The 56,238-nt window shown below is 47.5% G+C and carries 57 protein-coding genes, 1 rRNA gene and 1 riboswitch (2 of these 59 only partly in view); of the genes, 24 read left to right on the forward strand and 34 right to left on the reverse strand.

Features of this window, described 5'->3' with window-relative positions; all coding sequences use genetic code 11:
• Both ACT6NV_RS00140 and ACT6NV_RS00145 read right to left on the reverse strand, forming a co-directional pair.
• Window positions 1-1,139 (reverse strand): 16S ribosomal RNA (locus tag ACT6NV_RS00140) (it extends 389 nt beyond the left edge of the window).
• A gap of 424 nt (window positions 1,140-1,563) precedes the next feature.
• Window positions 1,564-2,265, reverse strand: coding sequence for a DUF4294 domain-containing protein (locus ACT6NV_RS00145; RefSeq protein WP_445385263.1), 702 nt, complete (start codon window positions 2,263-2,265; stop codon window positions 1,564-1,566).
• A gap of 85 nt (window positions 2,266-2,350) precedes the next feature.
• On the opposite strand from ACT6NV_RS00145, the gene ACT6NV_RS00150 reads away from it, so the two are divergent.
• Entirely contained in the window at window positions 2,351-3,439 is a 1,089-nt protein-coding gene (locus ACT6NV_RS00150; RefSeq protein WP_445385264.1) for a M42 family metallopeptidase, read from the forward strand.
• A gap of 18 nt (window positions 3,440-3,457) precedes the next feature.
• The gene (locus ACT6NV_RS00155; RefSeq protein WP_445385265.1) at window positions 3,458-4,006 is read left to right on the forward strand and encodes an NUDIX hydrolase; all 549 of its coding nucleotides are present in this window, start codon (window positions 3,458-3,460) and stop codon (window positions 4,004-4,006) included.
• Here ACT6NV_RS00155 and hisS read toward each other — a convergent pair.
• The 5 genes from hisS to rpsF all read right to left on the reverse strand — a co-directional run bounded on the left by hisS (window position 3,995) and on the right by rpsF (window position 7,084).
• Complete coding sequence (hisS, locus tag ACT6NV_RS00160) at window positions 3,995-5,374, reverse strand: histidine--tRNA ligase (RefSeq protein WP_445385266.1); 1,380 nt, start codon at window positions 5,372-5,374, stop codon at window positions 3,995-3,997. The two genes, ACT6NV_RS00155 and hisS, sit on opposite strands and share 12 nt — an antisense overlap.
• 60 nt (window positions 5,375-5,434) lie before the next feature.
• Window positions 5,435-5,908, reverse strand: coding sequence for a DUF6495 family protein (locus ACT6NV_RS00165; RefSeq protein ID WP_445385267.1), 474 nt, complete (start codon window positions 5,906-5,908; stop codon window positions 5,435-5,437).
• Window positions 5,909-5,978: 70 nt separating this feature from the next.
• On the reverse strand, window positions 5,979-6,431 hold the full coding sequence (rplI, locus tag ACT6NV_RS00170) for a 50S ribosomal protein L9 (protein WP_445385268.1): 453 nt from the start codon (window positions 6,429-6,431) through the stop codon (window positions 5,979-5,981).
• Between the two features lie 13 nt (window positions 6,432-6,444).
• A complete protein-coding gene (gene rpsR / locus ACT6NV_RS00175) occupies window positions 6,445-6,741 on the reverse strand; it encodes a 30S ribosomal protein S18 (RefSeq protein ID WP_445382435.1) in 297 nt (98 codons plus the stop codon).
• A 4-nt stretch (window positions 6,742-6,745) separates the two neighbouring features.
• Complete coding sequence (gene rpsF / locus ACT6NV_RS00180; protein WP_445382436.1) at window positions 6,746-7,084, reverse strand: 30S ribosomal protein S6; 339 nt, start codon at window positions 7,082-7,084, stop codon at window positions 6,746-6,748.
• 243 nt (window positions 7,085-7,327) lie between these two features.
• On the opposite strand from rpsF, the gene ACT6NV_RS00185 reads away from it, so the two are divergent.
• The gene (locus tag ACT6NV_RS00185) at window positions 7,328-8,020 is read left to right on the forward strand and encodes a LytR/AlgR family response regulator transcription factor (RefSeq protein ID WP_445385269.1); all 693 of its coding nucleotides are present in this window, start codon (window positions 7,328-7,330) and stop codon (window positions 8,018-8,020) included.
• On the opposite strand, the gene priA is transcribed toward ACT6NV_RS00185, so the two are convergent.
• Genes priA through nadC form a run of 4 tightly spaced genes read right to left on the reverse strand, consistent with a single transcriptional unit; the run spans window position 8,021 to window position 12,739 of the window.
• Window positions 8,021-10,477 carry a replication restart helicase PriA gene (gene priA / locus ACT6NV_RS00190; RefSeq protein WP_445385270.1) on the reverse strand — a complete coding sequence of 819 codons (2,457 nt, stop codon included), beginning with the start codon at window positions 10,475-10,477 and terminating at the stop codon, window positions 8,021-8,023. It lies immediately after the preceding gene.
• 2 nt (window positions 10,478-10,479) lie between these two features.
• Window positions 10,480-10,917 carry a DUF2147 domain-containing protein gene (locus ACT6NV_RS00195; RefSeq protein ID WP_445385271.1) on the reverse strand — a complete coding sequence of 146 codons (438 nt, stop codon included), beginning with the start codon at window positions 10,915-10,917 and terminating at the stop codon, window positions 10,480-10,482.
• The gene (locus ACT6NV_RS00200) at window positions 10,910-11,881 is read right to left on the reverse strand and encodes a YihY/virulence factor BrkB family protein (protein ID WP_445385272.1); all 972 of its coding nucleotides are present in this window, start codon (window positions 11,879-11,881) and stop codon (window positions 10,910-10,912) included. Before ACT6NV_RS00200 ends, ACT6NV_RS00195 begins: the two co-directional genes overlap by 8 nt.
• A complete protein-coding gene (nadC, locus tag ACT6NV_RS00205) occupies window positions 11,882-12,739 on the reverse strand; it encodes a carboxylating nicotinate-nucleotide diphosphorylase (RefSeq protein ID WP_445385273.1) in 858 nt (285 codons plus the stop codon).
• A gap of 141 nt (window positions 12,740-12,880) precedes the next feature.
• On the opposite strand from nadC, the gene ACT6NV_RS00210 reads away from it, so the two are divergent.
• Window positions 12,881-13,354: a 23S rRNA (pseudouridine(1915)-N(3))-methyltransferase RlmH gene (locus ACT6NV_RS00210; RefSeq protein ID WP_445385274.1), complete on the forward strand. Its 474-nt coding sequence runs from the start codon at window positions 12,881-12,883 to the stop codon at window positions 13,352-13,354.
• A 67-nt stretch (window positions 13,355-13,421) separates the two neighbouring features.
• Here the strand turns inward: ACT6NV_RS00210 and serA are convergent, their stop codons facing one another.
• From serA to ACT6NV_RS00230, 4 genes are all read right to left on the reverse strand, one after another.
• Complete coding sequence (gene serA, locus ACT6NV_RS00215) at window positions 13,422-15,314, reverse strand: phosphoglycerate dehydrogenase (protein ID WP_445386648.1); 1,893 nt, start codon at window positions 15,312-15,314, stop codon at window positions 13,422-13,424.
• A gap of 155 nt (window positions 15,315-15,469) precedes the next feature.
• Window positions 15,470-16,168, reverse strand: a complete 699-nt coding sequence (locus ACT6NV_RS00220; protein ID WP_445385275.1) for a DUF3307 domain-containing protein — start codon at window positions 16,166-16,168, stop codon at window positions 15,470-15,472.
• Window positions 16,165-16,776, reverse strand: coding sequence for a hypothetical protein (locus ACT6NV_RS00225; protein WP_445385276.1), 612 nt, complete (start codon window positions 16,774-16,776; stop codon window positions 16,165-16,167). Before ACT6NV_RS00225 ends, ACT6NV_RS00220 begins: the two co-directional genes overlap by 4 nt.
• Window positions 16,777-16,852: 76 nt before the next feature.
• Entirely contained in the window at window positions 16,853-17,305 is a 453-nt protein-coding gene (locus ACT6NV_RS00230; protein ID WP_445386649.1) for a methyltransferase family protein, read from the reverse strand.
• Between the two features lie 74 nt (window positions 17,306-17,379).
• On the opposite strand from ACT6NV_RS00230, the gene ACT6NV_RS00235 reads away from it, so the two are divergent.
• The 4 genes from ACT6NV_RS00235 (at window position 17,380) to ACT6NV_RS00250 (ending at window position 22,506) form a co-directional block, all read left to right on the forward strand.
• A complete protein-coding gene (locus ACT6NV_RS00235; RefSeq protein WP_445385277.1) occupies window positions 17,380-17,961 on the forward strand; it encodes a non-canonical purine NTP diphosphatase in 582 nt (193 codons plus the stop codon).
• Between the two features lie 202 nt (window positions 17,962-18,163).
• Window positions 18,164-19,909: a DEAD/DEAH box helicase gene (locus ACT6NV_RS00240; RefSeq protein ID WP_445385278.1), complete on the forward strand. Its 1,746-nt coding sequence runs from the start codon at window positions 18,164-18,166 to the stop codon at window positions 19,907-19,909.
• Between the two features lie 73 nt (window positions 19,910-19,982).
• Window positions 19,983-20,765, forward strand: coding sequence for a carboxypeptidase-like regulatory domain-containing protein (locus tag ACT6NV_RS00245; protein ID WP_445385279.1), 783 nt, complete (start codon window positions 19,983-19,985; stop codon window positions 20,763-20,765).
• Between the two features lie 49 nt (window positions 20,766-20,814).
• Window positions 20,815-22,506: an alpha-amylase family glycosyl hydrolase gene (locus tag ACT6NV_RS00250; RefSeq protein WP_445385280.1), complete on the forward strand. Its 1,692-nt coding sequence runs from the start codon at window positions 20,815-20,817 to the stop codon at window positions 22,504-22,506.
• Between the two features lie 5 nt (window positions 22,507-22,511).
• Here ACT6NV_RS00250 and ACT6NV_RS00255 read toward each other — a convergent pair whose 3' ends face one another.
• From ACT6NV_RS00255 to ACT6NV_RS00265, 3 genes are read right to left on the reverse strand one after another with little or no spacing between them, the layout of a single operon-like run.
• Window positions 22,512-22,892, reverse strand: a complete 381-nt coding sequence (locus tag ACT6NV_RS00255; protein WP_445385281.1) for a VOC family protein — start codon at window positions 22,890-22,892, stop codon at window positions 22,512-22,514.
• 29 nt (window positions 22,893-22,921) lie between these two features.
• Window positions 22,922-23,452, reverse strand: a complete 531-nt coding sequence (locus tag ACT6NV_RS00260; RefSeq protein ID WP_445385282.1) for an SRPBCC family protein — start codon at window positions 23,450-23,452, stop codon at window positions 22,922-22,924.
• Window positions 23,453-23,495: 43 nt separating this feature from the next.
• On the reverse strand, window positions 23,496-24,167 hold the full coding sequence (locus ACT6NV_RS00265; protein WP_445385283.1) for a TrmH family RNA methyltransferase: 672 nt from the start codon (window positions 24,165-24,167) through the stop codon (window positions 23,496-23,498).
• Window positions 24,168-24,248: 81 nt separating this feature from the next.
• Between ACT6NV_RS00265 and ACT6NV_RS00270 the strand changes: the two genes are divergently transcribed.
• Window positions 24,249-24,944 carry an SIR2 family NAD-dependent protein deacylase gene (locus ACT6NV_RS00270; RefSeq protein WP_445385284.1) on the forward strand — a complete coding sequence of 232 codons (696 nt, stop codon included), beginning with the start codon at window positions 24,249-24,251 and terminating at the stop codon, window positions 24,942-24,944.
• On the opposite strand, the gene ACT6NV_RS00275 is transcribed toward ACT6NV_RS00270, so the two are convergent.
• Window positions 24,904-25,371, reverse strand: a complete 468-nt coding sequence (locus ACT6NV_RS00275) for a heme-binding domain-containing protein (RefSeq protein ID WP_445385285.1) — start codon at window positions 25,369-25,371, stop codon at window positions 24,904-24,906. The genes ACT6NV_RS00270 and ACT6NV_RS00275 overlap by 41 nt on opposite strands.
• 97 nt (window positions 25,372-25,468) lie before the next feature.
• On the opposite strand from ACT6NV_RS00275, the gene ACT6NV_RS00280 reads away from it, so the two are divergent.
• Together ACT6NV_RS00280 and purB are read left to right on the forward strand one after the other, a co-directional pair.
• Window positions 25,469-26,002, forward strand: coding sequence for an adenylosuccinate lyase (locus ACT6NV_RS00280; protein ID WP_445385286.1), 534 nt, complete (start codon window positions 25,469-25,471; stop codon window positions 26,000-26,002).
• Window positions 26,003-26,049: 47 nt separating this feature from the next.
• Complete coding sequence (gene purB / locus ACT6NV_RS00285; RefSeq protein ID WP_445385287.1) at window positions 26,050-27,393, forward strand: adenylosuccinate lyase; 1,344 nt, start codon at window positions 26,050-26,052, stop codon at window positions 27,391-27,393.
• Between the two features lie 21 nt (window positions 27,394-27,414).
• Here the strand turns inward: purB and ACT6NV_RS00290 are convergent, their stop codons facing one another.
• The 5 genes from ACT6NV_RS00290 to ACT6NV_RS00310 all read right to left on the reverse strand — a co-directional run bounded on the left by ACT6NV_RS00290 (window position 27,415) and on the right by ACT6NV_RS00310 (window position 30,444).
• Window positions 27,415-28,224: a mechanosensitive ion channel family protein gene (locus ACT6NV_RS00290; RefSeq protein WP_445385288.1), complete on the reverse strand. Its 810-nt coding sequence runs from the start codon at window positions 28,222-28,224 to the stop codon at window positions 27,415-27,417.
• Between the two features lie 122 nt (window positions 28,225-28,346).
• Window positions 28,347-28,898: a DUF4252 domain-containing protein gene (locus ACT6NV_RS00295; RefSeq protein ID WP_445385289.1), complete on the reverse strand. Its 552-nt coding sequence runs from the start codon at window positions 28,896-28,898 to the stop codon at window positions 28,347-28,349.
• A gap of 66 nt (window positions 28,899-28,964) precedes the next feature.
• Window positions 28,965-29,516 carry a DUF4252 domain-containing protein gene (locus tag ACT6NV_RS00300; protein WP_445385290.1) on the reverse strand — a complete coding sequence of 184 codons (552 nt, stop codon included), beginning with the start codon at window positions 29,514-29,516 and terminating at the stop codon, window positions 28,965-28,967.
• A gap of 12 nt (window positions 29,517-29,528) precedes the next feature.
• A complete protein-coding gene (locus tag ACT6NV_RS00305; protein ID WP_445385291.1) occupies window positions 29,529-29,948 on the reverse strand; it encodes a hypothetical protein in 420 nt (139 codons plus the stop codon).
• Window positions 29,935-30,444, reverse strand: a complete 510-nt coding sequence (locus tag ACT6NV_RS00310) for an RNA polymerase sigma factor (protein WP_445385292.1) — start codon at window positions 30,442-30,444, stop codon at window positions 29,935-29,937. Before ACT6NV_RS00310 ends, ACT6NV_RS00305 begins: the two co-directional genes overlap by 14 nt.
• 233 nt (window positions 30,445-30,677) lie before the next feature.
• Between ACT6NV_RS00310 and ACT6NV_RS00315 the strand changes: the two genes are divergently transcribed.
• Window positions 30,678-32,192: a S41 family peptidase gene (locus tag ACT6NV_RS00315; RefSeq protein ID WP_445385293.1), complete on the forward strand. Its 1,515-nt coding sequence runs from the start codon at window positions 30,678-30,680 to the stop codon at window positions 32,190-32,192.
• Between the two features lie 30 nt (window positions 32,193-32,222).
• Here the strand turns inward: ACT6NV_RS00315 and ACT6NV_RS00320 are convergent, their stop codons facing one another.
• Entirely contained in the window at window positions 32,223-34,088 is a 1,866-nt protein-coding gene (locus ACT6NV_RS00320; RefSeq protein WP_445385294.1) for a TonB-dependent receptor plug domain-containing protein, read from the reverse strand.
• Window positions 34,089-34,158: 70 nt separating this feature from the next.
• Window positions 34,159-34,378, reverse strand: a riboswitch (cobalamin riboswitch).
• 174 nt (window positions 34,379-34,552) lie between these two features.
• On the opposite strand from ACT6NV_RS00320, the gene ACT6NV_RS00325 reads away from it, so the two are divergent.
• The 4 genes from ACT6NV_RS00325 to rmuC all read left to right on the forward strand — a co-directional run bounded on the left by ACT6NV_RS00325 (window position 34,553) and on the right by rmuC (window position 38,895).
• Window positions 34,553-35,596, forward strand: coding sequence for an ABC transporter substrate-binding protein (locus tag ACT6NV_RS00325; RefSeq protein WP_445385295.1), 1,044 nt, complete (start codon window positions 34,553-34,555; stop codon window positions 35,594-35,596).
• Entirely contained in the window at window positions 35,593-36,627 is a 1,035-nt protein-coding gene (locus ACT6NV_RS00330) for an iron chelate uptake ABC transporter family permease subunit (protein ID WP_445385296.1), read from the forward strand. The genes ACT6NV_RS00325 and ACT6NV_RS00330 overlap by 4 nt, the downstream gene beginning before the upstream one ends.
• 71 nt (window positions 36,628-36,698) lie before the next feature.
• Window positions 36,699-37,493 (forward strand): ABC transporter ATP-binding protein, encoded by a 795-nt coding sequence (locus ACT6NV_RS00335; protein ID WP_445385297.1) that lies wholly within the window; start codon window positions 36,699-36,701, stop codon window positions 37,491-37,493.
• 61 nt (window positions 37,494-37,554) lie between these two features.
• A complete protein-coding gene (rmuC, locus tag ACT6NV_RS00340; protein ID WP_445385298.1) occupies window positions 37,555-38,895 on the forward strand; it encodes a DNA recombination protein RmuC in 1,341 nt (446 codons plus the stop codon).
• Window positions 38,896-38,906: 11 nt separating this feature from the next.
• On the opposite strand, the gene pgl is transcribed toward rmuC, so the two are convergent.
• Entirely contained in the window at window positions 38,907-39,617 is a 711-nt protein-coding gene (pgl, locus tag ACT6NV_RS00345) for a 6-phosphogluconolactonase (protein WP_445385299.1), read from the reverse strand.
• Window positions 39,618-39,625: 8 nt separating this feature from the next.
• On the reverse strand, window positions 39,626-41,152 hold the full coding sequence (zwf, locus tag ACT6NV_RS00350; RefSeq protein WP_445385300.1) for a glucose-6-phosphate dehydrogenase: 1,527 nt from the start codon (window positions 41,150-41,152) through the stop codon (window positions 39,626-39,628).
• Window positions 41,153-41,313: 161 nt separating this feature from the next.
• On the opposite strand from zwf, the gene gndA reads away from it, so the two are divergent.
• On the forward strand, window positions 41,314-42,723 hold the full coding sequence (gndA, locus tag ACT6NV_RS00355) for an NADP-dependent phosphogluconate dehydrogenase (protein ID WP_445385301.1): 1,410 nt from the start codon (window positions 41,314-41,316) through the stop codon (window positions 42,721-42,723).
• A gap of 91 nt (window positions 42,724-42,814) precedes the next feature.
• Here the strand turns inward: gndA and carB are convergent, their stop codons facing one another.
• Together carB and rpmH are read right to left on the reverse strand one after the other, a co-directional pair.
• Window positions 42,815-45,667: a carbamoyl-phosphate synthase large subunit gene (carB, locus tag ACT6NV_RS00360; RefSeq protein WP_445385302.1), complete on the reverse strand. Its 2,853-nt coding sequence runs from the start codon at window positions 45,665-45,667 to the stop codon at window positions 42,815-42,817.
• An 86-nt stretch (window positions 45,668-45,753) separates the two neighbouring features.
• A complete protein-coding gene (gene rpmH / locus ACT6NV_RS00365) occupies window positions 45,754-45,912 on the reverse strand; it encodes a 50S ribosomal protein L34 (protein WP_445382471.1) in 159 nt (52 codons plus the stop codon).
• A gap of 155 nt (window positions 45,913-46,067) precedes the next feature.
• Here rpmH and ACT6NV_RS00370 point away from each other — a divergent pair, with 155 nt between their 5' ends.
• Window positions 46,068-46,967, forward strand: coding sequence for a DUF6263 family protein (locus tag ACT6NV_RS00370; protein ID WP_445385303.1), 900 nt, complete (start codon window positions 46,068-46,070; stop codon window positions 46,965-46,967).
• Complete coding sequence (locus ACT6NV_RS00375; RefSeq protein ID WP_445385304.1) at window positions 46,957-47,472, forward strand: DUF2892 domain-containing protein; 516 nt, start codon at window positions 46,957-46,959, stop codon at window positions 47,470-47,472. Before ACT6NV_RS00370 ends, ACT6NV_RS00375 begins: the two co-directional genes overlap by 11 nt.
• A 27-nt stretch (window positions 47,473-47,499) precedes the next feature.
• Here ACT6NV_RS00375 and ACT6NV_RS00380 read toward each other — a convergent pair whose 3' ends face one another.
• Window positions 47,500-48,456, reverse strand: coding sequence for a lytic transglycosylase domain-containing protein (locus ACT6NV_RS00380; RefSeq protein WP_445385305.1), 957 nt, complete (start codon window positions 48,454-48,456; stop codon window positions 47,500-47,502).
• Between the two features lie 32 nt (window positions 48,457-48,488).
• On the reverse strand, window positions 48,489-49,175 hold the full coding sequence (locus ACT6NV_RS00385; protein WP_445385306.1) for an alpha/beta hydrolase: 687 nt from the start codon (window positions 49,173-49,175) through the stop codon (window positions 48,489-48,491).
• Window positions 49,176-49,332: 157 nt separating this feature from the next.
• On the opposite strand from ACT6NV_RS00385, the gene ACT6NV_RS00390 reads away from it, so the two are divergent.
• The gene (locus ACT6NV_RS00390; RefSeq protein WP_445385307.1) at window positions 49,333-49,626 is read left to right on the forward strand and encodes a GNAT family N-acetyltransferase; all 294 of its coding nucleotides are present in this window, start codon (window positions 49,333-49,335) and stop codon (window positions 49,624-49,626) included.
• 50 nt (window positions 49,627-49,676) lie between these two features.
• On the opposite strand, the gene mtaB is transcribed toward ACT6NV_RS00390, so the two are convergent.
• From mtaB to ACT6NV_RS00405, 3 genes are all read right to left on the reverse strand, one after another.
• Window positions 49,677-51,005, reverse strand: coding sequence for a tRNA (N(6)-L-threonylcarbamoyladenosine(37)-C(2))-methylthiotransferase MtaB (gene mtaB / locus ACT6NV_RS00395; protein ID WP_445385308.1), 1,329 nt, complete (start codon window positions 51,003-51,005; stop codon window positions 49,677-49,679).
• Window positions 51,006-51,093: 88 nt separating this feature from the next.
• A complete protein-coding gene (locus tag ACT6NV_RS00400; RefSeq protein ID WP_445385309.1) occupies window positions 51,094-52,269 on the reverse strand; it encodes a GlmU family protein in 1,176 nt (391 codons plus the stop codon).
• Between the two features lie 119 nt (window positions 52,270-52,388).
• Window positions 52,389-52,646: a type B 50S ribosomal protein L31 gene (locus ACT6NV_RS00405; RefSeq protein ID WP_445382479.1), complete on the reverse strand. Its 258-nt coding sequence runs from the start codon at window positions 52,644-52,646 to the stop codon at window positions 52,389-52,391.
• Between the two features lie 161 nt (window positions 52,647-52,807).
• Between ACT6NV_RS00405 and ACT6NV_RS00410 the strand changes: the two genes are divergently transcribed.
• The 4 genes in view from ACT6NV_RS00410 to ACT6NV_RS00425 are tightly spaced (at most 38 nt apart) and all read left to right on the forward strand, a layout consistent with a single transcriptional unit that may run on beyond the window.
• Window positions 52,808-53,335, forward strand: a complete 528-nt coding sequence (locus ACT6NV_RS00410; RefSeq protein WP_445385310.1) for a DUF4199 domain-containing protein — start codon at window positions 52,808-52,810, stop codon at window positions 53,333-53,335.
• A gap of 38 nt (window positions 53,336-53,373) precedes the next feature.
• Window positions 53,374-54,348: a glycosyltransferase family 2 protein gene (locus tag ACT6NV_RS00415; protein ID WP_445385311.1), complete on the forward strand. Its 975-nt coding sequence runs from the start codon at window positions 53,374-53,376 to the stop codon at window positions 54,346-54,348.
• A 33-nt stretch (window positions 54,349-54,381) separates the two neighbouring features.
• A complete protein-coding gene (locus ACT6NV_RS00420; protein ID WP_445385312.1) occupies window positions 54,382-56,091 on the forward strand; it encodes a phospho-sugar mutase in 1,710 nt (569 codons plus the stop codon).
• Window positions 56,091-56,238: the 5' end (the start) of an ABC transporter ATP-binding protein gene (locus ACT6NV_RS00425; RefSeq protein WP_445385313.1), read on the forward strand. Its footprint extends 1,676 nt past the window's final position; 148 of the gene's 1,824 nt are visible here — the first part of the coding sequence; it begins with the start codon at window positions 56,091-56,093; the stop codon falls past the right edge of the window. Before ACT6NV_RS00420 ends, ACT6NV_RS00425 begins: the two co-directional genes overlap by 1 nt.

Below are 56,238 nucleotides of genomic sequence, written 5' to 3' on the forward strand. Positions count from 1 at the left end.
CCCATCTTTACATGCTGGCAACTAACGGTAGGGGTTGCGCTCGTTATAGGACTTAACCTGACACCTCACGGCACGAGCTGACGACAACCATGCAGCACCTTGTAATGAGTCCGAAGAAGGGTCCATCTCTGGACCTGTCCCACTACATTTAAGCCCTGGTAAGGTTCCTCGCGTATCATCGAATTAAACCACATGCTCCACCGCTTGTGCGGGCCCCCGTCAATTCCTTTGAGTTTCATTCTTGCGAACGTACTCCCCAGGTGGGATACTTATCACTTTCGCTTGGCCGCCGAGACCGAAGTCCCGACAGCTAGTATCCATCGTTTACGGCGTGGACTACCGGGGTATCTAATCCCGTTCGCTCCCCACGCTTTCGTCCATCAGCGTCAGTGTGTGGTTAGTGACCTGCCTTCGCAATCGGTGTTCTATGTGATATCTATGCATTTCACCGCTACACCACATATTCCGGCCACTTCACCACAACTCAAGACTAACAGTATCAAAGGCAATTTTACGGTTGAGCCGCAAACTTTCACCCCTGACTTATTAGCCCGCCTGCGGACCCTTTAAACCCAATGATTCCGGATAACGCTCGGACCCTCCGTATTACCGCGGCTGCTGGCACGGAGTTAGCCGGTCCTTATTCTTACGGTACCGTCATCTACCCACACGTGGGTATTATTCTTCCCGTATAAAAGCAGTTTACAACCCGTAGGGCCGTCTTCCTGCACGCGGCATGGCTGGATCAGTCTCTCGACCATTGTCCAATATTCCTCACTGCTGCCTCCCGTAGGAGTCTGGTCCGTGTCTCAGTACCAGTGTGGGGGATCCCCCTCTCAGGGCCCCTACCTATCGTAGCAATGGTGAGCCGTTACCTCACCATCTAGCTAATAGGACGCATGGCCATCCTCTACCGTTAAAAACTTTAACTACTAATAAGATGCCTTAAAGTAGTACTATGGGGTATTAATCCGGATTTCTCCGGGCTATCCCCCTGTAAAGGGTAGGTTCCATACGCGTTACGCACCCGTGCGCCACTCGTCAGCGGAAAAGCAAGCTTTTCCCTGTTACCGTTCGACTTGCATGTGTTAGGCCTGCCGCTAGCGTTCATCCTGAGCCAGGATCAAACTCTTCATCGTAGATTCTTAAATATTGTACTTATCAATAAAATGCAATACCAAAATATCTCACCAGAAACAGTCCTCCCAACTCGGTCCAGGTTGTTATATAATTCCTTGACGGATGTTGTTTATTTGTACAAAATGCTTTCCTCATATAAGCCCCGGTCTGTCAAAACCAAAACCCAAAAAAAAAGCGTACGCTGTCTGTCAATATGTCAATGAACTTTCTCTTACTCTCTTCGCCCCCTCAAACGAACCTCTTAAAGTTCGCCTCAAAAGCGGGTGCAAATATAAAATGGTTTTTTTGAAAAACAACTAATATCTGAGGTTATTTTTTTCTTTTTTTTGAAGCAAAATCCTAATGTGCTTATAACTAGAAAATTGCTGCATAACACCTCAAAAAAAGGACCTAAAATTTACGAAAAAAAATATACAGCTGCAACTATTCCCCAGTCTTTTTTACCTGCTTCCATTTATTAGTGAGTGCGGCAAAATCATATTCCAGTACGGAGGCCTGCCGCTGCAGTTGTCCGGAAGCAAAAGCGCGCTGCAGTATGTCTTCAATTAGATAATCTTCATGAATGCTTTCGGGATGATATTCCTCCTTGATGCTGATCTTGAACATCTTTGCAGTGGTCTGATACCAAAAGGCCCGCCAGCCGCTCCGCAATTCTTTCACCAGATCAAATGCCGTTACCCCTGTTTGCCGGTAAATCAGTTTTACCAGGATCTGCCCCTCTGTGCGGGTAAGCTTCTTCAATTCGGCCGAAAACTCCTCTTCAATGTAACGCTGCACCACCTTGGTATATCGCTTCCGCTTACGCTTGGATTTAATCTTTGAAAGACGCTCGTTCAGCGAAACCAATCTCTCGGAGGCCAGCTTTGCATACGGATATACTTTAAGGGTCTTTCGCCTGAGTATATAATACCGCAGCTTATCCTTATAGCTGTCAAATTGCAGTTTCCCGAAAATATACACCTCATCCAGCTCAATGGAGCTTTTAAAGATGGAATCACCTTCAATGATGATGAGTTTTTCGGTAAGCGAATCAATGGGCTCCTCCGGAATTTGTGCCAGGGCAGACAAAGGGAGTCCTAACAGGGTAATACCCCAAAGCAGGTTTGGAATTTTCAGTTCTCTCATAAGCCGGGTCAAAAGTACATATAAAGGGCATGTCTTTCTATTAAATAAACGTGAATATTAGTAAGTTTGCAGCAAACACATTCCTATGAAAATCGAATCCATCCTGAATGCTGAATCGCTTGAATTTTTTGAAAAATACCTGAATAATGCCTCCCCTACCGGCTACGAATGGGAAGGCCAGAAAATCTGGATGAATTACCTGAAGCCCTATGTGGATACTTTTATTACGGATACCTATGGGACGGCCGTGGGGGTGATTAACCCGGATGCCCCGTACAAAGTGGTTATTGAAGGGCATTCTGACGAAATTTCATGGTATGTTAACTACATCACAGACAACGGCCTTATCTATGTGATTCGCAACGGGGGAAGTGACCACCAGATCGCCCCTTCCAAATGGGTAGACATCCATACCAAAAAAGGGATCGTTAAGGGTATCTTTGGGTGGCCCGCCATCCACACCCGTGACAAATCCAAAGAGGAACCTCCGAAAATTGAAAATATTTTCATAGATGTCGGAGCAAAGGATAAAGAGGAGGTAGAAAAATTAGGGGTGCATGTGGGGTGTGTTATCACCTACCCCGATACTTTTCACATCCTGAATAAGGATAAATTTGTCTGCCGGGCAATTGACAACCGGGCAGGTGGCTTTATGATCGCACAGGTGGCCAGGCTGTTGCATGAAAACAAAAAGAAACTCCCTTTCGGCTTATACATTACCAATTCCGTACAGGAAGAAATTGGTCTGAGAGGAGCTGAAATGATCACCCAGCGCATCCGTCCGAATGCAGCCATAATTACGGATGTTTGTCACGATACCACCACCCCCATGATCGACCAGAAGAAAGAGGGTAAAACTGAGATCGGGGCCGGCCCGGTGATTTCTTATGCTCCGGCCGTTCAGAATAAATTGCGGGAACGCATCCTGGAAACTGCCGAAACAAAGAAAATACCCTTTCAGCGGATGGCGGCCTCCAGAAGTACCGGAACGGATACCGATGCCTTCGCCTATAGCAACGGAGGAGTTGCCTCCGCACTGATTTCCCTTCCTTTGCGCTACATGCATACTACTGTGGAAACGGTACACCGGGAAGACGTGGCCAATGTAATCCGACTGATTTACGAAACACTGCTGACCATTAAGGAGGGGGAAACCTTCAGTTATTTTGACTGATGTGCAAACCGCTATCCCATGGACGAACGGATCGACATCTGGAATAAGAACGGCACTCCGACAGGAAAAAGCACCCTGAAATCTGAGGCGCACTTAAAAGGACTCTTTCATCCTACAGTACATATATGGATATATAACGGCCGCGGGCAGGTCTTGCTCCAAAAACGCTCTGAGACCAAAAAAACCTTCCCGGGTTTATGGGATGTTTCCGTTGCCGGCCATGTGGCTGCAGGGGAAGCCATAGAAGAAGCTGCACTAAGGGAGGCCAAGGAAGAGCTGGGCCTGGAAATGCATATTGCAGATCTTTATTTTTACCGGATCTTCAAATCCGTACAAGAACATTCAAACGGTATCCGTGATTGTGAGTTTCACCATTGCTATCTGAGCCGTCTCGATCTCCCGGTTGAGGCTTTTCAATTGCAGGCATCGGAAGTTGCAGAAGTCCGTTGGGAATCGCTTATCGCTTTTGCAGATAAGGTATGGGGCCTTTCAATGAGCCAGGCCTACGTACCCCACGAGCGATCCTATTACGGCAGCGTGATCAAGCAAATAAGGTCAATGCTTTAGGGTTGCAGTAAATTCCTCCCATTTGTCCAGCCGGTAATTGGTCTGACTTCCATTTCGCATATTGCGCACGGTAAATTCGCCGGATTGCAATTCTTCTTCCCCAATAAGGACAACCAGGGGAATATCTCGCTTGTCAGCATATTTAAATTGCTTGCCCACCTTGGTATCCGTGGGATAAATATCGGCCCGAACCCCTTTACTTCGAACTTGCATAAGGAGCTTTAAGGCAGCTTCGCCTTCCTTTTTACCAAAATTCACAAAGAATACATCCAGGGCCTGATCCAGTTGTTCAGGGAATAAACCCAGCTGTTCCAGTACCAGGTAAATCCGGTCCAGACCAAATGAAATACCTACTCCGCTAACGTCATTAAGGCCAAATATCCCGGTGAGGTCATCATAACGTCCCCCTCCTCCTATGGAACCCATATCCACCCCCTGTGGCGCGGAAACTTCAAAAATAGTCCCGGTGTAGTAATTCAGGCCCCGGGCAAGGGTCACATCCAGCTGCAGGCGGGTACTTTGCAGCCCCAGGGAAGCTGTCTGGGCCAGCAGGTATTTGAGCTCAGCAACGCCTTCACTTCCAGTTACCGAATTTTTCAGCAGGTCTTCCAGGGCAGAAAGGGGTTCTGCCGCATCATTTAAATCAAAAAGAGGCGCGGCTTGTTCAATAGCTTGAGCTGAAATACCTTTTTCCAGCATTTCAGCTTTTACCTTCTCCTGTCCGATCTTGTCCAGTTTGTCCAGGGCGACCGTAAAATCTACCAGTTTGTCAGAGGCTCCTATAAGTTCTGCAATTCCCGACAACACTTTGCGGTGGTTCAGTTTTATGGTAACCCCCTGCAACCCCAGGTCAGAGAATACCCGGTCATATAATTGTATGAATTCCAGTTCCTGTAACAGGCCGGCGGTGCCCACCACATCGGCATCGCATTGGTAAAATTCCCGGAAGCGGCCTTTCTGAGGCCGGTCGGCCCGCCATACGGGCTGGATCTGGTAGCGTTTGAAGGGGAAGTCAATTTCGTTCTGGTGCATCACCACATAACGGGCAAAAGGCACCGTAAGGTCGTAGCGCAGGGCTTTCTCACTTAACTGAGGCGTCAGTTTTTGAATGTCCTTTTGGGCGTAGTCTTCAGGATTGACCTTTTTCAGGTAATCCCCTGAATTCAGAATCTTAAAAATCAAGCGGTCTCCTTCCTCCCCGTATTTCCCCGTCAGGGTATCGTAGTTTTCAAAGGAGGGGGTTTCAATCGGCTGAAAGCCAAACTGTTCAAATTGCTGCCGGATAATGCTGATAATATAATTGCGACGGCTGACTTCTGCCGGAGAAAAATCGCGCGTACCCTTTGGTATGGATGGTTTCTGTCCCATAATGCGTTTCAGTGATGCAAATATAAGCGAAAGCCGTTTTAGGCTCGGTAAACCTCCGGCTTAGTTTTGAATGATTTGATCAAACCAGCGGAACAACTCCCCCTTTGTGATCACAGCCCCCTGCTGTATCAGATCAAACTTATCTTTACTGGGGTCTGCGGTATACGCCCTGGAAGCCGTCAAATATTCAACAAAGTCAGACTGCCAGTTTTTACGGAACCAGGAAAACCCTTCCTGGGTTTGCAGGTCGATATTCGGGTTCATCACTTTTACTGAAATGAGCCTGATTTCCTTTTCGGCCGTTTCAAACAAATGCATGTGCTGGGCACTGATATTTTCGAGATAGGCTACTTTGGCCAGCACTCCTTCCCAAATGAGATCCGAAAAAATGTCTATTTCCTCCTCCGCAACTTGGGGTTTATCCCTTTTAATGGCCTCCCATTCACTGCCTGTTATGGATTGGGTGGCCAGGAAATTGATGAATTCCGGGTGCAACTCTTCCAGTTGCTCTTTGCTCAACCTTGTGTATTTCATAAAATCTCCGGATATAAAAAAATCCACTCTCCCGGCTGGCAGAGTGGACTTACAGTTAATGCTTTGAGAACTATTTCTTCTCTCCAATCACCTCAAAGGGGAATTCAAGCTGTACCTCGCGGTGCAGACGAATTTCAGCCTCGTAGGGTCCGGCCCTCTTAATAGCGCCTCCTTTGATACTGATATATTTCTTGTCAATTGAGTGGCCTTCCTTCTCAAGGGCAGCGGCCAGGTCGATATTGGTAACCGAACCAAATAATTTATCTGCTTCGCCAACCTTTGCCGGGATTTTGATCTCCAGCGCCTTCAGGGATTCTGAAAGCTTTTCGGCCTCTTCAATTGCCTGCTTTTCTTTATGCGCCTTTTGTCTCAGGTTCTCGGCCAATACCTTCTTTGCTGAAGGTGTAGCCAGTACTGCTTTTCCCTGAGGGATGAGATAGTTGCGCCCGTAACCGTTTTTTACAGTTACCAAATCGTCCTTGAAACCAAGGTTCTCAACGTCTTGCTTAAGTATTAATTCCATGATCCCTCTGACTTTATTTTAATAGATCTCCTACATACGGCATTAGCGCCAGGTGGCGTGCCCTTTTGATTGCCTGAGCAACTTTTCGCTGGTATTTTAATGAAGTACCGGTAAGCCGGCGGGGAAGAATTTTCCCTTGTTCATTAACCAGTTTCATCAGAAAATCCGGATCCTTGTAATCAATATACTTAATGCCTGATTTCTTGAACCGGCAATATTTCTTTTGCTTGCTGGTTTCGATGTTCAATGGGGTCAGATACCGTATCTCCCCATCCTTCTTACCTTTTGCCTGTTGTTGTAAAGTGGCCATATCCTTACGCTTTAGCTTTTAATTTTGTTCGTCTTTTTTCCGCCCACTCAATGGCGTGCTTGTCCAGTTTTACGGTCAAAAAACGCATAATGCGCTCATCGCGTTTAAATTCCTGCTCGTAAGGAGTTAAAACCTCCCCGGGAGCGGTGAATTCAAAAAGATGGTAAAAACCACTTTTTTTGTGCTGAATCGGGTATGCCAGTTTTTTCAGGCCCCAATTTTCTTTAGACACCATTTTGGCGCCATTTTTTGTCAAGAAATCTTCAAATTTCTTCACTGTTTCCTCTATCTGGGTCTCAGACAGAACGGGATTTAAAATGAAAACAGTTTCGTAATGGTTCATATAATTAAATTATTTAAAAGGAGCGCAAAAGTAAGAATTCTTCCAAGCATTTACAAGAAATAGAAAAAAACTTCGTTATAGGTAGAAGAATCTTAAAATTTCAAGCTTAACCTAAAACCCAAAATTTAAACTATGGTCATTGTCAATCGTACAGTTTTCCGTGCAATGTTTACAACTTTTGTTGCACTTAAGCGTGTATTTTATGTAATTTGTCGATGATTTAACCCCACAAATCAACCATTTATGAAATTAAGAAGTATCGTCGTTGATGACTCATCAATGCAGCGTATGGCAGTTGCAAAGTTGGTGAACAATCATCCGAATTTAGCCCTCGTTGCGGAGTACAGCAACGCTATTGAGGCCAAAAACGGCATCAAGAACAACGAAATTGATCTGATTTTTCTGGATGTGGAAATGCCAATAATCAACGGATTCGACCTTTTGGAGTCCCTTGAGAACCCGCCACAGGTAATTCTGATCACCGGAAAGCCGGATTATGCACTCAAGGCTTTTGATTATGATGTAACCGATTATTTGCACAAGCCCATTACAATGGCGCGCTTTGATGCCTCCGTAAAACGGGCGGTATCCAAGTACGAGCAAATGCACAAGGTTACCGAGGATGAGGAGCATATCTTTGTAAAGAGCAATCTGAAGAAAAGGAAAGTAATCCTGAATGACATTAAGTGGATTGAAGCCCTCGGAGACTACATCAAATTAGTAACCGATGAAGCCAATATCGTGATCCTTTCTACAATGAAGGCTTTCGAGAAACAATTGCCATCGGAGAAATTCTTGCGGATTCACAAATCCTATATCGTTAATCTGGAGAAGATTGAGAAATTCAACAGTAAGAACGTTGAAGTGAGCGGGCGCTCTATACCGCTGAGCCGGAACAAAAAAACCGAGCTGGCCGAGGCCCTGAGCAATGTTTAATTAAATATAGTCCACATTATAGATCACACGAATACTTCTGTATTGTGAAATAGCATTAAAGGAACGTTCAATTCTTTTAATGCTATTTTTTGTTTGTGAAAGGGATTGTCCGGATGGAATCTTCAATAATATGTTTTTATGGTACTGATTACGGATTCGGGCTATGGGCGGGAATTCAGGACCTAAAACCTGCTCCCCGAACAGCTGTCGCATAAATTTTGCAAACCAGGCTGCCCCCTCCCCTACCCGGTTGTATTCTTTGTGCCTGAAGGTAATTTTGATTATCCGGACAGCGGGAGGGTAATGGAATTGTTCCCGCTCATAGAGCTGATCCCTGAACATGCCCTCGAAATCGTCTGCTGCTATCTGCTTTAATATCTGATGGTAGGGGTTGTAGGTTTGTATAATCACCTTTCCCCGCTCGGCTGTCCTGCCAGCGCGGCCCGCCACCTGAGTCAGCAATTGAAAACAACGTTCGTGCGCCCGGAAATGCGGAAAATTCAAAAGGGAGTCAGCATTCATTACCCCAACAAGGGCTACATTTCTGAAATCCAATCCTTTGCTCAGCATTTGCGTCCCTACCAGGATATCAATTTCGCCTGCCTCAAACTCTGAAATGATCTGCTGATAAGCATATTTTCCCCGGGTGGTATCCAGGTCCATACGGGCCAAATTAGCCTCCGGAAACAACTCCGAAAGCTCGGTTTCAACCTGTTCCGTCCCGAGGCCTTTGGTGTCCAGGGTTGGGTTGCCACAAGCCTCACAGGCAGGATCCAGGGCTTTGTGAAAGCCACAGTAATGACAACGCAATTCATTACGTCTTTGATGAAACGTCAGGCTAACATCACAGTTAGGGCATTGCGGGGCATGCCCGCAGGTTTTGCACTCCACTACCGGGGCAAAACCCCTGCGGTTCTGGAACAGTATGATTTGCCGGTGCGCCTGCAGGGCCAGGCGAATCTCCTCCAGCAAGCGTTCCGAAAAATGGCCTGTCATTCGTTTTTTGCGGTACTGCACGGCCAGGTCCACCAATTCCATTTCCGGCAAGAGTACCTCAGAGTATCTCCTGGATAAGCGGGCGTAACCATATTTTCCATTTTGCGCATTATGGAAACTTTCTATGCTGGGAGTGGCAGAGCCCAGCAAAACGGACGCCCCCGCACTTTTGGCCAGTACAATTGCTGCATCCCTGGCATGGTAACGCGGGGCAGGATCAAACTGTTTATACGTGTTTTCATGTTCCTCATCTACAATGACCAACCCGAGTTCACTGAAAGGCAGGAACAGCGCCGATCGGGCACCAAGAATAACGGAGGCCTTTTCCCCGGCCTGCCTTACATGGTACCATATCTCAGCTCTTTCCTGCTGGTTTTGCCTGGAATGAAAAACCACTACCCGCTGCCCGAAAACCAATTGCAGCCGAGAAGTCAGCTGGGCGGTCAGGGCGATTTCAGGTACCAGGTACAATACCTGCTTCCCTTTACGCAGGAATTCCCTGATCAATTCAATATACACCTCGGTTTTCCCTGAAGCCGTAACCCCGTGCAGGAGCGTAACCCGGTCTGTAGCAAATGCAGACCGGATAACAGCAAAAGCCTGCTGCTGCTCCTCATTGAGCTGGATATTGGCATTTCCGGGTGCGCTTCCATCAAAAATGACCCGGTCTTCTTCAAGGTAATACTCCTGTAGTATGTCTTTATCGAGCAAGGTTCGGACAACGGACCTGGAACTTTGCGCCCGCTCTTCCAGTTCTTTGCTTTTTACAGGTTTTTCCCTTCCCTGCTGCAGCTGGAAAAGTTGTAAAATAAGGCGGCTCTGGGCCGGCGCACGACTCATGGAATCCAGAAGTGCCTGCAGGGATGATTCTTCCCTGTAGTCGGGATGGAGGCGCAGATACCTTACTCTTTTGGGAGTATAACCTTTCTGCAGGCGTTCTTCCATTCGAATAGCCCCCCTCCCCAGCATGCGGTTTAAAAGGGGCAAGACCTGTTTGCGGTCGATGATCTCACTAATTTCAGTAACCGATAAAACTTCCTGGTGGTCCAGGGCTTCGAGTATCAGGTATTCAGAATCGTTCAGGGGCTCTTGCCGAACCTCTGCTGCCTCCCCTTTCCGTACCCTGGTTTCACTTTCCAGCAAAAAAACAGAAGGAACTGCTGACCGGAACACCTCGCCCAGGGTGCACATATAATAATGGGCAATCCAATTCCAGTGCTCCAATTGCGCAGCAGATACCAAAGGGCTCTCATCCAGGATGCGGTAAATTTCTTTTGCCTCGTAGGCCTCAGGAGCCCGCTGGTGTACTTCCAGGACAATCCCTGTATACAATTTGGATTTTCCAAAGGGGACCGCTATGCGCATTCCCGGTTCGAGCAGTTGCTTTTCCTCAGCGTTTACGGAATAAGTAAAATTCCTTTCGAGCGGAATGGGAAGCAAGACATCGACAAAATAACCCATAGCTATTGGTTTTCGGCCCTGACCCAGGTCTGAGTCCGATATAAGAAGGCCAGGTATCCGCGAACCTTTAATTGCTGAGGGTTGTCCGGGTCCCACCAGATTTTGGCGCGAAAGGTCATCCCCTGTTCAGGATCAAACAAATACTTTCCCCTCCATTCATGGTTGCCGGACTTATCTAATCCGGTAATGATGGTCATCCCCACAATGGGCTTGTCTTTGCGCTTCCCATCACATTTTTCGCAGCGGGCATCCGCTTTTCCCTCCTCCAGAATCTTACGGACTTTCCCATAAAGCTTATTTTCCTTGGTATAAACCTCCACAAGGGCCTTGGGCTTCCCTGTCCTGTCGTCAATTGTCTTCCAGAAACCTGTAACACTCTGGCTACAGGCTAACAAGGGCAACAAGCAGATTATAATACTGAGCACAGACCTTTTATTCATTCTTTTCAAGATTTTTTCGGAGATAATTTAAAGTGGCATTTAACTCAAAGCCAAGCAGCAGAATATTGCTGTTCAGCCAAATATAGACCATGAGGATCAACAGACCTCCCAGGGCCCCGTAAAGTTCATTATAGGTTGCAAATTCATCTATATATATTCCAAACAGGTAGGAGGTGAGCAGGATCAGCAGGGTGGTCATCAGGGCCCCGTAGGAAAAAAAGCGGGCACTTTTGCCCTCCCTTGTCCCAAAATAATAGAGGATTGCCGTTGTAAAATACGTGAGCAATATAAAAAACAGCACTTTCCCGATCTGAGCCCCTAAAATTTCACCTTCATCCAGAACCACACCGCTGGTCTTTGCCGTGAAATTGGAGAGGTACCCCAATACGTAAAATTCGAAATACACATAGACCACTGCCCCGAGAATGAGCAGCAGGGACAGGATCAGGCCCACCATTAATGCGTAGGCGTATTGCTTGAAGAAATTCCGGGTGAGTTCTATGTGATAACTGGTCTCAAAGCCACTGAAAATTGAATTTACGCCATTGGCCATCAGAAAAATGGAAATCAGGAAGGTGGAAGACAAAAGGCCTCCTCTTTTCTGATCCTTTAACTGTTGATAGATTTCAGTAAAATATTCGCCTGTGGCCGTAGGCAGGAAAGACTCCAGAAAACTCAAAAACTGTGTGTCAAAATCGCTGTTCCCCACGCTCACAAACGGAATAACAAAAGGGACCAGTGTCAGCAAAAACAGCACCAGCGGGAAAAGGGCCATAAACAGGCTGAATGCAATGGCGCTTGCCCGGGTGGAAAGCGCCCCGCGAATGATCCCACGGGTGTACATAACCGTCAGGTCAAAAAGGGAGAGGCCCTCAAATGCCTTGAGGCGTACTCTTTTAAGTACAAACACCAGCCAGCGTACAAGAGGGATTCTTTCAAGTTTTTCAGCCCGGTTATTCGCCATCTAAACCGCCTTTAAACTAAAGTCCATATTGGATACGGAATGGGTCAGGGCCCCGCTGGAAATATAATCAACCCCGCATTCTGCATATTTCCGCAGTGTTTTTTCATTGATCCCTCCGGAAGATTCGCTCTGGCAGCGGCCCGCTATAAGTTCTACCGCCTTGCGGGTATCCTCGTAATTGAAATTATCCAGGAGGATACGGTAGATGCCTTCTGAGCTTAGAATTTCCGATACCTCATCCAAATTCCGGGCTTCGACAATAATTTTGAGGTTTTTTGAATGTTTTTTGAGATAGTCCTTTGTCTGCAGTATGGCCTGGGTAATACCCCCGGCAAAATCGATATGGTTGTCTTTGAGCATGATCATATCATAAAGGGCAAATCGATGATTTTCGCCCCCACCGATTTTTACGGCCCATTTTTCAAGGGCCCTGATCCCCGGCGTGGTTTTCCGGGTATCCAGGATTTTAGTACCGGTTCCTTCCAGTAGTTTGGCGTATTTCGATGTCTTGGTGGCAATGGCACTCATCCGTTGCATGGCATTGAGGACCAATCTTTCGGCCTGCAGAATATTCCTGGAAGAGCCGCTGATGTAGAAGGCCGTGTCTCCGTAAGTAACCGGACTGCCATCTTGCATCAGCACCTCCATTTCCATGGAAGGATCCACTTTCTCAAAAACCTGCCGGGCAAAATCGACTCCGGCCAAAAGCCCTTCATCCTTTACCAGAAGACGGGCTTTTCCACGGGCAGAAGCCGGAATACAGGCCAGGGAGCTGTGGTCACCATCCCCTATATCTTCGCGAAGGGCATTGGCTATTATCAACTCTAATTCTTCCTGAAATTTAGCGGCTGAAATCATGCAATTTTATTGTACTGCTAAAGTAGTAAATAGTTTGCGGAAAGTTCAGAAGACTGCAGACCCAGACCCTTTGTCCTAACAAATTCCCGGGAAACATGCATCCCATGAGCAGAAGTTCAATGGATATCTTACTTTTACCCTGTGAAAATTGTACTACTCGCAACAGGAAAAACTGATTCGCCGGCCTTGCAGCAGCTCATAGATTTATACGCGCAACGGCTTAAGCGCTATATCCCCTTCGAAATCATTTACCTCCCGGATATCAAAGGCGCCGGGGGTATGGATCAGGCTAAATTAAAAGAAAAAGAGGGTGCGCAGCTGGAGAAGCAATTACTTCCCGGAGACCGGCTTTGGCTTTTGGATGAGAAAGGAAAACAATTCAGCTCCAGGGGGTTTGCACGGCATATTCAGAAAAGCATGAACTCCGGCCCCAAGCGACTGTTAGTGGTCATCGGCGGAGCCTATGGGTTTACAGACGAAATACGGGAAAAGGCCCATGACCTTATCAGCCTTTCCAAAATGACTTTTAACCATCAACAGGTCCGTATGATTGCAGTAGAGCAGCTCTACAGGGCCTTCAGCATTCTGAAAGGTGACCCCTACCACAATGATTAAGCCATTGGCATACCACCCACGCCCGGGGAGGGATATACATTAAAACAGTGCCTGAAAAGACTATCTATTAATAGAGGACCCGGAACTTGATGGTGTGCTCAATCCCTTTAAGGGCTTTAATCACCTCCTTGTTATAGTCCTTGTCCAGGTCGGAGATCACGTAGCCCACCTCGCTGTCTGTGGAGAGATACTGCCCTGTAATATTCATATCATAATTTGCCAATACCTGGTTGATATGAGCCATAATTCCCGGCACATTCTTGTGGATATGCAGAAATCGATGGGCATTCTGCTGCTTGGGCAGGCGGATATTAGGGAAATTCACAGCATCTACTGTGCTGCCTGAATTGATATACTCCATGATCTTATTGGGGACGAAATCCGCAATATCCCGTTGTGCCTCTTCAGTACTCCCTCCAATATGAGGGGTTAAGATCACATTTTGATGCGTGCTGAGCAGGGTTTCAAAGGGGCCGTTGGCTGCAGGTTCTTCCGGGTACACATCGATGGCGGCCCCCGAGAGTTTTCCATCTTTAAGCGCAGCGTCCAGGGCCGCTATATCTACAACAAAGCCCCTTGACAGATTAATGAGATAGGCTCCCCTGCGCATTTGGTTTATTTCCCTGGTGCTGATGAAATTTTTGTTGGCAGGGTTGTCATCCACATGAAGGGTAACCACATCGGATACATTCAGTAAGTCTTCCAAAGTATCGCATTTGGTGGCATTCCCCAGCGCGAGCCTGTCGTTAATATCGTAGTAGTATACGCGCATCCCCATGGCTTCCGCCAAAACGGAGAGTTGCTTTCCGATATTCCCGTAACCGACTATTCCAAGGTTCTTGCCTCTTATTTCTTTAGAATTCGCAGCCGTTTTATTCCATTGGCCGTTGTGCAATTCAGTACTTCTTGGAAATATGCTCCGCATCAGCATGATGATTTCCCCTATGGCCAGTTCTACGACCGAACGGGTATTGCTGTAGGGCGCATTAAAAACCACCACCCCTTTCTGCTTGGCATATTCAAGTTCAATCTGCGTGGTCCCGATGCAAAAAGCACCTACCACCAGCAATTTATTTGCTGCATCCAGTACTTTTTTGGTCACGCGGGTTTTCGAGCGGATCCCCAGTACATGCACCCCTTTGATTTTTTCAATAAGTTCCTGCTCTGAAAGGCTGTGTTTTATCAATTCCACTGAGAACCCGTCTTCGGACAGGTTCTCAAAAGCTGCCGGATGTACATTCTCCAACAGCAATATTTTAATTCGGTTCTTGGGATACGAGAGGTTTCTTGGCAAATCGTTTATGTATAAAAATTCATCCAGGTTCGGTGTAATATGGTCGGCATGTGCAGCTGCCTTCTGGCGGTGGACATTTTCCGTATATGCAAAAAATTTATGGGCGATCCCCGCCTCACGCATTACATAATCGCTGTAGCCATCCCCGATAACCTGTACTTCGCCGGGCAGGTCCAGGGCCTTCAGGCAGGCAATTTTGCCATTGTGCGAAGCCAGCACATTCGCAGTGTCGAAACCAACTATCTTCCCGTTTTCATCAAACTCGAAATTGTTGGCGTAAACCCGTTCTGCCGGGATATCATAGGCCTGTACGATCGGATCTATAAATTCTTTAAAGCCACAGGATATCACGTAAATATCGGAGGCATACTTCTGGAAAAACTCCTTGTTACTGCTGATGGAACGGGAGATACGGTTTTTTAATTCAGCTATGAGTTCCTGCAGGTCTTCCCGTGTGGCATTGAGCAGTTTGATGCGCCTCTCCAGAGATTCCGTAAAGGAGATATCCCCATCGATCCCAAGATTGGTTATCTCCTGAATCTCCCGGATTATTTCATCCCTGTCTGCCCGGTCGCGCAGGCTGATTTCGGCCAGGATATCCAGGGCTTCCACCTGGGTTAGGGTACTGTCAAAATCAAAAACGTATTTCCTGCCCACAACTGATATCTTTTCTATAACAGGCTGTGAAGATAAAAAGAATTTGAAAGGCCTCCAGAGCTACAGGCCGAAAAAAGATTCCCGTTAAATGTGGCGACCTTCCTTTGAATTTTTGTAGCTATGAAGGCCTATCTATTGAGAATTGTGCAAAAGCGATCGAACCGTCAGCAGACAAAACGCACAGCGAGGCCGGCCAGAATAGCCAGGCCGAAACTCAGCAGCGTTCCAATGAGTATGTATTCGGTCCACTTTCGATTATTGCTTTCTTTCAGATCGTTGAAACGAAAGACGGACTTTGCTGCAATCAACAGGCCAATAGCCTCCCAGCGGTCCAGTAAAATAAAGAGGAATACGAGCAGCCTTTCGATGATCCCGATATATTTTCCGGCATTTGGCAGCGATTTATGGTCTGTAGGGATCCTTTCGGAAAATCCCTCCAGAATTTTGGTCATTATGATGGCCGCGGGGTAGGTTACAAAAACAAGGCCGGTTATCAGGGGCCAGTCCAGATTTTCCACTAAACGCAAAAATGCCTGCCGGGTATCCGGATAGGAAGCCAATGCGAACAATACGAGCAGATGGGCTGCCTGGTCCAGGAAAAAAGGAAAGCTTTTGAATTTGTACCAGTGCCGGGTATAGAGGGTAATCAGATCTATAACCCCATGGGAAAGAGCCAATACCAGGGCCAGTTTCCAGTAACTCAGGTCCCAGAGCAATAGTAGCGGCAGCCCGAAGTGGATGAGCAGGTGCAGGTATAAATACCAGGAAGCGGCCCTGTTAGCTTCTTTATGTACTACTCCCTTATTGGTTTGCAGGATAAAATCTCCGATAAGGTGCGCCAGCAGGAGTTTTAAAAATATCATCGTATGGATTTTAGGTATTGATCAGTGTAATAGGATAACAATTCTTCCAGGAGGTCCAGGCGCGCCCTGCTTAAGCGCTGGCTCACGGCCGATTGCTGTATCCCGAGTTCGCAGGCCATCTGTTCCTGGGAGACCCCGGGGGATTGCAATACTTTTAGAACGGCCTCCGCTGAAACGGGGCTCCAGTCATCCATGAAGTGTGACGCCAATTTCAGGATCAGGTTCATACCGGTGTCTGCCGCAGCATTTCCGCTGGAAAGCTGTAAGTGCAGCTTTTCATCCCTGAGGCGATCAAAAACCCCGCCCGATGCCTGGTATGCCGGGCCGTTGGATTCACTTACTTTTGGAGCCCGGTACGATTCTGCTCCCAATCCAATGCCAATTCGTACATCCATCCCTTTCCTGCATTTGAGCTGTGCCTTTATACAGATGGCGGTTTCCAGAGCCTTTGATACGTTCATGCGGACCTGAAACTCATCACCCCTATAAATTTCCCAGTCTTCCGGATTACTTCCAAGACTTCCTAACAGAGATTTGAGATCGACCAGCCAGCTTTCAGGGGGATGGCCAGCCGAATTGATGACATCCCCGGTAAGTATAGCTATCATAATATTAGTTTAAAAGCTAATATATTACTTTATTAGTAAAATACCTAATATTTTGAAATATTAAGGAAAGAGCCAATCAAAACCATCGGCGTACCAGGCTGCAATACCGCTTGTATTCCGATCCGAATTTTTCTGCAAGCGCCCTTTCTTCCGGAACGATCTGGAAGCGGTTCATATACCCTACAAAAGCTGCAGCCAGCAGCGTGTTAAAGGCATTGCCCAGGTGAATTCCCCAGGCCAGCAGTACCAGCAGCAAAGCCAGATACATCGGGTTGCGGCTATAATTGTAAATTCCGGAAACCACCAGGGTACTGGCCTTATCCGGCTGCATGGGGTTGGAAGAAGTCTTTTTGAACAAAAAGGCCAGTACAGCCATACACCCGATCAGCAATGCCAATCCGGCAAGTACCCTCTTAAGGGTTTTGCGACCAAAAAAATCGAATTCTCCAAATGGCAGTATCAGGTCCAGCAAATACATGGCCCCTCCAAAAATCAAAAAAACCACTACCGGGGGCAGGGCGAGTTCCAGTTTCTTCATAAGTCAGTTTAGGGCTATAAAAGTAGTATTTTTGAGGCTCTATAGCCGACTAAGAAAAAATACCCATGAAAGAATTGGTTTTTGCCACGCACAACAAACATAAGTTTGCAGAAGTGCAGCAAATGCTCCCCGAAAACTTCCTGCTGCGCTCACTCAGCGATATTGGATGCCACGAGCCTATAGCCGAAACTGCGGAAACCCTGGAAGGGAACTCACGGATAAAAGCGGCCTATGTAAAGCATACCTACGGCCTGGATTGTTTTGCAGACGATACCGGCCTGGAAGTTGAAGCGCTCAACGGGGCTCCTGGAGTTTATTCAGCCCGGTATGCCGGAGAAACAGCAGATGCTGAAAAAAATATGCAGAAACTCCTGCAACAATTACAGGGAGTCACTGACCGGAGGGCTCAGTTCAGGACCGTTATAACGCTGGTAATGGGCGAAACCTACAGAACCTTTGAAGGTCGGGTTACCGGATGGATAACAAATAAGCCCGAAGGAAGCGGGGGCTTTGGCTATGACCCGGTCTTCCGGCCGGAGGGATACCGTGAAACCTTTGCGGAGCTATCCCTGGCTGAAAAGAACCGCATCAGTCACAGGGGTCGGGCTTTTGAAAGCCTGTATGCCTTTTTGAAAACAATTGTATAAAGGGAGTGATCCCCGGGCACTCTGAATTTCTATTCTTTTTGTCAATAATTCCTTAAAAAGCAGATTGTTCGGGAATTAAAAGTATCTTTGCGCCCTTATTAGTCGGCTGGTATAGCAAGTGTTGCCGTGTGTCCCAAAAATTTAGGGGGAATAAACGCGAACGCAACATCCTACTTCGCGATTATTTCACTTAAATTAAACTATGACAACATTTGATTCTTTAGGGCTAAACAAGCCCCTTTTGGACGCCGTACAGGATATGGGGTTCGAAAAACCCTCGCAGATCCAGGAACAAACCATCCCGGTTTTACTTGAACGGGAAACTGACCTGGTAGCCCTGGCGCAAACCGGTACTGGAAAAACGGCGGCCTTTGGCTTCCCGCTAATCCAAAAAATTAATGCGGACAGCCGCACAACCCAGGGGTTGATCCTCTCCCCCACCCGGGAACTCTGCCTGCAGATTACCAATGAACTGAAATTGTATTCCAAATATGTAAAAGGCCTGAGTGTTACGGCCGTTTACGGAGGTGCCAGCATAACTGACCAGGCCCGGCAGATCAAAAAGGGCTCGCAGATAATCGTGGCCACTCCCGGACGCATAAAGGATATGATCGGCAGGGGGATGATAGATATCACCAAGATCGAGTATTGCGTACTGGATGAGGCAGATGAAATGCTCAATATGGGATTCTTTGAGGATATCAAAGACATCCTTTCCAACACCCCGAAGGATAAATCTACCTGGTTGTTTTCGGCAACCATGCCAAGGGAAGTTGCGCAGATTGCCAAAAAATTTATGAACCAGCCGGTAGAAATTACGGTAGGGGCCAAAAATACGGCCATTGATTCTGTGCGTCACGAATACTACACCGTCGGAGGACGGGATCGTTATGCTGCCCTGAGAAGGCTGGCAGACGCCAATCCCGATATTTTTTCCGTCATATTTTGCCGGACCAAAAGGGATACGCAAAAGGTAGCCGAAAAATTAATAGAAGACGGTTACAATGCAGGGGCCCTGCACGGGGACCTGAGTCAGAACCAGCGCGATCTGGTGATGACGGCATTCCGCAAGAACCAGTTACAACTTTTGGTTGCCACAGATGTGGCTGCCCGGGGTATTGATGTAGACGATGTAACCCATGTGATACACTACCAGTTGCCAGACGAGACCGAAACCTATACCCACCGGAGTGGTCGTACCGGAAGAGCCGGGAAATCTGGCGTTTCCATGGTTATTCTGACCCGTTCGGAAGAGCGGCGTATCCGCAGTATTGAAAAAATAATCGGTCAGTCTTTCGAAAAAAAATCCCTTCCCGAGGGGATGGAGATTTGCGAAATCCAACTGTACCACCTGGCCAATAAAATCCGGAATACAGATGTAAACCCGGAGATCAAAGGCTACCTTCCGGCTATTCAGGACGTATTTGAAGACCTGGACCGGGAAACGCTCATTCAAAAAATGGTCTCTGTGGAATTCAGCAGGTTTTATGATTTCTACAGCAAAACCAGGGATCTGAGTGCAGCAGGAGAACCACAGGGGAACGCAGCCAGAAATGACTCTGATGGCTCTACCCGCTTTTTTATAAACATAGGGGAAAAGGACGGCCTGGACTGGATGAGCCTCAAGGACCTCCTTAAAGCAACCCTTAACCTGGGGAAAGAAGATGTCTACAAGGTAGATACCAAAGACACTTTTTCCTTTTTCAATACCGATTCCAGCCTGGCACCATTGGTGTTAGAGACCTTCAAGGAGCTGGAATTCCAGGGGCGAAGAGTGCATGTTGAAATCTCAAGCAATCCTTACGGCAAGGGAGGCGGAGGCCGTTCCAGCAAAGGCCGTGGGGGGAAGAAATCCGGGAAAGGCAAGTTTTCCCATAAAGGCAAATCCGGAAAAAAGAAAGGTAAAAAAAGCGGGAAGCCGGCTTCACGGAAGGCAGGATATTATTAGTTAAGCCTATCCTAAAAATTGGTAATCCCCTTATTTTTTTGTTTTCTTCGTAAATCATTTTCAGGATGGGAGTATGAAGTATGTTTTGCTGAGCATTTTAGTTGGATTTTCAACCCTGGGCCTGCATGGGCAGGAGACGGGCAATGATTCCCCTGAAGGGGTTTTCAGCGCTGTTGTACTGAATGCGCAGACGCAGACCCCGCTCGAGAGCGTACACGTTGTCAACCTCAATCAGGTAATAGGGACCATCACCAATGCCAAGGGGGAATTTTCCATCCGGGCTGCCGTAAACGACACCCTGTATTTCTCTTATCTGGGGTTTAAATCGCAGAAAATAAGGGTGACCAATGATATGTTCCGCTTCAGCGACACCAAGATCTCACTGACGGAACTGGCCTACGCCCTGGAAGAAGTTATTGTCCAGCCCTATCAGCTAACCGGTTTTTTGGAAATCGACGTAAAAAACCTGCCGATAAATACGGCCTACCAGTACAGTATCTCCGGCCTGCCGGTAAGCTATGAAGCGGGCAGCAAAAGCCCCTCTGCGGTTACCAAGGTTCTGGGGGCTATACTGAATCCGGCAGATCTGCTTCGTAATTTATTTGGGAAACAGCCCCGGCAGATGCGGAAACTCAGGCAAATGAAAGAAGACGACCAGATTCGGGACCTGCTGGCTTCGAAATTCGACCGGGAAACACTTATGGAGTTGTTGCAACTGGAAAAAGTGGATATAGAAGATATCCTGACCAACTGCAATTATTCGAGTTCCTTTATCCGCACGGCGAACGACCTGCAGATACTGGATGCGTTAAGCAGTTGCTATGAGGAATACAAAGTGCTGAATCGCCAAAAATAAATTTTCTATTTACCCCTGCATTTTTTAGTTTTAGGCCAAAACCCGTCTGATGAACAAACTGTGGCCCTTCCTGCTGCTCAGCTTTCTTTTCCTGGCCTGTAAACCCAAAGCCGAAACCCAAGAAAAAACAATACAACCTGAAACAGCACCCACAGAAGACCTGGCTTCGGCCACCCCTTTTTACTGGGAGGGTGCCAACGTTTATTTCCTGCTTACAGATCGGTTTTACAACGCCAATCCGGAAAACGACCTGAATTACGACCGATCCAACGACACCGGTGTTTTAAGAGGTTTTATGGGCGGGGATCTGGCAGGAATAACGGCAAAAATCGAAGCGGGGTATTTTACGGATTTGGGGATTAACGCCATATGGTTCACCCCTGTGGTGGAACAGGTCCACGCAGACACAGATGAGGGCACGGGCAACACCTACGCATACCACGGTTACTGGGCAAAAGACTGGACTGCCCTCGACCCGAATTTCGGAACCCGCAAGGAGCTTGAAACCCTGGTTCAGACAGCGCACCAAAAGGGTATACGTATCCTGATGGATGTGGTCCTAAACCACACCGGCCCGGTTACCGAAGCAGATCCTGCATGGCCTGAAGATTGGGTCCGACTGGAACCCACCTGTACCTTTTCCGATTACGAAACCACCACTGCCTGTACTCTGGTCGAAAACTTACCCGATATCTATACCGAATCGGATGCCGCGGTGGAAATCCCGGATGCGCTGCTGGCCAAATGGAAATCTGAAGGCCGCCTGAGCATTGAATTGGACGAATTACAGAGCTTTTTTGACAGGACTGGTTATCCCAGGGCGCCAAGGTTTTACATCATCAAGTGGCTTACGGATTATGTAAATGACCTGGGAATTGACGGCTTCCGCGTAGATACCGTTAAGCATGCCGATGAAAAGGCGTGGGCCGAATTGTATAAGGAAGCAGCCTTTGCATTTGAGGCCTGGAAAAAGAGAAACCCCGATAAGGTCCTGGATGACAATCCTTTTTATATGGTTGGGGAAGTATATAACTATGGGGCCTCAGGCGGGCGCCTTTACGACTTTGGGGACAAAAAGGTAGATTATTTTGACCACGGGTTTCACAGCCTGATTAATTTTGAACTGAAGACAGACGCCAATAAGGACTACGAGAGCATCTTTTCCAAGTACAGCAGTTTGCTGCATTCCAAGCTAAAAGGGAAGGGTGTGCTGAATTACCTGACTTCTCATGATGACGGCAGCCCTTTTGACAAGGAGCGGGCAAAACCCTTTCGGGCGGCCAATGTACTGCTGTTAAGCCCGGGAACCTCTCAGGTCTATTACGGGGATGAATCGGCCCGGTCTCTTGTAATTGAGGGCACCCAGGGGGACGCAACCCTGCGCTCCTTTATGAACTGGGAGGAGATAGACAGCCTGCCCCGGACACGGGAAATTCTGGAGCACTGGCAAAAACTGGGTCAGTTCAGGAGTAACCATCCGGCCGTGGGAGCCGGAAAACACAAGCGGTTATCCCGAAAACCTTATGTGTTCAGCCGTTCTCTGACAGACGAGGAGTTCAGGGATAAGGTAGTTGTAGGCCTGGACCTTCCAAAAGGAAAGAAATCGCTCTGGGTAAAGGGGTTTTTCGGCGACGGAACGCTCCTGTACGACACGTATTCGGGTACCTCGGTTACCGTTTCCGGAGGCAAGGTGACCCTGGATAACGATTATGAGATAGCTTTACTGGAACTCGCAGATTAGACCGTTTATTTGGCAGAATTCAGGGCAATGCGGTTGCCTTCAGAGTCGATAAACACCCCCATAAAGCCATGCTCGGGGCTGATTTGCCTTTTATCCACAACAATTTTCCCGCCGGCCTGCTCTACCCGGCCTAATTCATTGCTTACATCTTCCGAAGAAAAATAGAGCAGGGGCCCCATGGTCTCACTGGGAAAATACCAGTCCGGATGCCGGATGAGCGTCCCGGAAGCCCCGCTTTTCCCTTCTGCTGAAGGGAACCATCCCATCTGCAGTTCATTCATCTGGTGAACAGCAATATTTACCTTAAAAACTGCTTCATAAAACTTTTTAGCCCGTTCCATGTCGGTAACAGGGATCTCAAACCAGGCTACCATGTTTTGTTCCATTTCCTTTGGTTTTGTTTTTCAGTTAATCTTTACGAACCCTTTTCGAGTTGACGCTTTAAATTGGACAGCCCTTCCTCAAAGTCCTTCCCTACCATTTTATCCATACTCATAAAGAGCATCATAAGTCGCATTGGGAAACCATTGGTCCCGGTAAAACCCCATCGTACCTGGGTACTCTCTTTTTCAAGGGCCTCTACCTCCATATAGGCGTCTGAAACCGATTTGAATGGTTTGAGAAAGCGCAGTTCCGTTTCAACACGCCTGTCCGGGTGTACCGCTGTAATCTCCTGTTCCCCGGAGCCTACTTCTCGGTTCCCTTCCCAGAAACTAATGGCTCCCACCGAGCCGTCTTCTCCTTTGAGTTCTTTTTTCATATTCGGGTCCTTGCGGGCCCATGGAGACCATTCATCCTGGTTTTTCAGGAATTTGAGGTATTCGAAGACCTCAGCAGCAGGCCTTGAGATCTCAATAGTCCTTGAAATATCGTATTTGGATGGGGCGATTAAATAAAGTGCCGTTATGATTACCAGTACTCCGATTACTATATACAAAGCAGTCATTTGTACTATAATGGATTGGTTAGGCTTAACAAAATACAAAAAATTAAGTCTGCTTGCTGTACCTTTCAATGATTTGGTCTACCCCATTTATGGATTTGCAAGTCCAGTCTAAGCGCTTTTCCAGTATATCGTCTTCTGATAAACCCCAGGGAATACCAGAAGCCCGCAACCGGCTGCTGAGCTGCTGAATGATAATGGCCGCTGCCACCGAAATATTGAGGCTCTCGCTAAACCCGTACATCGGGATCTTTAACCGCATATCTGCACAACTCAGTATTTCCTGGCTCAGGCCTTCTTTTTCAGTGCCAAAAAACAAAGCCAATGGTCTGTCCAGGGGGATGTTCTCAGGGCTATAACATTCACCGTGAGGGGTGGTGGCTACAATGCTGAAACCCCTGTTTTTCAAAGTCTCCAAACAGGCCTCAGGGCCTGTGTAGCGACTTATATCTACCCATTTCTGAGCTCCAAGGGCTATATTTTTATCCAGACGTTTTCCAAAACGCTTTTCGATCAGATGTGCCTCCTGCAGGCCGAATACATCACAGGAACGGACTACCGCACTGGCATTGTGCATTTGGAATACATCTTCCAGGGCCACTGTAAGATAGCGTGTACGCTTTTTGAGAATCTGCTCAAAACGCTTGCTCCGTTCAGGACTGATAAAGCCCTCCAGATATTCCAGCAATTCTATTTTATGGTCAGAAGGCGAATACATGTGGCCGGTCAGTTGTAGGTGATTTAAAATTACTAATTTGATGCTTGGTTTAAGCCTTTAAAATAACGCATTCTTCTGCAGATGGAAAAACTGGTAGTATTGAGCGGGGCAGGCATGAGCGCCGATTCCGGAATTAAAACCTTCAGGGATGCCGATGGCCTGTGGGAAGGCCATGATGTGATGCAAGTAGCCTCTCCGGAAGGCTTTGCTGCCAATCCTGAGCTGGTGCTTGAGTTTTACAATCAGCGCAGAAGACAGCTCAAAGAGGTACTGCCCAACCCGGGGCATATTGCCATTGCCAGCCTGCAGGAATATTTCGATGTACAGGTGATTACACAAAACATTGACGACCTGCATGAAAGGGCTGGCAGCCGCAAAGTGGTCCATCTGCACGGGGAACTGCTGAAAGCACGGAGCACCGGGCCTGAAATGGAAATTCTGAACTGGGAAGGCGACCTGGTATGGGGCGATCTATGCTCTGCCGGGTACCAGCTAAGGCCGCATATTGTTTGGTTTGGGGAAGCCGTGCCGGAATTGGAGTTTGCGGCCCATTTAACGGCAGAAGCCGATATTCTGATGGTAGTGGGGACTTCCCTGCAGGTTTACCCTGCAGCCGGGCTGTTACACTACAAAGCTTCCGGCATACCCCTGTATTTAATTGATCCGAGACCGGCCCTGTTGGAAAACGCCATGGATTCCCTGGAGATTATTAAGGCCCGTGCTGCGGAAGGGGTCCCTATTCTGGCCGAGCGTTTAATCGATAGAGTACGCGGGTAGCTTCTGCCCATTCGATTACAGCCTGTCTTTCCGTATCGGTAAGCCGTGCATGCGTCCAGGTATATTCGTTTAAGGGCATCTCCCCTGACTCTACCGTTTCTACTACCTCCTCCAGCTTATGATCTTTCTTTTTGGCATCATAGGCTTGCCAGGCGGAAAAGTTCAGATGTCTTTTCCCCTCATTCACATGGTCTGCCAACCAATAGGATACCGGTGCAATGTTATTATACCAGGGATATTCGGTGTGGTTGCTATGGCAATCAAAGCAACTGGTTTTCATAAGAAGTTTTACGTTTTCCGGAGGGTTGGTTTCTGTCAGGAAAGGTGACAAATGATCCGAGTTATCCATATTTCTTTCCGGCCTCACAAACTGCATTCCAACCAGAACAATCAGCAATAGGAGGGCGAATTTTTTTAGTACTTTCACGTGTGATCTTTGAGTTTAAATTTAAGTGATAATTTTGGTCTCCCAACTAAAAAAACGGTTGGTAAAGGTAAGCGCACTAAGGGAAAGCCGTCAACAGATGGCCCGTGAGGTAATTGCACGACCGGAATGGTTCGAACCACTGCTGGAAATCTGCCTGCTTGAAAATGACTCCACCGGCAGTCGCGCCTGCTGGGTTCTCGAATTTGTATGTAAAGAACAGCTATGGGAATTGTATCCACATCTGGACCGCTTCACCTCCGGGCTTATGAGCGTTACCCCACAATCCTCTATCAGACCGCTTGCCAAGATTTGTGAATTACTGACAGAAGCCTGTTACAAAGCCTCTGATCCGCCTTATACCCCGCCCCTGACGATGCTTCATAAGCAACGTATTGCCGAAGCCTGTTTTGGATGGCTTATCGGCCCCTGCAAGGTTGCCCCCAAAGCCTACAGTATGCAGAGCCTCTTTCTGCTCGGAACAGAAATCCATTGGATTCACGACGAACTGGCAGCTATTACAGCCCGCTTTTACAGCCAGGAAAGCCCGGCTTACCAGGCGCGTACCCGGCAGGTTATGGCGCGGATCAAAAAATTCAGAAAGTCGGGTCACATAAAACGGGGTATAGGGTAAGAGCCCAAATATGAGTATCTTTGCACTTTCCTAAAAACGAGCATGCTATGGCATCTTCCCATTTACAGGCAATTTCACCTATAGACGGACGCTATTTCAGCAAGGTGGAAGGCCTGAGTAACTACTTCTCCGAAGCCGCCCTGATCCGCTATAGAATCCGGGTGGAGGTGGAGTATTTTATCGCCCTTTGTGAATTGCCGCTGCCGCAATTAAAAGGCTTTGATCCGACTCATTTTAAAGCCCTCAGGGAACTCTATAAAAACTTTAAGCCTGCGGATGCGCAGGCCGTTAAAAGCATCGAGAAAACTACCAACCACGATGTGAAGGCTGTAGAATATTTTATAAAACAGCAATTCGATGCGCTGGGCCTGCAGGACTTTAAGGAATTTATTCATTTCGGGCTCACTTCGCAAGACATCAATAATACAGCCATCCCGCTTTCCCTGAAAGAAGTACTGCAGGAAGAATACCTGCCGGGATTTACTTCCCTGACCGAAAAAATCGAGAAATTATCCGGGGAGTGGCAGGATATACCCATGCTGGCCCGCACGCACGGTCAGCCGGCCTCCCCCACCCGACTCGGAAAGGAATTACAGGTATTTTCTGAGAGGCTCGGGCAACAACTGAGCACCCTTAAGGGAATCCCCATGGCCGCTAAATTTGGAGGGGCAACAGGAAACTTCAATGCACACCAGATAGCTTATCCGGAAATAGACTGGAAAGGTTTTGGCCGCCGTTTTGTTGAGAAACAATTGGGGCTGCATTATTCCTTTCCCACCACCCAGATTGAGCATTATGACCATATGGCAGCCCTTTTTGACAGCCTCAAACGCATCAATACCATCCTGATTGATCTGGACCGGGATTTCTGGACCTATATCTCCATGGATTACTTCAAGCAGCAGATCAAAGCCGGAGAAGTGGGTTCGTCGGCCATGCCTCATAAGGTAAACCCGATTGACTTTGAAAATTCAGAAGGGAACCTGGGAATTGCCAATGCCCTGTTCGAACACCTGGCTGCCAAATTACCGGTTTCCAGGCTGCAGCGAGATCTTACCGACAGTACGGTGCTGAGGAATATAGGGGTTCCCTTTGCCCATACCCTCATCGCCTTTCAGGCCACCTTAAAAGGCCTGGGTAAATTGCTCTTAAATGCAGACAAAATTGCTGCTGACCTGGAGCAGAACTGGGCCGTGGTTGCAGAAGCTATACAAACCATCCTCAGACGGGAAGGCTACCCCAATCCGTATGAAGCGCTAAAAGGACTGACCCGAACCAACGAAGCAATTACGCGAGAGACCATCGCCCGGTTTATTGATACCCTGGACGTGAGTCAGGACATCAAAAAGGAACTCAAAAATATCAGCCCGTCTAAATATACCGGGATTTAAGAGGTATTCAAAGGAAATCGTTTATTTCTGGACCTGTACGCGATGTGGGTACGGGATCTCAATACCGGCGGCATCCAGGGCCAGTTTACAGCCTTCATAGGTGTCAAAATAAACCTGCCAGTAATCTTCGGGTTTACAATACGGCCTTACTGCAAAATTTACAGAACTATCCGCGAGTTCCATCACATTTACAGTAGGGGCCGGCTCCTTGAGGACCTTGGGGTTTGAGGTGAGCACTTCCATCAGCACTTTTTTGGTCTGGGCGATGTCCGAGGCGTAATCTACCCCAATGACCGTGTCTACCCGGATTTGTCCCAGGGCTGTGTAATTAATGATATTGCCATTGGCCATCGCCCCATTCGGGACAATAGCAAGTTTGTTCTGAGGAGTGGCCAGTTTGGTGGTGAAAATATCGATTAGCCGCACCGTACCTATTGTTCCCTGCGCCTCAATAAGATCTCCTATCTTATACGGTTTAAATACCAGAATAAGCACTCCTCCGGCAAAGTTTGAAAGCGACCCCTGCAGTGCCAGGCCAACAGCCAGACCAGCCGCGGCTATCACAGCCGCAAAAGTAGTGACATCTACCCCCAGCTGATCCACAACCACCAGGATAAGCAGAATGCGCAGGGCCCATGTGAGCAAGCGCATCAGGAAGCGTTTCAGGGATTCCTCGTAGTTGCTTTTTTCCATGACCTTGCGAAGGCCCCCGATTAACTTTTTAATGACCCAGGAACCGATGATATAGATGAGGATGGCCCCGATTACCCGGGGGCCGAAGGTTACAATAAAGTCAATCCCTTTTTCGATCCAGATCTGTGCGTCTTCCATATTCTTTCAGATTTAGAGAATGATCGTTTTATCCGTTGCTGTCAAGATAATGCAATCGGACAAAAAAAAGAAATCCCGAAAACCAGTTGGTCTCCGGGATCTGAAAAGTAATCTGTTTGCAATTAACCCTTAAGCAGGCCGGTAAGCTCCGAAAAGCCTTCTCCCTGAAGGTCCGAACTTTCAATACTCTGTATGAGTTGTACAATATAAGCCGGGTTCATATCCTTTCCCAGGACACGGATCAGCGCAAATCCATTTTCACTGCTGTTCCCGTAAATGATCACCTCATCAATGGCATCCCCCTCGCCCAGGTATTTGATCACTCCTTTCCCATATTTGGAATTCAGTTTCATAAGCTCTTTGTAATCGGATTGTTTCAGGATTGCCTTTACCTTTGAACTTTCTTCCTGGAAGGCCGCTTCATTTTCAGGGGTCTTCATAAAAGCCAGGATGTTAAACTTGCGAAAAGAGCCAAGGGCTTTCTGTTCCTGCTCGCTTAAATCCATTTGATCCAGTTTGAGAATATTAGCCGGTACGTCAAGCGATCGGAAATTCGGGTTTTCCGCATTATCCACATAGTATTCCTGGAGGCTCTGGGTACTGGAACAGCTAAGGGCCAGCAGTATGATGGCAAAACTGCCAAAGAGTACTGTTAAACGGTATGTACTTTTCATCGATGTTGGTTTAAATGCCAAAAATGGGGCAGGATACCCTACCCCATCATTACTGGCTAATTTGTTTTACTTGGATTTCTTCTTCTCCGCCTTATTCAATTCGGAAGGCAGATTCATTTTTTTGGTGAGCGAACCAATTTTAGTAAGATCAATATCCCCGGTAAGGGTCAATAATACGGTTTCGATCTTACGGTCATTCACTTCCATATCCACGTTCTTGATTCCGGTTACGAACATCAGCAATTCACTGACGTGGTCGGCATCCTTGCCATTTCGCACGTAGAACTTCACATTGGCATCCTTGTCCTTAACCCGCATCAGTTCCTCCAGGGAGGCTGATTTCAGGTAGCGGTCCACTGTAGACTTCATATCTGCAGACACACCTTTATCTTCAGTAATGAAGACCTTTACTCCGCTCAGGCTCTTGGCTATTTCCATAAACTCTTTAGCCTCGGGGTCGTCCACATCCACATCCATCTTGATCAGCAGATCGAACATATTTTTATTTACTATCACTGAACTCACCTCATCCATATCCTCGTATTTGTCAAAAATGGACTGGGCGCTTCCCAACAGGGGAGTAATCAGCAATAATGCAATAGCTACTAGTTTTTTCATCGTTTTCGTTTTTTAATTGTTTTTGTAAATTTTTTGTTTTGTTTCTTCAAATTCATTCAGATAGGCAACCTTTTCGGTTCCCCGGTCTAAATTTTGTGCAATCAGGCCAAAGGCCTTCCGCGTTTCCTGGTAAGCGTACTCCGCTTCCCGCTGGTCGTGAACCTGCTTACCAAAATATAAGCCAAGCATCAGAACGGCTACCGCTGCAATGGATATCCACTGGTAATAACTCCTTCTGGTTTTTAATGGAACCTGCCTGTTAAACTGTTCGGTCCTGGCTTCGGAGAAGAAGGCAAACATCGGTTTGTATTGTTCCAGGTGCGGGGCTACCCCCTCTTTGGTAAAATACTCCTTCAGTTTTTCCTCCTCGGCTACCGTAGTGGTGGCCTCAAAGTACTTCTCCATTAATTTTTCAATTCTATCCAATTCCATGGCGATGTTTTTCTAAAAGTTTTTCTCTAACGGCTTTTCGGGCCCTGGATAAGTTTACACGTACTGCTGTAGGTTTCATATCCAGTAATTTTTCAATCTCTTCGTATTCATAGGACTCTACGTCACGGAGCTGTAAAATCATTCGCTGCTGCTCCGGCAACTCATCCATAATTCTCTCCACCCAATTTACGCTGTCCCTTGCTTCCAGTTGTTTCTGCAGGGAGGCCTGGCCATCTGCATAATTACTGTGGACTAGTTTCAGGTTGCCCGATTGTTTTGACTTCAATCGGTCCAGGCAGAAATTTTTAGTCATTGTCATGGCAAATGCCTCTACATTCTTATAGGTTTGCATCCGCTTTTTCCCTGCCCAGAGTTTCATCAGGATTTCCTGGGTAGCATCCTCTGCCTCCTCTGAGGAAATCAACAGCCGCTTTGCCAGACGGTATAACTTATCTTTAAAAGGCATCACGGTTTCTAAGAACTCAGTCTGCGTCATTACAATAGGTTGGGTCGTTGTAGTCACCTTTTCTTAATGGGTTACACAAGCAAGACGACACTAATCGAATTTTGTTACAAAAAATTTTTTTTTCCTTGGTTTGTCCCTATTTTAGGGCATATAAAACTAAGAAATATTGTCCTGAAAAGGCTGATATTCACCACTTTTGCCGAAATAGTTCCCCTCTGCAAAGGCCTGGAATGATCTTTGGTGAAAGTTTTATAAAAAATGCAATGAAAAAGTATCTTATCCTCTTTGCTGGCCTGGTTATAGCGGGCTGCAGCAAAAACGACGATGGCCTGGATCCGAATGGTCCTTCTGTGGTCCTTGAAGATGTTGTAACGCAAAACTTTATGTGGCGCTCTTCCAACCTCTGGTATTTCTGGCAGGCAGAGGTCCCCAACCTGGCAGACGAACGCTTAACAAACGATTTTGAAGAATATTTAGAATTCCTGGACTCGGAGGCAGATCCCGGTGCTTTTTTTGACAACCAGCTTCGTTTTGCCGAAGACCGCTTCACCTATTACAGTGCTGATTATAAAGAGCTCACCAATAGCCTGGGCGGAATTGAGCAGAACAATGGGATGGAGTTTAAGATTAGCTATAACGATGCCAATGGAAACAACACTTTTGACGGGTCCGACCCGGGCTTTGGCTATGTAATTTATGTATTGCCGGGCTCCAATGCCGCCACCACCAGCATACAACGCGGGGATCTCTTCACCGCCGTAGACGGGCAGAATATTACCGGGGCCAATTACCGCGACCTGCTTTTCGGCCAGAACGCCACCTATACGCTCACCATGGCTGATCTTGTAAATGGGACCCTTACTCCCAATGGTACGGAAATTACCCTTACCAAGGAAGAGAATTTCCAGGAAGATCCACTTCATGTAGTCACTACCCTGGATGTGAACGGTCAGAAAATCGGATACCTGATGTACAACCGTTTCCTGAATGAATACGACGAAGAATTGAATGCCGCTTTTGGTAATTTTCTTGCAGACGGGATAACGGACCTCGTAATAGACTTGCGCTATAATCCGGGTGGTTCCGTAAACACTTCCCGCCTGCTGGCCAGTATGATCTACGGTACCAACACCAATGATCTGTACCTGAGGGAACGCTGGAATCCTAAAATAGAAGAGGCCTTTACTTCCGGCAATCCCAACGCCCTGGAACAATATTTTGCGAACCAAACCGGAGCCGGGACCAGTCTGAATACCCTGAACCTGAACAGGGTTTATATAATCACAACCGGTTTCAGCGCCTCGGCCAGTGAGCTGCTGATCAACTGCCTGGACCCGTATATGGAAGTCATCACCATAGGCCGGACCACCCGTGGAAAAAATGAATTCTCTCTGACCATGGTAGATGATGAGGACAGAAGCGGAGCACCCTTTGTATATACCCCCAGCAGGGAAGGAAATATCAACCCGGACAACCCCTGGGCTATACAACTTATACTGGGGCGAAACGAAAACGCAGCCGGATTTTCAGATTATACCGCCGGGCTGCCTCCGGATATCTCCCAGTCAGAAGACCTCGAGAATATGGGGGTACTGGGAGATGTCAATGAACCCTTGCTGGCACGTGCCCTTTCAGAAATTACAGGCATTTCTGGAAAGCGGTCGTTTGAGGTGATGCGGCCGGCCAATCCGGTTTATTCTTCGAGAATCGCCAAACCCATGCGGGACATTATGCTGCTGGACCGCGAGATTCAGCTACCGGAAATTCCAAAACAATAAAAAAAGCCTCCCTGTCGGGAGGTTTTTTTGTCATAACTTAAATTGTAACCCCAGGGCCAGGTTTCGGCCGGGGGTCGTAAACCCCAGTACCTCGGTATAGGATTCGTTCAGGATATTTGTTAGGGCCAGGTTCGCGCGCAAACGCTCTTTTACAAGCTGCTGTGAAAAGCGCAGCCCCAGCAGTGAAAAAGCCTGTAATTCCACATTGGCTGCAGTTGCAAAATCAGTATCCCGACGCTTCCCGGTATAGCTGTATTCCACAGTGAGGTTTGAACCCTGAGCAACTTCCGCCGACAGTAATACATTCGCCTTATGTTTCGGAATGCGTATGGCATTATCTCCCTTTCGCTCGGTATAGGTGTAATTTGCGCTCAGCTGCAAATGCGCACTTAGCCCCCATTGCAGTTCCGTCTCCAGCCCCTGCACTGAAATAGGGTTGGCCGCATTGAAATACAGGAAGGCATTATTGTCAAAAAGTACGGTCTGGTCTTCCTCCCGGTCAAAGAACAACAGGCTCAGCCTGGGGCCTTTGACCCACTGGCTCTCCAATCCGATTTCAAAGGTCCGGTTGGTCTCTGGCTGCAGATCCGGGTTGGCCCCAAAGGCACCAAAGAGTTGGGTAAGACTGGGCGTAATATAGGCTGTGGCCCAGGAGGCCAGTAACTTGAGTGAACCGTACCCGTATTTTTGGATAAAAGAAGGGTTGATCGTATATACTGCCTGAGAGCCGTATTCCGAATGCAGGTTTAGCCGAGCCCCTGTATTCAGGTTAAACCCACCAGGACTTGTCCAGACCAAATTGAGATACGGATCTAACAAACTAAAACGTTTATCCTGCTCCAGTTCGGCCCGGTCTTCCACATACATCAATCCGGCCAGGGCCTGGAAATTAGCTCCAAACGTCCTTTTTAAGGCAATATCTCCAAACCAGTTATTTCCTTTAAAAAGAGATGGGAAATTGGAGCGGTTCTCTGAATCGAAAACGGTATAGGCCGTTTTGGCCTCAATACTCCCAAAAGTCCCTTTACGGATGTAAGACAGTCCCAAACGCTCCTGATCCGTCACAAACAAATAGGGTGCATCCTGTTGCAGAAAGGAATCGTCATAGGCAGACCGCAAACGGGTTTGATTGGCAAAAACACGAATTTCATTTTTTCCGAATATTTCAAATCCCAGGTTCAGGTCTGCACTGGAGTTCGTATTCGGGTCCGGTTCCCCGGCAGTGTCTGCGAGGGACGAGAGGCCATTGGAAAAACTATTGGAAAAGCTCAATCGGTAATCAAATCCCTGCAGGCTTCCACTCAGCAGCGCGTTCTGAGTAAAATTGCCTAAATCCAAATCCGATTCCTCAGAGGTATTCTGAGTTCCGAAAGTAGTTCCCGCAAGGACTTCAAACGACTTCTTACCTGCCTTTCTGGTTTTAATGTTAATAACAGCTGTTGCAGCATTGGTGCCGTACAAAACGGAAGAAGCCCCCTTTACTATTTCGATAGACTCTACCGCATCGGCATTTAAAAGCCGTAAGTCATATTCCTGTGAAAAGGAAGAGGGGTCTGAAACCCGGATTCCATCTATCAGAACCAGGACCTGACGACCCCGTCCCCCACGTGCAAAAACCCCTAAAACCTCGCCCGGGCGTCCTCTGCTTCCTGAAATCTCGAAACCGCTTTGATTGTTGAGGATACGGGCTACACTGACCCCTGGAAACTGATCGAGATAATCCCTTTGGAGGCTGATAACCGTCTTTCCACTTTGCCCTCGCTCCAGCGGGAAACGACTGTCGCTCACTACCACCCCTTCCAATTGCTGGACCGGTACAGAGTCCTGGGTTTGTTGCGCGCGGACCAAAATCCCCATAAGGAGTGCCACGGCAGCCAATAACTGCTTGATTTTCATAAATGTGTTTGTAACACGGGAATACGCCTGGCGTATGACAGCGTATAAACTTTTTTCCCGAAAGTTTAACTTCTTACGTTTGAATACGGCAGGTCTCCTGACTTGCGTCCTGTGGCCAACCTTCCCATCCTGCAAATTCTGCGGACAGTGGTTTTGTAGCGGGCAACAGGCATTTCCCTTAAAGGAAACAAAGCTTACAGTTGCGGGAACAGTTCCGGATTCACACCAGATTCCCTTTTAATGCCCCATACTCGATAAAGTATAGTGCAACCATTATTCGGCATAAAGGTATTCAAAATCTGTATGCTTTGCCCGCTGATATTTTAAAAGTATTTTTGAAGGCTTAAGATGCAGGGATGAAAGTACTTCCGGGTTTTTTTATAATAGTCTTGTGTTGCCTGGGTTGCAGGGATCAGCCGGCTCAGTCTTCAAAAACTTCAGCGGATGGGCTAAATCCCTTATCAGTGAGACATGCCAGCGGTTTCCGCGCCGAAAGAGATGCCGCCGGGAGGATTACCCTGACCGTTTTAAGTCCCTGGCCTCAGGCCGAAAAGAACTACACCTATTTACTGGTTCCCAAAGAGCAGCTATCCTATTCGAGCTTTGACCGGGATGCCTATGATGCCATTATCGGTACTCCTGTAAGCAGCATTGTGCTCACCTCCACTACTCATATTCCTGCCCTGGAATCTTTGAAGCAGATCCCAAGCCTGGTTGGTTTTCCAGGTTTGGACTATATCTCCTCAGAACAAACCAGAAGCCGGATTGCCGCCGGGAAGGTAAAAGAACTGGGGGCAAACGACCGCCTCAACACAGAAATGGTGTTGAATCTGCAGCCAGAACTGGTTGTGGGCTTCGGGGTTACGGGTATTCCGGAGGCCTATCTGACATTAGAAAATTCGGGTATCCCCCTGGCATTGAACGGGGACTGGATGGAGCAAAACCCGCTGGGGAAGGCAGAGTGGATTAAGTTCTTCGGACTGCTCTTCGACCAATGGGAAGAGGCAGAAGAAATTTTCACACAAATTGAAACCGATTACGTGGCGGCCCGGGAACTGGCTGCCTCTGCCAAAAACCGTCCTTCCGTCATCAGCGGGGCCCTTTACAGGGATATCTGGTACCTTCCGGGGGGCGGAAGCTGGGCCGCCAAATTTCTCGAAGATGCCAATGCTACCTATATATGGGCAGACAACACTGAAACAGGAAGTCTGTCCCTCAGCCTGGAAAGTGTTCTTGAAAAAGGGAGTTCAGCCGACTACTGGATATCGCCTTCGGAATTCACCACCTACCAGGCTATGCAGGAGGCTGATGTGCATTATGAGCGGTTTAAGGCATTTAAAGAAAAGCAGGTTTACACCTATGCCGCAACACGGGGGGCGGGTTCCGGGCTTTTGTATTTTGAATTGGGCCCCAACCGCCCGGACCTGATTCTAAAGGATTTGATTTATTTCCTGCATCCGGGCCTGATACCTGAATACGAACCCGTATTTTACAAACCCCTTCAATGAATTCATTTTCAGCTACATATAGCGTGAAATTTTCCTTGCTGCTGCTACTGCTGGCGGCAGTATTTTTCCTGAACATCGGACTGGGCTCTGTGGCCATCCCTTTTGGAGAGACCTTTAAAAGCCTGATCGGTTCGGAACTGCAAAACGAAAACTGGGGGTATATCATCAGAAACTATCGGCTGCCGAAATCCCTTACCGCTATTCTTGTTGGGGCGGGGCTTTCCCTTAGCGGGCTTCTGATGCAAACCCTTTTCCGCAACCCCCTGGCCGGACCCTTTGTGCTGGGGATCAGTTCCGGGGCAAGCCTGGGCGCAGCTTTGCTGATTCTGGGTGCAGCCCTGCTCGGACCTGTGGGTGCCACCCTGGCACTCTCTGATGCGTCCATTGCAGTGGCAAGCAGTCTGGGGAGCTTCCTGGTTTTACTGGTGGTGCTTTTGGTATCGGTCCGCCTGAAGGATGCCATGGCGCTGTTGATTGTGGGGCTGATGTTTGGTAGTATTACCGCTGCCCTGGTCACTGTCCTCTCTTATTTCTCCAGCGCAGAGCAGTTACAGCAATTTATATTCTGGTCTTTTGGCAGTATGGGGAACCTCAGCTGGTCGCAACTCGGTATCCTCGGGTTGATGTGTTTGTCTGGCATACTGCTGAGCCTCGCCCTGTCCAAGGCTCTCAACGCTTTTCTACTGGGGGAAAAATATGCTCACAGCCTGGGGATTTCGGTTAGTCGTGTCCGACGCTGGATTATCCTTGCAACCGGAATTCTGGCCGGTGGCATAACGGCCTTTGCCGGGCCTATTGCCTTTATCGGGCTAGCTGTACCCCATCTTACCCGGCAATTGCTGGGAACTTCGGATCACCGGCTGCTGATCCCGGGCGTGCTGGTCTACGGGGCCATCCTGATGCTGGTCTGCGATACTGTGGCCCAGCTGCCTTTTTCTTCTTATGTTCTGCCCATCAATGCGATCACCTCCATAGTGGGCGCGCCTGTAGTGATCTGGCTTTTGCTTCGTAAAAACCGTATGATTTTTTAATTACCCCTTATTAGGAAATTCCTTTTACAGCCGTTACTTTCGCATGAATACCGTAGCCTGAAAGCCAGAAAATGTCTGTTGCCCAGTCCGAAAACGAGCTTGAAGTAAGTGACCTGTCCATTGGATATAAATCTCGTTTGGAACCCCTCGTCCTTGCCTCCGGGATTCATTTCAGCCTTCCTTCCGGAAGCCTTACTGCAGTGGTAGGTGCCAATGGTATCGGCAAATCCACCCTGTTGCGCTGCCTTTCGGGAATGCATCCGCCCTTAAAGGGAAGCGTTCTCCTGCGGGGAATCGGTCTGGACCGGTTAAAACCAGAAAAAAGGGCACAATTACTCAGCGTGGTGTTGACAGACCCCCCGGCTTCGGGAAACCTGACAGTCTCCGAACTGGTACGCCTGGGACGGTATCCGTATACGAACTGGTTGGGTAAGCTCCGGAGGGAAGACCACGACCATATTGAGGGGGCCCTTGAACAAATGGAACTGAATCATATTGCCAATCAGCCCTGCCATACTTTAAGTGACGGACAGTTACAACGGGTGCTAATTGCCCGCGCACTGGCTCAGGATACACCCCTGATGGTACTGGACGAACCCACCACCCACCTGGACCTCTACCACAAAGTAAAAATCCTTAAACTCCTCGGCGAGATAGCGCATAAAAGAAATAAAACGATTCTGTTTTCGACCCATGAAATCGATCTCGCCATACAGCTGTGCGACTATATGCTTATCCTGCATCAGGGCCAGGCCTTTTTTGGGCAGCCCTGCCAGCTGATCGAAACCGGTCGGTTTGAGCAATTATTTCCGGAGCAAACCATTCGGTTCGACCGGGCTTCCGGTTCGTTCAGAGTTAATAAGTAATAGGTGCCCCTGTATTTATTTTTCAGGCATCTTGCTATCTTTACCAAAAGCTTTCCATCTTATGAATGAACTTTGGACTTACCTGTTATTTGGCCTGATTTTTTTAGGGATAGGAGCCCTTATCGGAACCTACATCATGCGGCTGAAACAACAATCTCTTCAAAGTGCGCTGCTGGAAAGGGAAGCGCAATCCGAAAAAAATATCCGTGTCCTCGAGGAGGAACTAAGCCGTAGTCGTGAAAAATTAGAGGAGCTGCAAGATCATAAGGAGCAGCTTGGCCAGGACCTGGTCCGCCGTGATTCGGAAGTGGAACAACTCCGGGAGAAACTGGTGGAGCAAAAAAAGGAAGTGGCGGAGTTGCAGGAAACCTTTGGAAAGGAATTCGAAAATCTGGCCAATAAGATCCTGGACGAGAAAAGTGTCAAATTCACGGAGCAAAACCAAAAAAATATCCGAAATATTCTGCAGCCCCTGCAAGAAAAAATCCAGCTTTTTGAGAAAAAGGTTGAAGAAACCAGAAAGGAAAATTACGGCATTCACCAGGTGCTCAAAGAACAGCTTTCCAATTTGCAGAACCAGAACCTGAAAATCACCCAGGAAGCCGAAAACCTGACGCGGGCCTTAAAAGGAGACAGCAAAATGCAGGGGAACTGGGGGGAATTGGTTTTGGAAAGGGTCCTGGAAAAATCCGGTCTGGAAAAGGACCGGGAGTATTCGGTACAGCAGAGTTTTCAAAGGGAGGATGGAAGCCGGGTAATGCCCGATGTGATCATACACCTGCCCAATGGCAACAAAATGGTTGTGGATTCAAAGGTATCCCTGACCGATTACGAACGCTATGTAAACGCAGAGGAAGAAGGGCGCGAAGGCTTCCTGAAGGAGCATGTGAATTCTCTTAAGCGGCATGTTGAACAGCTTTCCGCCAAGAAATACGAAGATTTATACGAAATGGAAAGCCCGGACTTTGTTTTGATGTTTGTCCCTATAGAAACTGCCTTTTCCATCGCCATTAATTATGACAATGCGCTCTATAACAAGGCCTTTGAACGCAATATTGTAATAGTGACGCCCTCTACCCTTTTGGCCACGCTCAGAACTATCGACAGTATGTGGAGCAATGAAAAACAAAGGCGCAATGCGATAGAGATCGCCAGGCAGGCCGGGGCGCTTTACGATAAATTTGAAGGCTTTGTGGGGGACCTCACCAAAGTTGGCAAGAAAATGGATGAAGCCAAAACAGAATACCGGGGAGCCATGAATAAGCTGGTCGAAGGCCGGGGCAACATTATCACCAGTATTGAAAAGCTCAAAAAAATGGGTGCCAAGGCCAAGAAGTCCATCCCGGATTCCCTGCTCAAAAGAGCCGGAGAGACCGAAAGCAACGCAGAACTGGAATTGTAATGCCCCTCTGACTAAAGTCCGGAGGCAGCCTCTTCATCCAGCATCCAGATAAGCTTCCCATCTGTGGGATTTACCCGTGAGGCGGGATAGGACTTGTATTTTCCTTCCTTTTTCAAAATCTCAGCAACCGGCCCGGCCTTGGATTTCCCGGTAACCAGAAAAATAACCAGGGCGGCATTGTTGATAACCTTTCCAGTCAGGCTGATGCGCTTTTGCCCGCTTTCGGGATGTGTGGCCACCTCACACAGGGCGGGTGAATCCCAGAGCTCCATCTGGTGGGGAAATATGGAGGCAGTATGCCCATCATCACCCATTCCCAGAATAACCAGATCAAAACAAGGTAAGCCTTCTTTAGCATGCAGACGTCTCCGAAGCTCAGCCGCATACCGAATGGCCTCTTTTTCGGGAGGATCCTCCCCCCTGACCCTATGGACATTCCCTTCAGGAACAGGGACCTTCTCCAAAAGCAGGGAACGGGTCATCCCGTAATTGCTTTCGGAATCTTCAGGTGGCACACAGCGCTCGTCCCCCCAATACCATTCCAGTTGCTGCCAGGGCATTTTTTGCCCGTATGCTTTTGCCAGTAAATCAAAAAGGACTTTAGGGGTACTGCCCCCGGATAAGGCAATGGTCCGGAAGCTACTGTCCTTACTGAGGCTGAGCAGTTTTTCTGCCAGGGCTTCGGCCACAGCCATGTTATCTTTATATACCTGTTTTTGCATGCTATAATTTAAGAGATTACACAAAAGCCCGGATCGTCTGCCAGGTGCTCCCCCGGGTTCCTCCATCCGAAAGCACCTTCAATGAGGTCGTCCGCATTCTTTGGTCCCCACATCCCTGCAGAATACCCGTAGGTAACTACATCCTTCCCGTTTTGCCAGTAATTGAGAATAGGGTCTACAAACTCCCAGGCTGCTTCTACCTCATCGGCCCGTGCATAAAGGGTAGCATCTCCCTGCATGGCGTCGAGTAAGAGGCGTTCATATGCCTGCATTACCTTTACGTCATTCAGGTCTGAGTAGTAAAAGTCCAGGTTGGCGCGCTCTACCTGAAAACCCTGACCAGGGACCTTTACCCCGAATTTTACCAAAATCCCTTCGTTAGGCTGTATCCTGATAATCAATTTATTGTCTTTATTATCCATCCCTGCATCTTTAAAGATCTGATGGTGGGGCGTTTTGAAATGAATCACTACTTCGGTTACCTTGGTGGGCATCCTTTTGGCGGTGCGAACGTAAAACGGCACATCGGCCCAGCGCCAGTTGTCTACATAAAATTTAATGGCTGCATAAGTCTCCGTGGTGGAATTGGGGTCTACCCCTTCCTCTTCACGATACCCCTTTACGGCTTCCCCATTATACGTTCCTGCCAGATATTGCCCCCGGATGGTATTGTTGTACAATTCATGATCATCTTTCATGATCCTGAGTGATTTGAGGGCCTTGACCTTCTCATTTCGTATCTCTTCTGGCTCCGGCCCGATCGGGGGCTCCATAACCACCAAAGAAATAATCTGTAAGAGATGGTTCTGAAACATATCCCTTAAAGCTCCGGAACTGTCATAATAGCCACCCCGTTTGCCGACTCCTACACTTTCTGCGTTGGTTATTTCTATATGCCGGATATAATTGCGGTTCCACAAAGGTTCAAATATGCTGTTGGCAAAGCGCGTAACCAGCAGGTTCTGAACGGTTTCCTTCCCGAGATAATGATCAATCCTGTATATCTGCTTTTCCTGAAAATATTTCTGAAGGCTGTGATTCAGTTCTTTTGCACTTTTGAGGTCGTAGCCGAAGGGTTTCTCAACAATCAGTCTTTTCCAGCCGTCCTTTTCCGAGGTCAGCCCAACCGAATGCAGGTTTTTGGAAATGGTTTCATACAATTTGGGGGGTGTGGAGAGATAAAAGATATAGTTTCCGTCCGTCTTTTCAGAAACATTTAAATCCCGGATCCTGTCTTTAAGGCCTGAATAATCCCCATCGTAAGAATTACCCAGGTCGTGGTAAAATAATTTACCTGAAAACTCCTTTCTAAGTTGCTGCTGCCCTTCTGAAGATTCAATATGCGGGTTTTCCAGAGCCAGGCGCTTACGAAAGGCCTCATCTGTACTGTCGCTGCGGCTCACACCCAAAACGGCAAAGTGCTGTGGCAAATGCCTGCCTTTGAAAAGGCTGAAAAGGGCCGGGATCAGTTTGCGTTCCGTTAAATCTCCGGAAGCACCGAAAATAATCAGCAATTGATTGGGTGTTTTACTCATAATGTGGCGGTTTATAAGTGCGTTAAACGGCAGCTGTACCCAAAGCGGATATCAAATAAATAATTTACCCTATTTTTGACAGGCACTGACGAATATACTGCTAATTTGGGGAGTGTAAAAATCAGCGGATCATGTCATCCGGCGATTAAAAAATCATTTATATGCACAGCAAAACCACATTTGACTTTGGACTGATTGGCCTGGGAGTAATGGGCCGAAACTTTATACTGAACGTTGCAGATAACGGCTTTAAAGCCATCGGATACGACCTCAGCCAGGACCAGGTAAATGCCCTCAGGGAAGAGGGTGGCAATCCGGAGCAGGTGAATGCCACCACTAATCTGAAGGAGTTTGTGGATAGCCTTTCACTCCCCAGAAAAATCATGTTATTGGTGCCGGCCGGGCCCATTGTAGACAAAGTTATTGAGCAGCTGCTGGCACATATCTCCGAAGGGGATATAATTGTAGACGGTGGTAATTCATTCTTTGAGGACACCGACCGCCGCGAGGCCTATCTGAGGGAAAAGAAAATAAATTTCTTCGGGGCCGGGGTATCTGGTGGCGCCGAGGGAGCCCGTAAAGGCCCGAGCATCATGCCGGGTGGTTCCACGGAGGCCTACAAGGAAATTCAGCCGGTATTTGAGGCCGTAGCAGCCAAATACAAAGGCGCTCCCTGTGTGGCTTATCTGGGGCCCAAATCGGCCGGGAATTATGTAAAAATGGTGCACAATGGCATCGAATATGGCCTAATGCAGCTTACGGCTGAGTTCTATGACCTGCTGCAAAGGATAGGAGGCTTTTCGAATGATCAGCTGGCCGAGACCTATAACCGTTGGAACCAGGGCCGGCTGCAGTCTTTCCTGGTGGAAATCAGCTCTGAAATCTTTCAAAAGGAGGACGAATTGGGAAGTGGAAGGCTCCTGGACCAGATCCTGGACAAGGGAAAACAAAAAGGAACGGGCAAATGGACCTCCCAGAATGCCATGGACCTCGGAATCCCGGTACCTACTATTGATATTGCCGTAAGTATGCGGGCCATTTCAGCCCTTAAACAGGAGCGACTGAAAGCAGACTCACTTTATTCCCGTCCGACAATTCAAAAAAAAGACGCGGCGGAATTGGTGGATATGTGTGAAGCTTCCCTGTACTTCGCTTTTGTCATCACCTATGCCCAGGGGCTCCACCAATTAGCGGAAGCCTCACGGGAATACGGATACCAGCTGAACCTGGCTGTCGTATCGAGGATCTGGAGGGCTGGTTGCATTATCCGTGCGGGGATGCTGGAGGATATTGCAAATGCTTTTGAAAAAGAACCCGGGCTTCCAAACTTAATCCTCTCAGAACATTTTATAGGGGAACTGCAGAAAGCTGTACCGTCTGTAAGGCAACTGGTGGCACTGGCTGCAACTTCAGGAGTACCCATGCCGGCACTGAGCAGTACCCTTTCTTATTTTGATTCCTATACAGACGGTCGTTTACCTATGAACCTGGTACAGGCACAACGCGATTATTTTGGCTCACATACCTACGAACGCCTGGACCGGGAAGGCACCTTCCATACGGAATGGTAATCCAAAATTGACGAATTAAAAAAAGCCTTTCCCCGATTGGAAAGGCTTTGCTGTTATGTCCCCATAGTACCCGAAAGCTCGTTGGCTGGGTTTACTTACTCAGGTACATGCTCCGACGGGCATATAATTCATAGAACGCATCGTCCTTCAGGCTGTCGATAAATAAAATACTTTCCCCGGTACTTTTCATTTCCGGCCCCAGATTTTTGTTCACTTTGGGGAACTTATTGAAACTAAATACCGGCTGCTTGATCGCATACCCTTCCAATTGTGGGTTGAAGGTAAAATCCTTCAGGGTGTTATGCCCCAGCATGATCTTGGTCGCATAATTTACATAGGGTTCCCCGTAGGCTTTGGCTATAAAGGGGACCGTACGGGAGGCCCTTGGGTTAGCCTCTATCACATAAACTTTATCGTCCTTGATTGCGAACTGTATGTTGATCAGCCCTACTGTATTGAGTGCCAGGGCTATTTTTCGTGTATGGTCCTTTATCTGTTGCATAACAAATTCCCCCAGGTTAAAGGGAGGCAGGGTCGCATTGGAATCCCCGGAATGAATCCCGCAGGGTTCGATATGTTCCATGATCCCGATGATATATACATCCTCCCCGTCACAGATGGCGTCGGCCTCGGCTTCAATAGCCCCATCCAGATAGTGGTCCAGTAAAAGCTTATTATTCGGGATTTTTCGCAGCAGGTCTACAACATGCGACTCGAGTTCCTGTTTGTTAATCACAATTTTCATCCCCTGTCCCCCAAGGACATAAGAAGGCCTTACCAATAAAGGAAAATTCAATTCATCTGCCAGTGCCAGGGCCTCATCGGCGCTCTCAGCCACCCCAAACTGCGGATAGGGAATGTCGTTCTTTTTCAGCAGCGTGGAGAAACTGCCCCGATCTTCGGCCAAATCCAGGGACTGAAAGGGGGTACCGATGATCCGGATACCGTACTTATCAAGTTTTTCTGCCAGCTTCAGGGCAGTTTGGCCGCCCAACTGTACGATGACCCCTTCCGGTTTTTCATGCAGGATGATGTCGTAGATATGCTCCCAGAATACCGGCTCGAAGTACAGCTTGTCTGCCGTGTCAAAATCGGTAGAGACCGTCTCGGGATTACAATTGATCATTATGGTCTCATACCCGCACTCAGCCGCTGCCAGTACACCGTGGACACAACAATAGTCAAATTCAATCCCCTGCCCGATACGATTGGGGCCCGAACCCAGGACCACAATTTTTTTACGGTCTGTTACGACACTGTCATTGGCCACATAGCGCTCTCCTGAAGGGGTTTCTACTTCCTCCTCAAAGGTGGAATAGTAATAAGGTGTCATCGCCACAAATTCGGCCGCACAGGTATCTACCAGCTTATATACCCGGTTGATCCGCATCTCGGTTCGTTTTTTGTGGACTTCACTCTCCAGGCAATCCAGCATATGGGCAATTTGCCGGTCTGCAAACCCTTTTTGTTTGGCCTCCAGCATCAATTCTTTAGGAAGCGTCTCCACCTCAAACTTGCTGATTTCCTTTTCGAGTTGATAGAGCTCCTCGTATTGTTTGAGAAACCACATATCGATTTTCGTTATTTCATGAATCCGGCTCAGGGGAATGCCCAGTTGAATGGCATCATATATGACAAAAACCCTGTCCCAACTGGCATTGGTAAGCTTTGAGATTATTTGGTCGTAGTCTGTGTATCCCTTGCCATCCGCCCCAAGGCCATTGCGTTTGATTTCCAATGACTGTGTGGCTTTATGCAGGGCCTCCTGAAAGGACCTGCCGATCCCCATGACCTCTCCCACTGCCTTCATTGCAAGGCCCAGCGTCCTGTCCGCTCCCTCGAACTTGTCGAAATTCCAACGGGGAATCTTGACGATTACATAGTCAAGGGTAGGCTCAAAGAGCGCCGAGGTCGATTTCGTGATCTGATTTTCGAGTTCGTCAAGGTGATAGCCAATCGCCAGCTTGGCCGCCACTTTGGCAATGGGATATCCTGTGGCCTTGGAGGCCAGAGCGGAAGATCGCGAAACCCTCGGGTTGATTTCTATGGCGATAATGTCTTCCTTTTCGTCGGGGCTTACAGCGAACTGAACGTTACATCCCCCGGCAAAATCCCCAATACTGCGCATCATGTGGATGGCCATATCCCGCATCCGCTGAAAAGTCTTGTCTGACAGGGTCATCGCAGGTGCCACGGTGATGGAATCTCCCGTATGTATCCCCATGGGGTCCATATTTTCAATGGTACAGATAATGACTACGTTGTCATTTTTGTCCCTGAGTAGCTCCAGTTCGTATTCCTTCCACCCCATCATGGCCTTGTCGATCATGACCTCATGGATGGGCGAGATCTCCAGTCCGCGTTCCAGCATTTCGTCAAAGTCATCCGGATCATAGACAATAGAAGCTCCGGCGCCCCCAAGGGTATAGCTGGCGCGAATCACCAGTGGAAAACCAAATTCCTGAGCGATTTCCTTCCCCTTTAAAAAGGAGGTAGCGGTCGCCTGTGGCGCCATGGGAACACCAATCTGGCCCATTAGTTCCCGGAATTTCTCACGGTCTTCAGTAATATTTATTGCATCAATATCTACTCCAATTATCTTTATACCAAAATCCTCCCAGATTCCTTTTTCCCCTGCCTCTATACAAAGGTTCAGGGCGGTCTGCCCTCCCATAGTGGGTAAAACCGCATCGATGTTCGGGTGATTTTTCAACACCTTGATTATCGATTTGGTGTTCAATGGCAGGAGGTAGACATGATCTGCCATGGATGGGTCCGTCATAATGGTTGCCGGATTGCTGTTGATCAGGATAGTTTCTATCCCGTCTTCGCGTAGTGATCGCAGCGCTTGCGATCCGGAGTAGTCAAATTCGCAGGCCTGCCCGATAACTATAGGACCGGAACCGATAATCAGGATAGATTTGATGTCTTTTCTTTTGGGCATTTTGGAAGCTTTACTGGATTATTGCATAAAAAAAAGGTGTTACTTACGGAAAGTAACACCTCACTATTTGATTATAAAGTATATCATTATTTTTTGTGACGCGGCTCAGAAGAAACACTCAGTTTTTTTCTACCCTTAGCTCTCCTTCGGGAGAGTACCTTTCTACCGTTAGCGGAGGCCATACGCTCGCGAAAGCCGTGCTTATTTCTTCTTTTTCTCTTAGAAGGCTGAAATGTTCTTTTCATTCTGAATTTTTTTACCGGTCTCTGCAGCGGGTCAAAACCTCTGCAAAATCTGGGCGCAAATATACAAAGAGTTTTGGCAATCCCAAATGCAAATAAATTTTTTTTAGGATTGTTTTTAGTACTTTTGCGCCAACTGCAATTGGAGCTGCAATTCAATGTATAAATCGTGTATTTTCCTATGGCTGCTGGCCCTTATTACTCCCGTCCTGAACGGACAGGAAAGCCTGGGCTATCGTTTGGACACTGGAGATGTATTTACCGTACAGCAGCAAGCCGAACAAAAAGTAGTTCGGGATTTCGAATGGGGTCTTCAGGAAATAACCAACCGGCTCAACGGGATTCTGCAATTCAGGGTAGTAGAAAAAAATAGGGAAGGATATCTGCTCGAATTCTCCTTCAAAGAATTATCCCTGCACATAAAGAGCAACACCGATGGTGACTTGTTAGTTGTCAATACTTCCCGGCCTGACAATGAGGATATACAATCGAAGATCTACAGAAGTCTTTTAAATTATCCGATACGGATGAAACTGCATCCATCAGGGGCCATCCTTTCTGTTGAAGGCGGAAACAGACTGGTTCAAAAATTAATAAAAGTGGCAGGTATATCGGATGAATCCCTCAGACTCGAAATGGAAAACGGACTCATGCAGGACTACAGTTCCGAAGCACTGGCGGCCAGTTATGAACCCCTGACCCATTTCTACCCGACCACAGCTGTTCGCGTAGGGGAAAGCTGGGAAAATCAATTCAGGGGAAACCAGCCAACTGAGAATTGCTGGACCCTGGATAGCCTTGGCCCGGTTAAAATACTTATCAGCGGTGTTTCCAAAACGCAGACGCAAACCGAAAACCACCTGTGGGGCACGCATCTCGAAGGGACTCAGACTACTTCCATTGTTTGCGATGCAGCAACTGGTTTTATTCGGGAAATGCTGACCAAGGGTTATGCAACAGGATTTTCAACCCAAACGCAATCGGGAAATTCCAAAATACCAACCACCATAGAATCGAAAATAAGCTACACTTTAATAGATCACAAGCATGTTCAATAAAAACCTAAAACTCGTTCTGGCCTTTTTGATAATCGCCTTTGCAGGCTACCAGTTTGCAGAAGGGGAAATCGGAAATGGTATTTTCCTGATATTATTCTCACTCATATTTGTTTTTCTTTATTTCAGGAATGAAATGATCCTGATGGCATTCCTGAGGATGCGGAAACAGGATTTGGAAGGCACCGAAAAATGGCTGGGGCGCATTAAAAAGCCAGAGGCCGCACTCACTACAAAACAACAGGGGTATTACAACTATCTTCACGGGATCATTTACTCCCAGAAAAATTTAAGCCAGGCAGAGAAGTATTTTAGAAAAGCCCTGAAACTCGGTCTGAACATGGATTATGATGTAGCCATGGCAAAGCTGAGCCTGGCGGGTATATCCATGCAAAAGCGCAGAAAGCGGGAAGCTACCACCCTGCTGCAGGAAGCCAAGAAATTGGATAAAAACAATATGCTGGGCGAACAGATTAAAATGATGCAGCAGCAGTTAAAAAAGATTTAAGCACTGCGGCTTTCTGACCGGCGAGCATTACATCCCTACTTTATAATATCCTTTGAGGGGGATGGAAATCTGATACATCTTCCCGGAGGCATTGTTCAGGTGTGGTTCCCTTAGCCAGGGATTATGCCTTTTCAGAATTTTGTAGTTAATCTCGTACTGAGCGGCAAAATCTGCAAAATTGCTTACAGCCGTATCGACCGATACCTGGAAGGTAGGTACATTTTCATACAGGTCTTTCTTTTCGATCTGGAAACCATATTTGTCAGGATTACTGAGGATTTCCTTGATGGCCATTATACGGAAAACATAGCGGCCGGTCTCCTGACCCAGCAACAGGTCATAGTAGCCCTCGGCCTTCTGAATATTCATATATTTATCGATGGAACCAGTGCCTGCGTTGTAAGCTGCGGCTGCAAGGGTCCAGCTTCCGTATTTATTTTTATACCGGCTCAGGTATCTGGCCGCCACCTCAGTGGCTTTTTCCAGGTGGTAGCGCTCATCTACATTATCGTTGATTTCTAACCCGTACTCTTTTCCTGTAGCTTTCATGATTTGCCAAAATCCGGTTGCCCCTGCCGGGGACACAACATTCTGAAGCCCGCTCTCGGCAACGGCCAGATATTTGAAGTCGTCCGGAATTCCATTTTTGGCAAGGATGGGTTCGATTACCGGGAAATATTTGTGGGCCCGCTTCATCAAAAGAAGCGCATTGGATTGCCAGTAGGTATTCACCAAAAACTCCCGGTCTATGCGTTCCATGATTTCAGGATCCTCCTGAGGGACCTTTTCACCTGCGAAATTCAAATCTGCCGGAATATCGATTGCCGAAATACGATAGGCAGGGCTCACATTGGTATCGGCCGCCGGAGCAGGGCCCGATTTTTCCTCTTCATCACTCTGTAATTCCTGTTGTACCGCAAATACCAGGGTACTCAGCACGCACACCAACCCCAGGACCATCAGCCCGTTTTTTAACAATCGCATGGAAATGTAATTTAAGTTATAACTCAAAGGTATTAAATAGAACTCTGTTCCTGTAAAATAATTGCAGGCAATCGCTCATTAAACCATTTATAGCGATGAATAATCATGGTATGGGTACCTCCCCGTACGCGAATACAACCCTCTATATACTGAATTGGGAAAATAGCATCCTTATCTCCGTGAATATGAACCAGGCCCGCTGTGGCCTCATCCCTTTCCCAGTTTACAATTTTGTCTATCGCCCAGTCCAGATAGCGCGTATCCCGAACGGCCAGATATTTTTCATACAATTTCAGGCGTTTGTTTACCGGATCCCCAAAGGCATAGCGGGAAAGTACCTCTACATTGTTGAGTAAGGATGTTGGTAACAGCTTGTGAAGCTTAGTGTAGCGCGCAACCAAGAGCCTGCGGGGCATTTCCTTTCTGGTCTTGATACTGGAGATGATTATAACTTTCCTGGGCTTCAGAAAAGCGGCCATCTCCTGAACCAGCATCCCTCCAAAGGAAACGCCGATTAGAACAGGAGCAGTATGGGTCACTTTTTGAGCCATTTCCCTGGCGTACTGCTGCAGGCTGGTTCCTGCTTCCGGAATGTGCCATTGCAGGAATACGGACTCAAAATCCGCTTCCGGAAGCTGCAGGTTTTCAAAAATATCAGGGCTGGCAGCCAGGCCCGGCATGAAATAGACGGCAATTTTGGATGCTTTACCCTTGCTCATATAGTCATAATACCTAGGATTATAGCAATTTTTTACGTACTTTTGCCTTCCGCCTGTAGATCTTTTTAAACTTCAGGGTTTATGTTCCTCTTAAGGAGCCTTTAATCGCGACATAGTTCGTGAATTTTTATCTGAAACCAAAACTAAATCAAACTATATGAGCGAAGTGGTTATCAAGGACAACAGTTTTTTGCGCCAATTTGAAACCCGCGTTGACGGGCATTTGGCCAAGATTGAGTATTCTTCCCAGGAGCGTAAGGTTTTTTTAACCAAGCTCGTTATCCCGGAAGAAATAAGTCAGAAAGGCTTTAAAGAAGAATTTATCAAAGCCGTTTTAAACCACATCCAGGAGCAAAACCTCAGGGTTGTGCCCACCAGTCCGCAAATAGCAGGCTTTCTGAGAAAAAACAGGCAATACAAGGAGATGCTTCCGGTTGGAATTCGCATTTGAGCCACAAAATTACAGATAGAAAAAATCCGGGTCAGTTGACCCGGATTTTTTTATGCTTCCACCCCTGCCGCCACAAAATCGAAACGCACAAGGCCGTCCGGATCGATTTCCTTTAAACGAACCGGCAGCATTTGGTTTACCAGGGCAGGGTCCCATGGAGTTTTTACTTTAACGTAGTTTTCGGTAAATCCGTGGATATACCCTTTTTTGTTTTCCCCTTCAAAAAGCACCTTTCGTTCAGTTCCTAACTGCCTGTTGTAAAAAGCCCTGCGCTTTTTCTGTGACAGGCTTCGCAGCATCTTGCTCCTCCTTTTGCGTTCCGGCTGCGCAACTACTGCTCCCATCTCAGCTGCCGGGGTATTTGGGCGTTCCGAATAGGTAAATACATGCAGGTAGGAAATATCAAGGCCGTGAAGGTAATTGTAGGTTTCCATAAACAATTCCTCTGTTTCCCCCGGGAACCCCACAATTACATCTACCCCAATACAGGCGTCGGGCAGTACCTGTCTGATCCGTTCGATCCTTTCCGTGTATAATTCCCGTAAATACCTTCTGCGCATTGCCTTCAGTATGGTGTTGCTCCCGCTCTGCAGCGGAATATGAAAATGCGGTACAAAGTTCCGGCTGGCGGCTACGAAATCAATCGTTTCATTTCGCAGCAGATTGGGTTCTATGGAAGAAATCCGCAGCCTGGAAATATCCTCTACCTTATCCAGATGCTGAATAAGGTCCAGAAAAGTGTGTTCGTGCTTCTTGTTGCCAAATTCCCCTTTTCCGTAATCCCCGATATTAACCCCGGTTAGCACTATTTCGCGTATCCCCTGGGTTGCAATTTCCCTGGCGTTGCGGATCACATTTTCAAGGCGGTCGCTGCGGGATATTCCGCGGGCCAGCGGGATAGTGCAATACGTACATTTATAATCGCAGCCATCCTGCACTTTTAGAAAAGCCCTTGTCCGGTCTCCAATGGCGTAGCTCCCTTCATAGAAGTCCGCATCCTGTATCTCGCAGGAATGGACTGTACCCATATCCCGTTTCTTCAGGTCCTGCAGGTACTGGCTTACTTTAAACTTTTCGGTGGCCCCCAAAACCAGGTCCACTCCGGGAATAGCGGCTATCTCATCTGGTTTCAATTGGGCATAGCAACCCACCACCACCACAAAGGCCTCCGGATTCCGCTGCTGTACCTGCCTGACTATGGCACGGCAGCGTTTATCGGCATTATCGGTAACCGAACAGGTGTTTATTACACAAATATCGGCAGCTTCCTCAAAGGGGACTTTTTGATAGCCCTCTTCCTGAAGGCTCCTGGCGATTGTGGAAGTCTCCGAAAAATTGAGTTTACAACCCAGGGTGTAAAAAGATACTTTTTTGGACATGGATGCCGGTGAAAACTTTTAAGGCCGCAAAGATACTAATAATTAAATATACCTGAAGTATGCTAAGAGTCTGTAGGCAGCCCAAAAATCAGGTGCTCCGGTACTTTTCGGTTTGCTTATATATCGTTTCCAGCAGTCGGGCATCTGCCTCGGTAAAGGAAATACCCCGGCGGGACATAACAACCTGTGCAGCTTCAAATGCCTTCTGAAGCGGATAGGTCGCAAAACTGTTTCCCTTGCCCCAGCTAAAACTCGGAACAAAATTGCGGGGAAAGCCGGTAGCATAAATATTGCTGTTAACGCCAATAACCGTACCGGTGTTGAACATGGTATTGATTGCCGTTTTACTGTGGTCTCCCATTATCAGGCCGCAAAATTGAAGCCCGGTCGGATCAAACCGGCCGCTTTCATAATTCCACAATCGCACTTTGGCATAGTTGTTTTTCAGGTTGGAATTGTTGGTGTCTGCTCCCAGGTTGCACCACTGCCCCAATACGGAGTTGCCCAGGAAGCCATCATGGCCTTTGCTGGAATAACCAAAGATTACGGAATTATTGATCTCGCCTCCGGCTTTGCCATAGGGTCCAATGGTAGTACCCCCATATATTTTTGCACCCATCTTTACCACCCCGTGATCGCAGAGGGCAAAACTCCCGCGAATCATACAACCCTCCATAACAAGGGCTTCCCGGCCTATATAGATTGGTCCTTCACTCGCATTTAAAATACTGAATTCCACCGAGGCCCCGGGCTCTATAAAAATACGCTCGGGATGCAACACCCGGTTGGTCGCTGAGATCGGGGCTGATTTCCTTCCCTTGCACAACAATTCAAAATCTGCCTTTATAGCCATATCATTCAAACTGAAGATATCCCAGGTATTGCGAACCTGTAGCAGTTCACCGGAAAACGCTTTGCGCTGTAGTGAAGCGGGCTGCTCAAAACCGGTTGTGGCCGATGTCCGGCAGGCGATTAAAATTTCTTCCTTCCATAGAGCCTCGCCTGTCTTCAGGGCTCGTATTTGATCAAGTAATTCCGCAGATGGCAGGACCGATGCCTGAATCCAGAGATTATCCGCTCCTGTTTGCAGGGGAAATTTTTCCTCCAAATACTCTTCTGTCACGAAACTTGCTTTCAGGTTCAGGTGACGCTCCCATTTTTCTCTGATAGTCAGAATCCCAATACGGATGTTGGCCACAGGCCTGGTATAGGTAAGCGGCAATAAGGCATTCCTCCGGTTGCCATCGAACAAGATCAGGTGCATATCAGCGATTTTTAGTAAAAATACAAATACTCCTTCTTGTGCGTGCGAAAGAAATCGTCAAGAAACAAAAAAGGCAGTCAACCGGGGTTGCTGCCTTATATTGTATGGGTGAAAAAGAATTATTTCTTCTTCTTGAATTTGTCGTACTTGTTCTTGAATTTATCAATCCTACCGGCGGTATCCACCAATTTGGCTTTTCCGGTATAATAGGGATGAGAAGTTCTGGAGATCTCCAGTTTTACAAGGGGGTACTCCACACCATCCACTTCAAGTGTTTCCTTGGTCTCTGCAGTAGACTTGGTTATAAACACGTCCTCATTAGACATATCTTTGAAGGCTACTAATCTGTAATTATCGGGATGAATATCTTTTCTCATCTTCTGTACTACTATTTTTTCAGGCTGCAAATGTAATGAATTTTGTAAAAACTACAAGATGCCTTTTTATATTTTTGAAATTATTATTTGTAACTTTCAAGTGTAACAAATCCGCTGGATTTGTTACTAAACCTATGACTAAATTAAAAACCAACTAAATTATGGAAACCCAAGAACCAAAAACTTCCAAGTACGCCATCAGGTTTGGCTTAATCCTCGGAGGAATCAGCGTTGTATTCGGGATCATGCTTTATTCCCTGGACATGCAGTATGAACAGGGTTGGCAAATAGGTCTGGTTAACATTATTATTATGATAGCCGTAATTATTATGGCAATCATAGCTTTCCGGAAAGACAACAGTGGCCTGCTGTCCCTGGGACAGGCCCTCAAAGTTGGGATTGGGGCCGCACTAATCGCAGGAATTATCGGAATTATTTATCAAATGGTATTGATGAATGTTCTGGACCCGGATTTTATGGCCAATATGATGGAGATCCGCAAAGGGGAGATGATCGCTCAGAACCCGAATATGACACAGGATGAGATAAACGCAGCATCTGAAATGATGCAAAGGTTTTCTGGCCCGGGCATAACTATTGCTTTCGGTCTGATCGGAAGCCTGTTCTTTGGATTCATTTTCTCCCTTATCGGAGGGTTGATTCTGAAGCGTTCCGAGGTCAATTCCTAAATTAAAATACTATTTTTGGGGGGAATTAAGCGTATTAAATGAAACTCTCCATTGTAATTCCCTTACTGAACGAAGAAGAATCCCTGGAGGAACTTTATCATTGGATTGCATCTGTGATGCAATCCAATGATTTTGTTTACGAGCTTATCTTTATAGACGACGGCAGTACAGATAACAGCTGGAAGGTCATAGAATCCCTTGCTTCCGGGGACACTTCGGTAAAAGGTATTCGCTTCCTGAAAAATTTCGGCAAGTCTCAGGCACTGCACGCTGGCTTCAAAGCAGCAGGCGGCGATGTAGTAATAACCATGGATGCCGATCTCCAGGACAATCCTGAAGAGATTCCGGCAATGGTCAATCGTATACGGGAAGACGGCTATGATATGGTCTCCGGATGGAAGAAAAAACGCTACGATTCGGTTTTGATGAAGAACCTGCCCTCAAAGTTATTCAACTGGGCGGCCAGGAAAACCTCCGGAGTGCGCCTGCATGATTTTAATTGCGGACTAAAGGCTTTTCGAAAAGAAGTGATTAAAAACATTGAGGTTTCCGGGGAAATGCATCGCTACATCCCGGTTTTGGCCAAAAATGCAGGCTTTTCAAAAATCGGGGAACAGATTGTGCAGCACCAGGCCCGGAAATACGGTAAAACTAAATTTGGAGCCGAACGATTTATCAATGGCTTTCTGGACCTGATCACCATTTGGTTCGTTTCCAAGTTCGGGAAAAGACCTATGCACCTTTTCGGTGCCCTGGGGGTGCTTATGTTTATCATCGGTTCTGCTTTTACGCTTTATTTGGGGATTGACAAACTCTTTTTAAATCCCTTTGGGCGGCTGCTAACGGAACGCCCGCAATTTTTTGTAGCCCTGACCTCCATGATCATCGGAACACAATTCTTTCTGGCCGGTTTCCTGGGAGAAATCCTGGTCCGCTCGCGCAAGCAGGAAGGACGCTACAGCATATCCGGAGAAATAAACCTGCACAAAACCGAGAAGGAATATTCTTCGTAATTTTAACTCACTAAACATAACGCCAACCCATCTATGGACCCAATTCTGGCCAAAGCAAAAAGCTGGTTAACTGATTTCTTCGATCCTAAGGTTAAAGCTGAAATTCAGGAGTTAATAAACAAAAACCCCGAAGAGCTGAAAGACCGTTTTTATAAAAACCTGGAATTCGGTACCGGGGGAATGCGCGGAGTCATGGGGGCTGGCACCAACCGGATCAATAAATACACCCTCGGGAAGAGCACACAGGGATTGAGTCAGTACCTCCACAAAAGATACTCGGACGAAAAGATAAAAGTGGTGATCGCTTATGACTGCCGCCACAACAGCCAATCCCTGGCAAGGGTTGTGGCAGAGGTATTCTCGGCAAACGATATTCAGGTGTACCTTTTTTCCGAACTCCGGACTACCCCTGAGCTTTCTTTTGCCGTCAGGCATTTGTCCTGCCATGCAGGGGTGGTCCTTACTGCCTCACATAACCCTCCCGAATACAATGGATATAAGGTTTATTGGACGGACGGGGGTCAAATTGTTCCGCCGGAGGACAAAGAAATAATAGCTGAGATTAACAGCCTTCAGTTTGAAGATGTCCGCTTTAAACCAAAACCGGAACTGATACAAACCATAGATACGGCAGTTGATGAAGCCTTTATCAATGCTTCTGTGGCCAACGGGAGTTTTGAGGCAGCCGGAAAAGAAAATTTCTCAATAGTCTTTACCAGCCTGCACGGGACCTCCATAACCGCAATCCCTGAAGTTTTAAAACGTGCCGGTTACCCCCTGGTGACTATCATTGAAGAACAGGCAACACCCGACGGGGATTTCCCAACCGTGGAATCCCCCAATCCTGAAGAACCCGAGGCCCTTGAAATGGCTTTGAAAAAAGGAGAGGCCATAGGGGCAGATATGGTAGTGGGTACCGATCCGGATAGCGATCGCCTGGGGATAGCAGTCCGCAACAGCGAGGGCAAACTGCAACTCCTGAACGGGAACCAGACCATGATCCTGATGACTCGTTTCCTCCTGGACCAGCAGCGCAAAAAAGGCTTTAAGGGCAATGAATTTATCGCGAGCACTATTGTTTCCACCCCCATGATGCAATCTATGGCAGACGCCTATGGGGTTGAATGCAAGACTTCGCTTACAGGCTTCAAGTGGATTGCCAAGATGATCAAGGATTTTCCAAAGCAACATTTTGTAGGAGGAGGGGAAGAAAGCTATGGCTATATGGTAGGGGATTTTGTCCGGGACAAGGATGCCGTTACCGCTACCCTGCTCGCCTGTGAAATTGCTGCTCAGGCAAAAGCCGAAGGCAGTAGTTTTTATGAACAATTGATTCAGTGTTACAAAGATTTTGGCTGTTACCGCGAACGCCTGGTTTCATTGACCAAAAAAGGGATGGACGGAGCGCAGGAAATCAAAAATATGATGCGTGAATTCCGGGAGAACCCGCCGGCATCACTGGACGGATCTAAAGTTATTCGCATGGATGACTATAACGAGTCGCTAAGCCGGGACCTGGAAAATAACAGCCACTCCCCTATCCAACTCCCTAAATCCAATGTGCTGATATATACCACTGCAGACGGAACGCGCCTGGCAGCGCGCCCCAGCGGGACCGAACCCAAAATTAAGTTCTATATCAGCACCAATACCCAGCTACAGGAGCTGGAATCCTATACAAAGGTAAATGCCAGTTTGGAGGCCAAAATAGACCGCATACTGGATGAACTCAAACTCAGCTAATGAGATACTTTAAAAAAATCCTCCGTTTTGCCCTCCCATACAGGCGATACGGATTCCTGAATATATTTTTCAATATCCTTTACGCACTGTTCAGTGCGCTTTCTTTTGCCGCCCTGATCCCCATGCTGGACGTTTTATTCCAGCAGA

The sequence above is a fragment of the Robiginitalea insularis genome, assembly GCF_052497835.1.

Bases quoted from the DNA above. Each gene is read 5' to 3' on its own strand.
- ACT6NV_RS00145 (WP_445385263.1), bottom strand. From the start codon at position 2,265: ATGAGAGAACTGAAAATTCCAAACCTGCTTTGGGGTATTACCCTGTTA.
- ACT6NV_RS00150 (WP_445385264.1), top strand. From the start codon at position 2,351: ATGAAAATCGAATCCATCCTGAATGCTGAATCGCTTGAATTTTTTGAA.
- ACT6NV_RS00155 (WP_445385265.1), top strand. From the start codon at position 3,458: ATGGACGAACGGATCGACATCTGGAATAAGAACGGCACTCCGACAGGA.
- hisS (WP_445385266.1), bottom strand. From the start codon at position 5,374: ATGGGACAGAAACCATCCATACCAAAGGGTACGCGCGATTTTTCTCCG.
- ACT6NV_RS00165 (WP_445385267.1), bottom strand. From the start codon at position 5,908: ATGAAATACACAAGGTTGAGCAAAGAGCAACTGGAAGAGTTGCACCCG.
- rplI (WP_445385268.1), bottom strand. From the start codon at position 6,431: ATGGAATTAATACTTAAGCAAGACGTTGAGAACCTTGGTTTCAAGGAC.
- rpsR (WP_445382435.1), bottom strand. From the start codon at position 6,741: ATGGCCACTTTACAACAACAGGCAAAAGGTAAGAAGGATGGGGAGATA.
- rpsF (WP_445382436.1), bottom strand. From the start codon at position 7,084: ATGAACCATTACGAAACTGTTTTCATTTTAAATCCCGTTCTGTCTGAG.
- ACT6NV_RS00185 (WP_445385269.1), top strand. From the start codon at position 7,328: ATGAAATTAAGAAGTATCGTCGTTGATGACTCATCAATGCAGCGTATG.
- priA (WP_445385270.1), bottom strand. From the start codon at position 10,477: ATGGGTTATTTTGTCGATGTCTTGCTTCCCATTCCGCTCGAAAGGAAT.
- ACT6NV_RS00195 (WP_445385271.1), bottom strand. From the start codon at position 10,917: ATGAATAAAAGGTCTGTGCTCAGTATTATAATCTGCTTGTTGCCCTTG.
- ACT6NV_RS00200 (WP_445385272.1), bottom strand. From the start codon at position 11,881: ATGGCGAATAACCGGGCTGAAAAACTTGAAAGAATCCCTCTTGTACGC.
- nadC (WP_445385273.1), bottom strand. From the start codon at position 12,739: ATGATTTCAGCCGCTAAATTTCAGGAAGAATTAGAGTTGATAATAGCC.
- ACT6NV_RS00220 (WP_445385275.1), bottom strand. From the start codon at position 16,168: ATGATATTTTTAAAACTCCTGCTGGCGCACCTTATCGGAGATTTTATC.
- ACT6NV_RS00225 (WP_445385276.1), bottom strand. From the start codon at position 16,776: ATGATAGCTATACTTACCGGGGATGTCATCAATTCGGCTGGCCATCCC.
- ACT6NV_RS00235 (WP_445385277.1), top strand. From the start codon at position 17,380: ATGAAAGAATTGGTTTTTGCCACGCACAACAAACATAAGTTTGCAGAA.
- ACT6NV_RS00240 (WP_445385278.1), top strand. From the start codon at position 18,164: ATGACAACATTTGATTCTTTAGGGCTAAACAAGCCCCTTTTGGACGCC.
- ACT6NV_RS00245 (WP_445385279.1), top strand. From the start codon at position 19,983: ATGAAGTATGTTTTGCTGAGCATTTTAGTTGGATTTTCAACCCTGGGC.
- ACT6NV_RS00250 (WP_445385280.1), top strand. From the start codon at position 20,815: ATGAACAAACTGTGGCCCTTCCTGCTGCTCAGCTTTCTTTTCCTGGCC.
- ACT6NV_RS00255 (WP_445385281.1), bottom strand. From the start codon at position 22,892: ATGGAACAAAACATGGTAGCCTGGTTTGAGATCCCTGTTACCGACATG.
- ACT6NV_RS00260 (WP_445385282.1), bottom strand. From the start codon at position 23,452: ATGACTGCTTTGTATATAGTAATCGGAGTACTGGTAATCATAACGGCA.
- ACT6NV_RS00265 (WP_445385283.1), bottom strand. From the start codon at position 24,167: ATGTATTCGCCTTCTGACCATAAAATAGAATTGCTGGAATATCTGGAG.
- ACT6NV_RS00270 (WP_445385284.1), top strand. From the start codon at position 24,249: ATGGAAAAACTGGTAGTATTGAGCGGGGCAGGCATGAGCGCCGATTCC.
- ACT6NV_RS00280 (WP_445385286.1), top strand. From the start codon at position 25,469: ATGGCCCGTGAGGTAATTGCACGACCGGAATGGTTCGAACCACTGCTG.
- purB (WP_445385287.1), top strand. From the start codon at position 26,050: ATGGCATCTTCCCATTTACAGGCAATTTCACCTATAGACGGACGCTAT.
- ACT6NV_RS00290 (WP_445385288.1), bottom strand. From the start codon at position 28,224: ATGGAAGACGCACAGATCTGGATCGAAAAAGGGATTGACTTTATTGTA.
- ACT6NV_RS00295 (WP_445385289.1), bottom strand. From the start codon at position 28,898: ATGAAAAGTACATACCGTTTAACAGTACTCTTTGGCAGTTTTGCCATC.
- ACT6NV_RS00300 (WP_445385290.1), bottom strand. From the start codon at position 29,516: ATGAAAAAACTAGTAGCTATTGCATTATTGCTGATTACTCCCCTGTTG.
- ACT6NV_RS00305 (WP_445385291.1), bottom strand. From the start codon at position 29,948: ATGGAATTGGATAGAATTGAAAAATTAATGGAGAAGTACTTTGAGGCC.
- ACT6NV_RS00310 (WP_445385292.1), bottom strand. From the start codon at position 30,444: ATGACGCAGACTGAGTTCTTAGAAACCGTGATGCCTTTTAAAGATAAG.
- ACT6NV_RS00315 (WP_445385293.1), top strand. From the start codon at position 30,678: ATGAAAAAGTATCTTATCCTCTTTGCTGGCCTGGTTATAGCGGGCTGC.
- ACT6NV_RS00320 (WP_445385294.1), bottom strand. From the start codon at position 34,088: ATGAAAATCAAGCAGTTATTGGCTGCCGTGGCACTCCTTATGGGGATT.
- ACT6NV_RS00330 (WP_445385296.1), top strand. From the start codon at position 35,593: ATGAATTCATTTTCAGCTACATATAGCGTGAAATTTTCCTTGCTGCTG.
- ACT6NV_RS00335 (WP_445385297.1), top strand. From the start codon at position 36,699: ATGTCTGTTGCCCAGTCCGAAAACGAGCTTGAAGTAAGTGACCTGTCC.
- rmuC (WP_445385298.1), top strand. From the start codon at position 37,555: ATGAATGAACTTTGGACTTACCTGTTATTTGGCCTGATTTTTTTAGGG.
- pgl (WP_445385299.1), bottom strand. From the start codon at position 39,617: ATGCAAAAACAGGTATATAAAGATAACATGGCTGTGGCCGAAGCCCTG.
- zwf (WP_445385300.1), bottom strand. From the start codon at position 41,152: ATGAGTAAAACACCCAATCAATTGCTGATTATTTTCGGTGCTTCCGGA.
- gndA (WP_445385301.1), top strand. From the start codon at position 41,314: ATGCACAGCAAAACCACATTTGACTTTGGACTGATTGGCCTGGGAGTA.
- carB (WP_445385302.1), bottom strand. From the start codon at position 45,667: ATGCCCAAAAGAAAAGACATCAAATCTATCCTGATTATCGGTTCCGGT.
- rpmH (WP_445382471.1), bottom strand. From the start codon at position 45,912: ATGAAAAGAACATTTCAGCCTTCTAAGAGAAAAAGAAGAAATAAGCAC.
- ACT6NV_RS00370 (WP_445385303.1), top strand. From the start codon at position 46,068: ATGTATAAATCGTGTATTTTCCTATGGCTGCTGGCCCTTATTACTCCC.
- ACT6NV_RS00375 (WP_445385304.1), top strand. From the start codon at position 46,957: ATGTTCAATAAAAACCTAAAACTCGTTCTGGCCTTTTTGATAATCGCC.
- ACT6NV_RS00380 (WP_445385305.1), bottom strand. From the start codon at position 48,456: ATGCGATTGTTAAAAAACGGGCTGATGGTCCTGGGGTTGGTGTGCGTG.
- ACT6NV_RS00385 (WP_445385306.1), bottom strand. From the start codon at position 49,175: ATGAGCAAGGGTAAAGCATCCAAAATTGCCGTCTATTTCATGCCGGGC.
- ACT6NV_RS00390 (WP_445385307.1), top strand. From the start codon at position 49,333: ATGAGCGAAGTGGTTATCAAGGACAACAGTTTTTTGCGCCAATTTGAA.
- mtaB (WP_445385308.1), bottom strand. From the start codon at position 51,005: ATGTCCAAAAAAGTATCTTTTTACACCCTGGGTTGTAAACTCAATTTT.
- ACT6NV_RS00400 (WP_445385309.1), bottom strand. From the start codon at position 52,269: ATGCACCTGATCTTGTTCGATGGCAACCGGAGGAATGCCTTATTGCCG.
- ACT6NV_RS00405 (WP_445382479.1), bottom strand. From the start codon at position 52,646: ATGAGAAAAGATATTCATCCCGATAATTACAGATTAGTAGCCTTCAAA.
- ACT6NV_RS00410 (WP_445385310.1), top strand. From the start codon at position 52,808: ATGGAAACCCAAGAACCAAAAACTTCCAAGTACGCCATCAGGTTTGGC.
- ACT6NV_RS00415 (WP_445385311.1), top strand. From the start codon at position 53,374: ATGAAACTCTCCATTGTAATTCCCTTACTGAACGAAGAAGAATCCCTG.
- ACT6NV_RS00420 (WP_445385312.1), top strand. From the start codon at position 54,382: ATGGACCCAATTCTGGCCAAAGCAAAAAGCTGGTTAACTGATTTCTTC.